The sequence below is a fragment of the Anoxybacillus eryuanensis genome, from assembly GCF_051200995.1.
Taxonomy (GTDB): domain Bacteria; phylum Bacillota; class Bacilli; order Bacillales; family Anoxybacillaceae; genus Anoxybacillus; species Anoxybacillus tengchongensis.
In genome coordinates this window covers 190,189-247,859 of record NZ_JBPODS010000002.1, presented here as the reverse complement: position 1 = coordinate 247,859, position 57,671 = coordinate 190,189, and the positions used below count along the sequence as shown (strand labels likewise).

56 protein-coding genes and 2 pseudogenes (1 of these 58 running past the window's edge) are annotated in these 57,671 nt (G+C 41.2%); 40 read left to right on the top strand and 18 right to left on the bottom strand.

All coding sequences use genetic code 11. From position 1 onward, the window contains the following. On the bottom strand, positions 1-451 hold the 5' portion of the coding sequence (gene recU, locus HNQ84_RS03730) for a Holliday junction resolvase RecU (protein WP_183246688.1). The gene continues 149 nt to the left of window position 1, outside the view; 451 of the gene's 600 nt are visible here — the first part of the coding sequence; the start codon lies at positions 449-451; its stop codon lies beyond the left edge, outside the window. Positions 452-576: 125 nt separating this feature from the next. Here recU and HNQ84_RS03725 point away from each other — a divergent pair, with 125 nt between their 5' ends. From HNQ84_RS03725 to HNQ84_RS03715, 3 genes are all read left to right on the top strand, one after another. After that, on the top strand, positions 577-2,367 hold the full coding sequence (locus HNQ84_RS03725; RefSeq protein WP_435621215.1) for a SulP family inorganic anion transporter: 1,791 nt from the start codon (positions 577-579) through the stop codon (positions 2,365-2,367). After that, the gene (locus HNQ84_RS03720; RefSeq protein WP_183246692.1) at positions 2,364-2,708 is read left to right on the top strand and encodes an ArsR/SmtB family transcription factor; all 345 of its coding nucleotides are present in this window, start codon (positions 2,364-2,366) and stop codon (positions 2,706-2,708) included. Before HNQ84_RS03725 ends, HNQ84_RS03720 begins: the two co-directional genes overlap by 4 nt. A 295-nt stretch (positions 2,709-3,003) precedes the next feature. Beyond that, positions 3,004-3,207: a hypothetical protein gene (locus HNQ84_RS03715; protein ID WP_183246694.1), complete on the top strand. Its 204-nt coding sequence runs from the start codon at positions 3,004-3,006 to the stop codon at positions 3,205-3,207. 33 nt (positions 3,208-3,240) lie between these two features. Here the strand turns inward: HNQ84_RS03715 and HNQ84_RS03710 are convergent, their stop codons facing one another. Further along, positions 3,241-3,408, bottom strand: a complete 168-nt coding sequence (locus HNQ84_RS03710; RefSeq protein ID WP_183246696.1) for a hypothetical protein — start codon at positions 3,406-3,408, stop codon at positions 3,241-3,243. A gap of 60 nt (positions 3,409-3,468) precedes the next feature. After that, positions 3,469-3,681, bottom strand: a complete 213-nt coding sequence (locus HNQ84_RS03705) for a YppF family protein (RefSeq protein ID WP_032099846.1) — start codon at positions 3,679-3,681, stop codon at positions 3,469-3,471. A gap of 154 nt (positions 3,682-3,835) precedes the next feature. Between HNQ84_RS03705 and HNQ84_RS03700 the strand changes: the two genes are divergently transcribed. Next, positions 3,836-4,162: a YppG family protein gene (locus HNQ84_RS03700; protein ID WP_183246699.1), complete on the top strand. Its 327-nt coding sequence runs from the start codon at positions 3,836-3,838 to the stop codon at positions 4,160-4,162. A gap of 21 nt (positions 4,163-4,183) precedes the next feature. Here the strand turns inward: HNQ84_RS03700 and HNQ84_RS03695 are convergent, their stop codons facing one another. Beyond that, positions 4,184-4,606: an Hsp20 family protein gene (locus tag HNQ84_RS03695; protein ID WP_435621214.1), complete on the bottom strand. Its 423-nt coding sequence runs from the start codon at positions 4,604-4,606 to the stop codon at positions 4,184-4,186. Between the two features lie 395 nt (positions 4,607-5,001). Between HNQ84_RS03695 and HNQ84_RS03690 the strand changes: the two genes are divergently transcribed. Further along, the gene (locus tag HNQ84_RS03690) at positions 5,002-6,645 is read left to right on the top strand and encodes a glycerol-3-phosphate dehydrogenase/oxidase (protein ID WP_435621213.1); all 1,644 of its coding nucleotides are present in this window, start codon (positions 5,002-5,004) and stop codon (positions 6,643-6,645) included. On the opposite strand, the gene HNQ84_RS03685 is transcribed toward HNQ84_RS03690, so the two are convergent. From HNQ84_RS03685 to HNQ84_RS03660, 6 genes are all read right to left on the bottom strand, one after another. Next, positions 6,642-7,430 carry an EcsC family protein gene (locus tag HNQ84_RS03685; RefSeq protein WP_183246706.1) on the bottom strand — a complete coding sequence of 263 codons (789 nt, stop codon included), beginning with the start codon at positions 7,428-7,430 and terminating at the stop codon, positions 6,642-6,644. The genes HNQ84_RS03690 and HNQ84_RS03685 overlap by 4 nt on opposite strands. A 72-nt stretch (positions 7,431-7,502) precedes the next feature. Then, positions 7,503-7,928 (bottom strand): Hsp20/alpha crystallin family protein, encoded by a 426-nt coding sequence (locus HNQ84_RS03680; protein WP_032099842.1) that lies wholly within the window; start codon positions 7,926-7,928, stop codon positions 7,503-7,505. 73 nt (positions 7,929-8,001) lie between these two features. After that, entirely contained in the window at positions 8,002-8,262 is a 261-nt protein-coding gene (yoyC, locus tag HNQ84_RS03675) for a protein YoyC (protein ID WP_435621212.1), read from the bottom strand. Between the two features lie 12 nt (positions 8,263-8,274). After that, positions 8,275-9,249: a hypothetical protein gene (locus tag HNQ84_RS03670; protein WP_183246852.1), complete on the bottom strand. Its 975-nt coding sequence runs from the start codon at positions 9,247-9,249 to the stop codon at positions 8,275-8,277. A 52-nt stretch (positions 9,250-9,301) separates the two neighbouring features. Beyond that, complete coding sequence (locus HNQ84_RS03665) at positions 9,302-10,384, bottom strand: diguanylate cyclase (protein ID WP_246348805.1); 1,083 nt, start codon at positions 10,382-10,384, stop codon at positions 9,302-9,304. Positions 10,385-10,455: 71 nt separating this feature from the next. Then, positions 10,456-11,688, bottom strand: a complete 1,233-nt coding sequence (locus tag HNQ84_RS03660) for an aminopeptidase (RefSeq protein WP_183246710.1) — start codon at positions 11,686-11,688, stop codon at positions 10,456-10,458. A gap of 120 nt (positions 11,689-11,808) precedes the next feature. Between HNQ84_RS03660 and HNQ84_RS03655 the strand changes: the two genes are divergently transcribed. Both HNQ84_RS03655 and HNQ84_RS03650 read left to right on the top strand, forming a co-directional pair. Next, the gene (locus tag HNQ84_RS03655) at positions 11,809-12,240 is read left to right on the top strand and encodes a hypothetical protein (RefSeq protein ID WP_435621211.1); all 432 of its coding nucleotides are present in this window, start codon (positions 11,809-11,811) and stop codon (positions 12,238-12,240) included. Continuing rightward, on the top strand, positions 12,237-13,358 hold the full coding sequence (locus HNQ84_RS03650; RefSeq protein WP_435621210.1) for a glycerate kinase: 1,122 nt from the start codon (positions 12,237-12,239) through the stop codon (positions 13,356-13,358). The genes HNQ84_RS03655 and HNQ84_RS03650 overlap by 4 nt, the downstream gene beginning before the upstream one ends. A gap of 86 nt (positions 13,359-13,444) precedes the next feature. Here the strand turns inward: HNQ84_RS03650 and HNQ84_RS03645 are convergent, their stop codons facing one another. Continuing rightward, entirely contained in the window at positions 13,445-14,731 is a 1,287-nt protein-coding gene (locus HNQ84_RS03645; RefSeq protein WP_435621209.1) for a methyl-accepting chemotaxis protein, read from the bottom strand. Between the two features lie 195 nt (positions 14,732-14,926). Between HNQ84_RS03645 and HNQ84_RS03640 the strand changes: the two genes are divergently transcribed. From HNQ84_RS03640 to bioC, 8 genes are all read left to right on the top strand, one after another. Beyond that, complete coding sequence (locus HNQ84_RS03640) at positions 14,927-17,224, top strand: putative bifunctional diguanylate cyclase/phosphodiesterase (protein WP_435621208.1); 2,298 nt, start codon at positions 14,927-14,929, stop codon at positions 17,222-17,224. 119 nt (positions 17,225-17,343) lie between these two features. After that, positions 17,344-18,204, top strand: a complete 861-nt coding sequence (locus HNQ84_RS03635; protein WP_435621207.1) for an ABC transporter ATP-binding protein — start codon at positions 17,344-17,346, stop codon at positions 18,202-18,204. Further along, positions 18,140-19,072, top strand: coding sequence for an iron-hydroxamate ABC transporter substrate-binding protein (locus tag HNQ84_RS03630; protein ID WP_435621206.1), 933 nt, complete (start codon positions 18,140-18,142; stop codon positions 19,070-19,072). The genes HNQ84_RS03635 and HNQ84_RS03630 overlap by 65 nt, the downstream gene beginning before the upstream one ends. A gap of 62 nt (positions 19,073-19,134) precedes the next feature. After that, positions 19,135-20,109, top strand: coding sequence for a FecCD family ABC transporter permease (locus HNQ84_RS03625; protein ID WP_435621312.1), 975 nt, complete (start codon positions 19,135-19,137; stop codon positions 20,107-20,109). After that, positions 20,106-21,116, top strand: coding sequence for a FecCD family ABC transporter permease (locus tag HNQ84_RS03620; protein ID WP_435621205.1), 1,011 nt, complete (start codon positions 20,106-20,108; stop codon positions 21,114-21,116). Before HNQ84_RS03625 ends, HNQ84_RS03620 begins: the two co-directional genes overlap by 4 nt. A gap of 63 nt (positions 21,117-21,179) precedes the next feature. Beyond that, positions 21,180-22,349, top strand: a complete 1,170-nt coding sequence (gene bioF / locus HNQ84_RS03615; RefSeq protein ID WP_435621204.1) for an 8-amino-7-oxononanoate synthase — start codon at positions 21,180-21,182, stop codon at positions 22,347-22,349. Continuing rightward, the gene (locus HNQ84_RS03610) at positions 22,346-23,026 is read left to right on the top strand and encodes an alpha/beta fold hydrolase (RefSeq protein ID WP_435621203.1); all 681 of its coding nucleotides are present in this window, start codon (positions 22,346-22,348) and stop codon (positions 23,024-23,026) included. Before bioF ends, HNQ84_RS03610 begins: the two co-directional genes overlap by 4 nt. Next, on the top strand, positions 23,019-23,786 hold the full coding sequence (bioC, locus tag HNQ84_RS03605; RefSeq protein ID WP_435621202.1) for a malonyl-ACP O-methyltransferase BioC: 768 nt from the start codon (positions 23,019-23,021) through the stop codon (positions 23,784-23,786). Before HNQ84_RS03610 ends, bioC begins: the two co-directional genes overlap by 8 nt. On the opposite strand, the gene speD is transcribed toward bioC, so the two are convergent. Next, positions 23,779-24,552 carry an adenosylmethionine decarboxylase gene (gene speD, locus HNQ84_RS03600; protein ID WP_435621311.1) on the bottom strand — a complete coding sequence of 258 codons (774 nt, stop codon included), beginning with the start codon at positions 24,550-24,552 and terminating at the stop codon, positions 23,779-23,781. The genes bioC and speD overlap by 8 nt on opposite strands. On the opposite strand from speD, the gene HNQ84_RS03595 reads away from it, so the two are divergent. The 6 genes from HNQ84_RS03595 (at position 24,537) to HNQ84_RS03570 (ending at position 26,955) form a co-directional block, all read left to right on the top strand. Continuing rightward, entirely contained in the window at positions 24,537-25,028 is a 492-nt protein-coding gene (locus HNQ84_RS03595) for an NAD-binding protein (protein WP_435621310.1), read from the top strand. The two genes, speD and HNQ84_RS03595, sit on opposite strands and share 16 nt — an antisense overlap. Continuing rightward, positions 24,997-25,194 (top strand): TrkA C-terminal domain-containing protein, encoded by a 198-nt coding sequence (locus HNQ84_RS03590; protein ID WP_246348809.1) that lies wholly within the window; start codon positions 24,997-24,999, stop codon positions 25,192-25,194. The genes HNQ84_RS03595 and HNQ84_RS03590 overlap by 32 nt, the downstream gene beginning before the upstream one ends. Before the next feature lie 226 nt (positions 25,195-25,420). Next, a complete protein-coding gene (locus tag HNQ84_RS03585; RefSeq protein WP_032099828.1) occupies positions 25,421-25,708 on the top strand; it encodes a hypothetical protein in 288 nt (95 codons plus the stop codon). 117 nt (positions 25,709-25,825) lie between these two features. Further along, positions 25,826-26,086 carry a hypothetical protein gene (locus HNQ84_RS03580; RefSeq protein ID WP_032099827.1) on the top strand — a complete coding sequence of 87 codons (261 nt, stop codon included), beginning with the start codon at positions 25,826-25,828 and terminating at the stop codon, positions 26,084-26,086. Then, complete coding sequence (locus HNQ84_RS03575; RefSeq protein ID WP_032099826.1) at positions 26,083-26,481, top strand: retropepsin-like aspartic protease; 399 nt, start codon at positions 26,083-26,085, stop codon at positions 26,479-26,481. Before HNQ84_RS03580 ends, HNQ84_RS03575 begins: the two co-directional genes overlap by 4 nt. A 330-nt stretch (positions 26,482-26,811) precedes the next feature. Continuing rightward, on the top strand, positions 26,812-26,955 hold the full coding sequence (locus HNQ84_RS03570; protein ID WP_435621201.1) for a hypothetical protein: 144 nt from the start codon (positions 26,812-26,814) through the stop codon (positions 26,953-26,955). A gap of 321 nt (positions 26,956-27,276) precedes the next feature. Here the strand turns inward: HNQ84_RS03570 and HNQ84_RS03565 are convergent. Next, positions 27,277-28,506, bottom strand: a pseudogene (locus HNQ84_RS03565) (IS110 family RNA-guided transposase). Between the two features lie 443 nt (positions 28,507-28,949). Here HNQ84_RS03565 and HNQ84_RS03560 point away from each other — a divergent pair. The 14 genes and pseudogenes from HNQ84_RS03560 (at position 28,950) to HNQ84_RS03495 (ending at position 46,796) form a co-directional block, all read left to right on the top strand. Further along, positions 28,950-29,276: a nucleoside triphosphate pyrophosphohydrolase gene (locus HNQ84_RS03560; protein ID WP_435621200.1), complete on the top strand. Its 327-nt coding sequence runs from the start codon at positions 28,950-28,952 to the stop codon at positions 29,274-29,276. After that, positions 29,269-31,692, top strand: a complete 2,424-nt coding sequence (locus tag HNQ84_RS03555; RefSeq protein WP_435621199.1) for a DEAD/DEAH box helicase family protein — start codon at positions 29,269-29,271, stop codon at positions 31,690-31,692. Before HNQ84_RS03560 ends, HNQ84_RS03555 begins: the two co-directional genes overlap by 8 nt. A gap of 179 nt (positions 31,693-31,871) precedes the next feature. Next, positions 31,872-33,770: an N-6 DNA methylase gene (locus HNQ84_RS03550; RefSeq protein ID WP_435621198.1), complete on the top strand. Its 1,899-nt coding sequence runs from the start codon at positions 31,872-31,874 to the stop codon at positions 33,768-33,770. Positions 33,771-33,925: 155 nt separating this feature from the next. Beyond that, positions 33,926-35,419: a class I SAM-dependent DNA methyltransferase gene (locus HNQ84_RS03545; protein ID WP_435621197.1), complete on the top strand. Its 1,494-nt coding sequence runs from the start codon at positions 33,926-33,928 to the stop codon at positions 35,417-35,419. Next, positions 35,409-36,743, top strand: a complete 1,335-nt coding sequence (locus tag HNQ84_RS03540; protein WP_435621196.1) for a restriction endonuclease subunit S — start codon at positions 35,409-35,411, stop codon at positions 36,741-36,743. The genes HNQ84_RS03545 and HNQ84_RS03540 overlap by 11 nt, the downstream gene beginning before the upstream one ends. Beyond that, entirely contained in the window at positions 36,722-39,733 is a 3,012-nt protein-coding gene (locus HNQ84_RS03535; RefSeq protein WP_435621195.1) for a type I restriction endonuclease subunit R, read from the top strand. Before HNQ84_RS03540 ends, HNQ84_RS03535 begins: the two co-directional genes overlap by 22 nt. 120 nt (positions 39,734-39,853) lie before the next feature. Beyond that, positions 39,854-40,339, top strand: a complete 486-nt coding sequence (locus HNQ84_RS03530; RefSeq protein ID WP_435621194.1) for a competence protein CoiA family protein — start codon at positions 39,854-39,856, stop codon at positions 40,337-40,339. Positions 40,340-40,411: 72 nt separating this feature from the next. Continuing rightward, positions 40,412-40,561, top strand: a complete 150-nt coding sequence (locus tag HNQ84_RS03525) for a hypothetical protein (RefSeq protein WP_435621193.1) — start codon at positions 40,412-40,414, stop codon at positions 40,559-40,561. A 12-nt stretch (positions 40,562-40,573) separates the two neighbouring features. Continuing rightward, a pseudogene (locus HNQ84_RS03520) lies at positions 40,574-40,780 on the top strand (YdbC family protein); the annotation flags it as partial. A gap of 381 nt (positions 40,781-41,161) precedes the next feature. Next, positions 41,162-42,838, top strand: coding sequence for a DUF262 domain-containing protein (locus HNQ84_RS03515; protein WP_268853022.1), 1,677 nt, complete (start codon positions 41,162-41,164; stop codon positions 42,836-42,838). Positions 42,839-42,863: 25 nt separating this feature from the next. Beyond that, positions 42,864-43,148 carry a type II toxin-antitoxin system HicB family antitoxin gene (locus HNQ84_RS03510; protein WP_435621192.1) on the top strand — a complete coding sequence of 95 codons (285 nt, stop codon included), beginning with the start codon at positions 42,864-42,866 and terminating at the stop codon, positions 43,146-43,148. Between the two features lie 252 nt (positions 43,149-43,400). Continuing rightward, positions 43,401-44,459 (top strand): tetratricopeptide repeat protein, encoded by a 1,059-nt coding sequence (locus tag HNQ84_RS03505; protein ID WP_435621191.1) that lies wholly within the window; start codon positions 43,401-43,403, stop codon positions 44,457-44,459. Between the two features lie 66 nt (positions 44,460-44,525). Further along, positions 44,526-45,947 (top strand): M20/M25/M40 family metallo-hydrolase, encoded by a 1,422-nt coding sequence (locus HNQ84_RS03500; protein ID WP_435621190.1) that lies wholly within the window; start codon positions 44,526-44,528, stop codon positions 45,945-45,947. Positions 45,948-46,154: 207 nt separating this feature from the next. After that, positions 46,155-46,796 carry a tetratricopeptide repeat protein gene (locus HNQ84_RS03495; RefSeq protein WP_246348813.1) on the top strand — a complete coding sequence of 214 codons (642 nt, stop codon included), beginning with the start codon at positions 46,155-46,157 and terminating at the stop codon, positions 46,794-46,796. 264 nt (positions 46,797-47,060) lie between these two features. On the opposite strand, the gene katG is transcribed toward HNQ84_RS03495, so the two are convergent. Then, the gene (gene katG, locus HNQ84_RS03490; protein WP_435621189.1) at positions 47,061-49,247 is read right to left on the bottom strand and encodes a catalase/peroxidase HPI; all 2,187 of its coding nucleotides are present in this window, start codon (positions 49,245-49,247) and stop codon (positions 47,061-47,063) included. 231 nt (positions 49,248-49,478) lie between these two features. After that, positions 49,479-49,610: a hypothetical protein gene (locus tag HNQ84_RS03485; protein WP_281380358.1), complete on the bottom strand. Its 132-nt coding sequence runs from the start codon at positions 49,608-49,610 to the stop codon at positions 49,479-49,481. 209 nt (positions 49,611-49,819) lie between these two features. On the opposite strand from HNQ84_RS03485, the gene HNQ84_RS03480 reads away from it, so the two are divergent. Continuing rightward, positions 49,820-50,641: an undecaprenyl-diphosphate phosphatase gene (locus tag HNQ84_RS03480; RefSeq protein ID WP_435621188.1), complete on the top strand. Its 822-nt coding sequence runs from the start codon at positions 49,820-49,822 to the stop codon at positions 50,639-50,641. Positions 50,642-50,668: 27 nt separating this feature from the next. On the opposite strand, the gene HNQ84_RS03475 is transcribed toward HNQ84_RS03480, so the two are convergent. After that, on the bottom strand, positions 50,669-51,229 hold the full coding sequence (locus HNQ84_RS03475; protein WP_183242175.1) for a sugar O-acetyltransferase: 561 nt from the start codon (positions 51,227-51,229) through the stop codon (positions 50,669-50,671). A gap of 138 nt (positions 51,230-51,367) precedes the next feature. Between HNQ84_RS03475 and HNQ84_RS03470 the strand changes: the two genes are divergently transcribed. Beyond that, positions 51,368-52,510 (top strand): TIGR04053 family radical SAM/SPASM domain-containing protein, encoded by a 1,143-nt coding sequence (locus HNQ84_RS03470; RefSeq protein ID WP_435621187.1) that lies wholly within the window; start codon positions 51,368-51,370, stop codon positions 52,508-52,510. A gap of 26 nt (positions 52,511-52,536) precedes the next feature. On the opposite strand, the gene HNQ84_RS03465 is transcribed toward HNQ84_RS03470, so the two are convergent. After that, positions 52,537-52,752 carry a YczF family membrane protein gene (locus HNQ84_RS03465; RefSeq protein WP_435621186.1) on the bottom strand — a complete coding sequence of 72 codons (216 nt, stop codon included), beginning with the start codon at positions 52,750-52,752 and terminating at the stop codon, positions 52,537-52,539. Between the two features lie 128 nt (positions 52,753-52,880). On the opposite strand from HNQ84_RS03465, the gene HNQ84_RS03460 reads away from it, so the two are divergent. From HNQ84_RS03460 to HNQ84_RS03450, 3 genes are read left to right on the top strand one after another with little or no spacing between them, the layout of a single operon-like run. Beyond that, positions 52,881-54,473, top strand: coding sequence for a spore germination protein (locus HNQ84_RS03460; RefSeq protein WP_435621185.1), 1,593 nt, complete (start codon positions 52,881-52,883; stop codon positions 54,471-54,473). After that, positions 54,469-55,665: a Ger(x)C family spore germination protein gene (locus HNQ84_RS03455; RefSeq protein WP_435621309.1), complete on the top strand. Its 1,197-nt coding sequence runs from the start codon at positions 54,469-54,471 to the stop codon at positions 55,663-55,665. The genes HNQ84_RS03460 and HNQ84_RS03455 overlap by 5 nt, the downstream gene beginning before the upstream one ends. A 15-nt stretch (positions 55,666-55,680) precedes the next feature. After that, complete coding sequence (locus HNQ84_RS03450; protein WP_435621184.1) at positions 55,681-56,787, top strand: GerAB/ArcD/ProY family transporter; 1,107 nt, start codon at positions 55,681-55,683, stop codon at positions 56,785-56,787. Between the two features lie 9 nt (positions 56,788-56,796). Here HNQ84_RS03450 and HNQ84_RS03445 read toward each other — a convergent pair whose 3' ends face one another. After that, on the bottom strand, positions 56,797-57,627 hold the full coding sequence (locus HNQ84_RS03445) for an aldo/keto reductase (RefSeq protein ID WP_435621183.1): 831 nt from the start codon (positions 57,625-57,627) through the stop codon (positions 56,797-56,799). Positions 57,628-57,671: the final 44 nt, after the last annotated feature.

The window sequence follows — 57,671 nt, the reverse complement described above, 5'->3', positions numbered from 1 at the left end:
GTGCATCCAATAAATATGTCTCATCAAACGTCGTAAAACGCAAAATCACGAAGCAAATCGCTCCGTGGGCTAGCACTTGTTTCATATGTTCAATTTGGTGCTTGTGAAAATTTTGAAGCGGAAACGATGTACGATTTCGTGTTTCTTTTGCTTCAAAGTCGATATATTTCCCACGGTATACGCCGTTATAGTCCGTTGTGGACGGTTGTTTAAAATACGCTTCTTTAATGACGGCAGCGCTTCGTTTCGGATAATCAACGCGCACAATTTGCACAGGCGTCGGTTTTTTATGAATGACGGCAATACCTTGAGCTAAATAATAAGCGTTCGTTTCATTTAAATCTGCCTCGAGCGTCATCCCTCGATTTCCATACGTATCGGCAGCGGAAGTGCGCAACGTCTGTTCATTTTCTTTTTTTTTATACGGTCGCCCATTCGGATATTTCAACATATCATCCCCCCTTGAATGTTCAACATTATATCATATGTTTCGGTTGTTCGTCATTTGCTCGAAAATTAGAAAAAGAAAGATGATTTGACATGAAAATAAGAAAGTGATATAAATATTTTGTATATATGTATATTCAAAAATTTGAATATATAAAAAAGGTGGGGTACTTTTTGAAGCGGTTCCAAGGATACACTATGGCTCATTTTCAAAAAGATTTAATATCAGGGTTTATTGTAGGTGTGATTGCTTTACCGCTCGGGATGGCGTTTGCGATTGCTTCCGGTGTAAACCCAGAGTACGGAATTTATACGACAATCGTTGCAGGTATTCTCATTTCTCTTTTTGGTGGATCAAAATATCAAATTGGAGGACCTACAGGGGCATTTATTCCCATTCTATTAGGTATTGTATTAACATATGGATATGAAAATTTACTTGTCGCCGGTTTTTTATCAGGAATTATGCTCGTGTTATTTGGAGTGTTGCGCTTAGGCTCTCTTATTAAGTTTATTCCCCGTCCTGTGACGATCGGATTTACAGCAGGAATTGCTGTTATTATTTTTGCTGGTCAAATCCCTAATTTTTTAGGATTAAATGTAAGAAAACATGAAGCGTTTATTGATAATATGAAGGAAATATGGACACATCTTCATGATGTCAATATATATAGTGTTATCATTGCATCGATAGGGCTTGTCGTTCTGTTGCTTGCGCCAAAAGTTGCCCCTAAAATACCGAGCCCATTATTAAGTTTAGTTGTTTCAAGTTTATTTTCCTTTTTTTTACTCGAAAATAAAGTAGCAACCATCGGCTCTGTTTATGGGGAAATTCCAAATACGCTTCCGCATGTTTCGGTTCCTCATTTCACACTAGAGCACATATATGAGATGATTAGACCAGCTTTTGTTATTGCGATGCTTGGCGCAATTGAATCTTTGTTATCGGCGGTCGTTGCTGATGGAATGACAGGAGAAAAACATCATAGCAATCGTGAATTAATCGGACAAGGAATTGCCAATATAGTAACTCCTTTTTTTGGTGGAATTCCAGCGACAGGTGCAATCGCACGAACAGCAACGAATATTAAAAGTGGAGCAACGTCTCCATTGTCCGGTATCATCCATGGCCTTGTTGTTCTCGCCATTTTGCTCGTTTTTTCACCGTATGCATCGCATATTCCGCTAGCAAGTATGGCACCGATTTTAATGATTGTTGCTTGGAACATGAGTGAGCGGAAAGAGTTTATACATGTGTTAAAAATGAAATCAGCTGATTCGATTGTGCTTGTCATCACATTTGTTTTAACAATTTTTGTAAATTTGACTATTGCTGTAGAAGTAGGTCTTATTTTAGCTGTACTATTGTTTGTAAAAAGAATGACAGATGTATTTCAAGTATTCAAAGTACTTCCAGATGAACAAAAGAAAAAAGTCAGTCCCCGAATGGTTGAACAAGGAAGAGACTGCCCGCAAATTAGTATATATACAATTGATGGTCCATTGTTTTTCGGTGTAGCTCAAATGTTTGAGCAATCGATTATGTCGACAATAAACCATACCCCGCGTGTTCTTATTTTACGCATGAGTAAAGTACCGTATATGGACCAAACAGGGGAAGCGAATTTAGCAAGTCTTGTTGAGCATTTTCAATCGAAAGGTGGAATTATTTTCGTTTCCGGTATACAACAACAACCGAAAGAGATGTTAAAAAGATGTGGATTATATGATAAAATTGGCGAAGAAAACTTTTTCGAGCATACAGGGGAGGCGCTAAAAACCGCTTTTTTACACATTAACCAAACGCAATGTGTTGGTTGTAAGCATTTTGCCTTTTCAGAGTGTCGCCAGTTATGTCATATTCAAGCAGAACAAGCGGTCAATCATTTTAAAACAGAATATGTTGGAGGAAACAAATGAACCTAGAATTACAGCAATTTAAAGCGGAGTTTTTCAAGGCTTTAGCCCATCCTTTGCGCATTCGTATTTTAGAATTATTAGCAGAAGGGGACAAAAACGTCAACGAATTACAAACGTTAATCGGTGCTGAAGGATCTGCCGTATCCCAACAACTGAGCGTGTTACGTTCAAAAAACATTGTGTATGGAACGAAAGATGGGAATCGAGTAATTTATTCATTACGTGATCCAATGATTGTCGATTTGTTACACATTGCCAAACAAATTTTTAATAATCATTTAATTGATGCGATCTCTATTTTAGATAAAATGAATGAAGAGAAAGAGACAGGGGGAACGTGATCCCCTGTCTTTTTATGTAGAAGGACGGTCTGGACCTTCTAGCTTTTTGTCGCCAAAACCTGTCGTTTCTTCTTGCTTCGGCTTTTGTTTTTTCTTTTGTTCTTTTTTGGCCATCACAATGCCCCCTTTCGTCTTTTTATTTTGACCGATCATGTCAAAAACATGCGTATGGATTTGTCGAATTTTGTACACATAACACTTTGTTTGCCGAATTTCTTCTAGTTTTGTCAAGTGAGAAGGGAGGAAGTGAAAGATGGCGAATGTGTATGGCAAAGGGCGAAAGGGGAGTTGGAGGATGGAACATATTCAAATGCAACTACAACAGTTGTTTGAGGAGATTGAGCAGTTGGAAAATAAATTAAAAGAGCGTACAGAAGAACAAATGGCTACACATTACGATATGCAGCAAGATAGTTTACAAGATATCGAACGCCAACTCGACAACATCGAACGACAAATGGAAAAAAGAGAAATATATACGTTCGCTCCAGCGATATAAAAGATATAAAAAAGGTGGCATAGTAGCCACCTTCTATTCTTTTACCCGTTCAATCGTCACCGGACGATGTTCTTCATTTCCTACTGTATCAATGGCGTAGTCAACCACTTCACGTTCTTTCGATGACGCCAATTCGCCATGTTTCGGCTTTTCGCTTTCATGCCCTTTTTTCTTATGGTGAAAATGAACACCACGACCCATTTCCATCATCCTCCTTTTGCATGCTAACGTCTCACTTAGCATGGCACAAGAGGGGACAAATCATTCAGCACTTCCTGAATATTGCTTTACTCGTTCATCATCAGGTTTGTAAGCACCAAGCGCTTCTAAATCGCGCACGAGATGGCGATACACACCAAGCGGCAATTCGTTGCGCAAATACAGTTGGCGCGCAAAATCAAGCAATTCGTTTGCGTCAATCGGCTCATATTGTTTTGTCGCAATAAATTTGTTTTTTAATTCAATAATTGTCATAATTATTCCCTCCCCCTTTTGCACTTATCATAACATAAAAAAAGACGACATGTTAAATTCAAAAAATTGAGAATTCCGACATCGATTGACATGATTAGTCACGAACCATTTAGCTAAAAAACGAATATGATGTGATGAAAGGAGATGAGAAGCTATGTATCAACCATGGTCTACCATGCAAATGCCACATATTCCACCTGTTCATTATTATCCATACTATTCCCAACCGACCTCGTTTCCGACTCAGCCAGTCGTTCCGCCAGTTGTACCGTCCATGTCTCCATTCGCTCCACCAACCGTTTCTCCTTTTATGCCGCCGATGTCTCCATACACGAAACCGCCAAGCTTGCTTGAGCAGTTTAAAACAAAAGAAGGAACGTACGATATAACAAAAATGATGAATACGATGGGGCAGGCGGTGCAAGTCATGAACCAAATGAGCGGGCTTGTGAAAGGATTAACGCAAACGTTTAAATTGTAACGTTTGCGTTTTTTCGTATCGTTATTCAATTGGGATAAATGTTTTTTTCTGCGGGAGACGAATGATCAGCTTACCGTCTTGAAATGATGCGTGAATGTCTGATTCACTCACAGGATAAGGGAGAAAAATAGATTTCGTTGCTCGTTCATATGTGCGTTGGCGATGAACGATTTTTTTTTCATCATCAATTGTTTCCGTCTGTTCATCGTAAATGACCGATAGTAACAGGCGTGTATCATCTATGAACTGCAAATGAATACCGTCACGTTTTGTGTTTGGAATATGGGCAATAATGATGTATTCTTCATTTGTTTCACGCACATCAATCGGAATATAAACAGGTGAAAATGTGCGATGAACATATTCATCAAGCGCATGCAACATTTTTTTTAACGACCGATCATCGAAAAATGAATCGAGCATATGAGACAAATCTTTTTTCATCAGCATTCACTCCTTATAACATACGTTTGTTCGTAATATATGCAGGAAAAAAGTAAATCGTGCGCGAAACTTTTTATGTTGTCATTCGTAAATATGTAAAAGAGATGAGAAAGGAAGAGATCGCGTGCAAAGAAAAAGAAAGGAAAACAAGCGACTAAACGCGAGACAGATTGTAAACAAATATAAAGAAAAAGGAATGAATATTAGCTTATGCAAGCCACGCTCAGCTATTAAATGGCTTTTTGTGCAAAACAGTTGCCTTTTTCCACGCATATGATACAATGAAACTAAAGTTCATACATGTCAAGAGACGAAGAGAGACCATACATGCATAATAAGCAAAAGCTTATTGTGCCTGTTTTGGTCTCTTTTTGTTTTTACAAGGGGGGATCGTTATGTTTTCAGCAAAACAACGGATGCAAATGATTGAGGAAATGGGCAAAACAACGTATGATGTGCTCGTCATTGGTGGAGGAATTACTGGTTGTGGCATTGCGCTCGATGCAACGACGCGCGGAATGAAAACAGCGCTTGTTGAGATGCAAGATTTTGCAGCAGGTACGTCAAGCCGTTCAACGAAGCTCGTTCATGGCGGATTACGTTACTTAAAACAGTTCGAAGTGAAAATGGTCGCAGAAGTAGGAAAAGAGCGGGCAATCGTGTATGAAAACGGTCCGCACGTGACAACTCCGGAATGGATGTTATTGCCGATTCATCGCGGTGGCACGTTCGGCAGATGGAGCACATCGATCGGGCTATGGGTGTACGATCATTTAGCGCGCGTCAAAAAAGGAGAACGACGAACGATGTTATCAGCAGATGAGACGCTACAAAAAGAACCGTTAATTAAACGAGATGGATTGCTCGGTGGTGGCTATTATGTTGAATATCGAACAGATGATGCCCGACTGACGATTGAAGTGGTGAAAAAAGCGGTAGAATGTGGAGCACATGCGGTAAACTACGTACAAGCGGAATCGTTTGTGTACGATGAAAACGGACGTGTCATTGGCGTCATATGCCGGGAGCAAATCACAGGGCAAACGTTTACAATATATGCAAAAAAAATAGTCAATGCGGCAGGTCCATGGGTTGATATACTTCGTGAAAAAGACGGCTCAAATGTCGGAAAAAAATTACGTTTAACAAAAGGTGTGCACATTGTCATTGACCAAGCACATTTTCCGCTTAAACAAGCGGTATACTTTGATACGCCTGACGGTCGCATGGTATTTGCGATTCCGCGCGATGGGAAAACGTATGTTGGAACAACAGATACGTTTTATGATAGCGATCGTGCTCATCCGAAAATGACAAGTGACGATCGCGACTATTTATTGCGTGCCATTCATTACATGTTTCCTTCTGTTCATATTACAAAACAGCATATTGAATCGAGTTGGGCTGGTTTACGTCCTTTAATTTACGAAGAAGGAAAAGATCCGTCAGAGATTTCTCGAAAAGATGAAATTTGGCAATCTCCTTCCGGCCTTATTACAATTGCAGGTGGAAAATTAACAGGGTATCGAAAAATGGCGGAAACGGTCGTTGATCTTATTGCTAAACAGCTAGGAAAGACGTATTCACCTTGTCAAACAAAACATTTGGCGATTTCCGGCGGGGACGTTGGCGGTGCAAATCAATGGCATACGTTTATGTCAAAAAAAGTAGCTGAAGGGATTGCTTACGGATTTACAGAAGACGAAGCGAAACGACTCGTTCAACGATACGGCGCGAATGTCGATCGTTTATTTGCCCTTACAAACACATATGATCGAAATAAAACGTCCCTTCCGCTCGATTGGTATGTGATGTGTGTATATGCGCTCGAACACGAAATGACCGTCACACCCCTTGACTTTTTCATTCGTCGCACAGGGGCCCTCTTTTTCGACATCGCTGCGGTTCGCGAGCTAAAAGAAGCAGTCGTTGCATATATGCAATCATATTTCAATTGGACAGAAGAAGAACGAAACCAATATGACCAACAAGTAAACATGGCGCTTCATGATGCGGTCATTCCATGTACGAAATGTTAGGCGGGTTCTCCCGCCTTTTTCATTTCTTGAAGTTTTTCCATAATGCGCCGTTTTCGATAAAACATCGCACCCGTTTCAGCTATATCAGCAATCATTGCTTGATTCGTCCATGCGCCAAATACCATTCCTGCGATCGGAATAGCTTGAAATAATTTTTTCCAACCGTATTGATCGCGAAACGCCCAAACGATTTCTCGCCATCCTTGCAATTGAGAAATGGTTTGCTGTTCGCTCTTGGATGACCATTCGTTTAAAATCGCTTGCTTGCCAACGACGTCAGCGAGCGAGAATTGTAAACATTTTACGATAAACAATCGTTCTTCTTTTTCATGTGGATCAAATCCGTATATGATCGCCATTTCTTGCAATGTTTTTAAAGCTGTTCCGAGAACGACAGCAACATCGAGCAGTAACGTCCATGCGCCACCAAAGCCTGTCGCTGCCCCTTGATATGTCGCGAACGTTTTACGTTTTGCTACAAGTTTCTCACAAGCTTCATTCATCTTTTGTAACGGAATCGCACGTACCTCATTTAACGTGATCCTACCATAAAATGAAGATAGGACGGCTTCTTTATTCACTAAATATTGTCCACCTGTTTGAATATATTGGCCAAGCTCATCAAGAAGATGTGCCATTTTTTTATGTATCCATGCCGGTGTTAAACGGTCAAGTAAAACAAATGGCAAACGGCTTATTTTTTCCCAAAACCAAATACGCTTTTGTTCTTTTTCCCATTTTTCAATTTCGCGTAATTGATCGATTAAAAACGATTTGTCATCCATTCCGCTCACCTCGTGTATATATACGTGTAACAAAAAAGAAAGTTTCAAAAAACACCGGCGATATGGCCGGTGTTAATGAAATTGTACGTCAATTCGTTTTTTGTCGCTCGCTTGTACTTTCGGAATGCGAATTTCAAGCACCCCATTTTTATACGATGCTTGCACGTTTTCATGTGCAGCAGGGGAAGGGAGAGGGATCGTACGGTAAAACCGTCCGTAAAATCGCTCTTGCCGATGCATATGTTCATCGTGTACGTCATGTTGGCGACGCACTTGTCCACTAATCGACAGCGTTTGATGATCAATATGAATATCGACGTCTTCTTTTCGTTCTAACCCAGGAATGTCACACGTCACAATCATTTCTTTTTCATTTTCATGCACATCGACGCGAGGCATGCGAAACACATCATCTACGTGCGAAAAAAACGAAGGAAAGTTAGAAAACATACGTTCTATATCCCGTCGCATGACATCTAATGAACGAAATGGATCCATCGTAAAACCTCCTCGTATCATATTCGCTACGTATTTTGCGCAAATGACGGGATGTTATACAAAAAAACTTGCCTTAGCGGGAAGGCAAGTTTTCGAGCTGTTGTACGTATAAACGAACGAGTTCGTATTGTTGTTTAGCATCAAGCGATGATGACGCAATACGCTTGATCGCCAATGAAAATTTCTCGTAAGGCGATTTTCTTAAACGCGGATGTGTCATTTCATCGAATAAATCGCGCCGAATCGCATCGATTAACACTTCTTCTGCTTCATTTTCCGTTGCGGGTAACGAACGGTTTGACCATAATGATCGATACGCTTCTAACAGTTCCAAAAAACTCCCTCCTTAGTCAATGCGGTCAATCGTTTCTGCCATTTGTAAAAACGGGTCTAACTCATTTGTTTGTTGGACAAAAATAGTCAGTCGCATCGGTGTTCCGTTTTTTACAACGAATACATACACTTCGCCATCTGCAATGGCACTTTTATATACATCCGCACCGTTCAAACGCGTTCCTTTTGTCCACGTTATTTTTTCGACCGTTCCGTCTTTACTGCTCGCTTTTACATATTGTTCAGCTTGTTCTGCGATAAGTGACCAATCTGCCCCTTCATCAATAAGTTCGACCGTCATCGATGATTTTTCTTCATCAAGAAAAATCATATCTTTGCCTGGTTCAATTGCTTCTGCTTGATAACCGTCTAAAATATTCGCTTGAAACGGTTGATTGCTACTTTTATATGTGTAAAATGATTCGCTTGTTTGTTCGCCCGTTTCATTTTCGATCGTTGCTGTACGTTTAATTGTTTTTGCCATCGTCATAAATGGCTCAAGCCAGTTATCTTCTTTTTTCGTAAACACCGTTAAAAACATCGGGGCATCTCCTGTTACACCAATAATATAAACGACACTATCATCGACCGGGGCTTCATATACGATGGCGTCTTCAAACGGCAACGTTCCTTCAAACGGTGTAGCTTGTTCGGAGACGGCCGTGGCCCGTTCTTTTGCGTACGTTTCGATTTGGTCTTTCGCTTCTTTCGGCAAAAGTTCAATGCGCATCCATTGTTCTTGCTCGCTTTCATGCATGACGACATCTTTTCCTGGTTCTTCTGCTTCTAAACTAAACTTTGGTAATAATGAAATTGTAAACGGTTGATTCGTACTTTCAACAGGTGTCAATTCAAGCGGGGCTTGTTTTTTTTGTTGCTCTTTATTTGCAACAGGCTGCTTTGCTGGGGCAGTTGTTTGTTCGTTGCAAGCAGAGAGCAATGTGAAAGCTGCAACGATGCTAATGAATAACTTCGATCGTTGTTTCATATTTTTCGCTCCTTTAATTGTTTTTACTTTTATTGTCGTATAGTTTGGCATTTCATGCAAGTGTTCCTTTATATACAACCGTACGATTTCGTCCTTGCTGTTTCGCTTCATATAAGGCGATATCCGCCTGTTTAAATAGTTCTGTTTCATTTGTTGCAAGCGTCGGGAAAAGTGAAATGCCGATAGAAACTGTAATATGCACCGTTTGTTTTTGTACGACAAATGGATAACGCTCAATCGTTGTTCGGACATGCTCGGCAAATGTTACTGCTTCATGTTCGCAACTGATAAGTAGGATCGAAAATTCCTCACCACCATTGCGAAAGGCTAGGCCGTTTTTCGGAACGAGCGAGCGAATGAGCTCACCAAGATGACGTAAAATGACATCTCCACCATCATGTCCGTACACGTCATTTACTGATTTAAAGCGATCAATATCAAATAAAATAAGCGCTAAACAGTTGTTTTGTTGCTTGACTTGTGCCATTTTTTCATTTAATACAGTATGAAACTGACGAACGTTATAAAGCCCCGTTAAAAAATCAGTCGTTGCCCATGCTTTATAATGTTGCAATAAATCTTTTGATTGGCGAATATCTTTACAAATATTAGCAGCTATATATGTGGCGATAATCGAGATGGGCCAGAAAATGACTAACGTTTCAGTGTAAATGTAGCGATCTGGAATATTAATGAATAAGGCAAACGAAATGAAACACATGCTGTAAGCATTCATCCAAAACGTTGTTACCGCGATGTTTCGCTTCATCCAGCGACTTATTAGCCCACAGCCGATTGCAATCGCAAGAGAAATAAAAAAAGAAACGAGCGATGCAAACATATTGCCGAATAAAAATCGTCCTGCTCCCATAATGATCCCTGCCGCCAGTGCGCTTGGCATGCCACCGTAGTAGCTGACGACAATGAGTGGAATGTGGCGCAAATCCGCAATAACTCCATGTCCAAGTGGAATGGAAAAAAGCATAAGCACAATGCTTAATAAGCCACAAAAAGCCCCAGCAAGTAGGCGCATATAAAAAGGAGATTGTTTATGAATGTTTAAAGGGAAAAATTTACTAATTAAATAAAAACCAGCAATAAGTATGCCGCTGTTGGCAATAAATTGTTTGATCATCCCTCGCTCCTCCTCTCTTTGCCAATATATGCGAATGAAAAAAAATGTTGCGGACAAACGCCGCAACATCTTTAAATAGAAATCACCCATTCACCATTTCGCATAATCGGTTCGCGTACACCGTCTTTTGTGATGCCATCGACGTTTAATTCATGAGAACCGATCATAAAATCTTCATGCACTAAGCTATCGTTTGCTCCACGTTCAAGCAATTCTTCTGTGCGCATATTTGTGCCGCCTTCGATATTTGTCGGATACGCTTTGCCAAGCGCCAAATGTGAGGCAGCATTTTCATCAAATAACGTATTATAAAACACAAGATTTGATTGTGAAATTGGCGAGCGATGTGGCACGAGTGCAATTTCTCCTAATCGACGTGCACCTTCATCTGTATCGAGCAAATGTTTCAACGTATCGTAGCCAACTTCTGCTGTAAAATCGACAACTTTACCATCTTTAAATGTAAGTGTAAAGCCGTCAATAATATTTCCGCCGTAGTTCAGCGGTTTTGTATTGCGCACAACACCATTCGTTCCATCTTTATGCGGCATCGTAAACACTTCTTCTGTCGGCATATTTGGATTAAATACAATGCCGTCTGTACTTTTTGCTGCGCCACCAGCCCAAATATGTCCATCCGGCAACGCAACAGTTAAATTTGTGCCCGGTCCGTCATAAATGAGTTGTTTATATTGTTTGTTGTTTAAATAATCGACAATGCGCGCTAATTTTTCATTGTGCGCTTTCCACGCAGCAATCGGATCGTCTTGGTCGACGCGAGTGACTTGGAAAATAACGTCCCATAACTTTGCAATAGCTTCGTCCTCATCCATATTCGGAAATACTTTTTTCGCCCATGCTGGTGTCGGCACAGCAATTAAAGACCAGCAGTTATGATCGGCCATTAAGCGACTACGGTAATGTTGCAACGCCATGCTTGCTGCTTTTGTTGCTGCAGCTACTCGTGCAGGATCAATATCTTTTAATAAGTCTGGATTCGGTGCATAAATACTTAAAAACGCTCCACCTTTTTCGGCGACTTCCTCGCGTCCTTTCGCAAGCCATGTCGGGTACTCATGAAGCGCTTCTTCTGGCGCGTGTTTAAATTTTATGTACGTGATTTCTTCATCGCTCCACTCGACATGCACATGTTTTGCCCCAGCTTCGTACGCTTTTTTAGCAATTTCGCGCACAAGTGGAGCAGACGGTAGCGGAGCGTTAATAAACAACGTTTGCCCAGGTTGAATGTTTACCCCAACACGCACAGCAAGTTGTGCGTATTTTTGTAATTGTTTTTCTAACATAACAACGCCTCCTTATTGTAAAGCATACTACCATTTTAACAAAAGGAATGATGTTGTGAAAACATTTTCACTTGTATTATTATTTATTATTAAGGAACATCATTGGAAAGGGAATGACTTATGGAATGTGGTGACAAACAATTATTTTATGTTGAAGGCATGTTTATTTGCGCCCATGAGCGAACGGTTGATGTACAAGTCAAAGGAGAGACGCTCACATTTACGACGACAGAACCGCTCATCGGTTTTTGTGCGGGAGATGATGTTGGCGTCGCTTTTTGTGAAATGGGTGAAGAAAAAAAACTTATTTCCATTGAACGACAAGACGGTTCACCGCTTTCGTATGTGAACGGTGAATGGTTTGCGGAAATTATATTTATCGATTCGGTGGATGAGACAACATTTTTATTTGATTTATATCGTTCTCCTTATCGTGATGATGAACGAATGGTAACAAGCGAACCGCTTTCGCGCGAACGTGGAACGATTATGACCGTTGTGTTTGTTCGACAAGACGGAAAAAATGTATTAAAGAAGGTGGTGAGCGGATGAATGTAGTCATTGCACCCGATTCATTTAAAGGAAGTTTATTAGCGAGTGAAGTGTGCACCATCATTAAAGAAGCGTTTCACTGTGAATATCCAGAAGCGACAGTCATCGCTGTTCCGATGGCAGACGGGGGAGAAGGGACGATGGAAGCGATCGTTTCCGCGATGAACGGCTCCGTTCAATATGTCACAGTTCGCGATCCGCTTTTTGAAACGAGGCAGGCGGCATATGGTGTTGTTCAAGATACAGCGGTCATTGAAGTTGCTCAAGTCATCGGTTTGCCGCTCGTTCCAATGGAAAGGCGCAATCCGCTTCACACGACTACGTATGGTGTTGGGGAAATGATTATGTCAGCGCTTCATGCGGGGTATCGCCGTTTCGTCATTGGGCTTGGCGGAAGTAGTACAAACGACGGTGGGTTCGGCATGTTATGTGCGCTCGGTGCGACGTTTACGAACGACAAAGGAGAACCGTTGCCTCCGATCCCGTCTTCTTTACCGCATATTGCCTATGTTGATATGACATCCGTTGATCGACGTGTATACGAAAGCGAGTTTCTCATTGCATGTGATGTCGATAATCCGCTTTATGGGGAGCGAGGGGCATCGTACGTATTTGGACCGCAAAAGGGGGCAGATCGTGAAACGGTTCGCACATTAGATAAATGGCTACATACGTATGCAAAAACTATCGAACAGCGAATCGGTCGTTCATATGCACATGAGCAGGGAGCTGGAGCGGCAGGCGGTTTAGGTTTTGCCTTTTTATTGCTTGGAGGAAAATTAATTTCTGGAGCAAAACTTGTCGGGGAAACGGTGCAACTACCGGAAAAAATGAAATGTGCACATATTGTCATTACGGGAGAAGGGCAAAGTGATGAACAAACGTTGTACGGGAAAGTTCCGTGTTACGTTGGACAACTGGCGAACGAATATGACGTCCCTGCTTTTTTATTGTCCGGCAGTCTCGGCGATGGATTTGAAAAACTATATACATATTTTGTTAGTTGCGATGCGATTGCGACAAAACCGATGACGGTAGAACAATGTATGCAATCCGCACATTCTCTTTTATATACGAAAGCACGCAACCTTGCCCGTACGTTCAAACGGTTTTCCTAGTTGAGAACCGTTTCATTTACGCCTTTTTTATTTTTATTAAACATTGTTCTAAATAAACAATAAACAAGGGGAGAAGCACCCCTTGTTTATTCCGCTTGTTCGACTAATTGCATAGACAAGGAAGATAAATGTTTCATCACGCGATGAATTTCTTCAATTGATCGCAAAATATAGTCGATTTGTTGTTGGTTTTCTTGGAACAGATGAGTATGATGATCGAGTTCTATTTTTGAAGCAACCATTGCTCCTTTTGTTTGTTCAACTTGACTAGAAGCTTCTTTTGCCATTGTACTCATATCGTTCATTTTGTGGACAAGGGTTGCAACTTGATGGTAGTTCGTTTCTATTCCTTCAATGATGTGTGTGCTCATTTGTTTTGTATGTTCAGCTAGTTTTCGTACTTCATCAGCAACGACAGCAAATCCTTTTCCTGCTTCTCCTGCTCGAGCCGCTTCAATTGCAGCGTTTAAAGCGAGCAAATTTGTTTGATCCGCAATCGTTTGAATTTGAGAAGACGTATTACGTATACTTTCAGATGAGTTAGATAATTGTTGCAAAATCGTAAGTACATCGTTTACTTTATCGACCACTTCATCGAATGTTTTGCGCGTTTGTTCAACTTGTTGTTCTGTTGAGTTCATAAGGCTAGATAAGTTTTGACTACTTTTCTGCGTCATTTCTGTTTGTTCTCTCACTTTTCTTGCTTTTTCTCCGGCTTCACTTAGCCCTGCCTCCGTTTGTTCAATTGAAGCGGCAAGCTGCTGACCCATATCACGTAATTGTAATTGAGTAGCGGTTTGTTTTTTAGTTAGTTGCTCCAACTGTTGCATTCGATCATCCATATAGGCACTCATAATGAGTTGTGAGTCAAAGTTAATAAGATGAAAGAGAGCAGTTATTATGTGAGTCCACCGATCAATTCGCCCTTCCTGTTCCGCATATGTTAATAGGCGTGGAAGAAGAGCTGTTACAATTGCTTCATATGTTGCGATCATCCATTCGATTGGTAAGCCACGTTTATGATGATTACTACCGAGCTGTTTCCGAAAAGAAATATAATCTTCATTAATTGTTGCTGAAAAGAGAGAATCAACATATTCAACAAATACTTGTTTTAAACGTTCCCGCGTCGTTTTTGCATGTGCGACTGACTGCAATAGTGAAAATGAGTATAAATGATTAAGCACATCCTCGACGGCCTCATCAACATGTTCCATAACGAGCGGTTTTATTTCCCGTAATAGTTGTAAATGTCCTTCTTTCACTCCCATGTAAGACAATCGTGCTTTCACTTCATTTGTTGTATGTACAATAGGTTCTCTACTGTCTAAGTGAAATGGCGGAAACTGTTTTTTATATTTAGCAAAAAGCATGGAACATCACTCCTTGTTATTGTTGTAATACAATTATATTCCTTGCATTATGAATTGACGAACAATAATGCGCTCCCAATATATTAAACATTGTTTTAAATAAACAACTAAAAAAACACATTTTTAAGCGCTCGGCTAGTTGTCCTACTCGTTTCTTTTTCTTGCGCATATGATGTGAGAAAAGGAGGGATGCGAGTGCAAGTCATCATATTTTTATATGTCATCGCTTATTACATCGCATTGTTTAGTATGCCTAGACAAACAGAAGTGATTGTTGGCTCGTTCTTTTCGTTAGGTGGCATACTTCTTTCAATCATTTTATTATGGAGAGCGTCTATTCGTATAAAAACAAATGAACGTATATTTTGGAAATGGATGACCGCTGGTGCAATTTTCTATTTTATCGCTGAAATGATTTATCGCCTATATGAATGGGCGTTACAAACAGAGCCGCCGTTTCCAGGGTGGGCAGACGTATTTTATATTTTATATTCTCTTGCCTACATCGCAGCGCTAGTATATATCGTGATGCAACAGCAAAAAACCGTTGTCATATGGCAGTCATTATGGGATGCGCTCATTGTGACGTGTGTGATTATGGCATATAGCTGGATATATATTGTTCAACCGATCACCTATTTGGAAGAAGAAGTGTTATACATTTCTATTTTAGTTACTTATCCACTTCTTGATCTCGTCATGTTATTTTTACTTTTGTTTCTCTTTTTTGCAACAAACGTTCGCCGCATTTGGTTATGGAATATCGCCGGTGTTGGATGTTTTATATTTACAGATACTATTTATTTCATACAAATGATGCAATTTCATTATGAATCGAATTCATGGTTAGATCCATTATGGATTTTAAGTGTACTTATGATCGGGCTGTCAGGCTATCTCGCCAAAGATGGGGATTTATCGTTTCAAAAAAGGGAACATCTTTCGATCATCAAAGTCATTTTTCCGTATGTATGTTTTCTTATTTTAACGTGTGCCCCTTTTATTTCCTCAGACGATCGCGTCGTCATCGCCTGTCTCGTTTTTGCGGTCGGGTTGATTTTCATTCGTCAATTTATGACGCTGCAAGAAAATCGACAGCTTTTGCAACGACTTCAAATATTAAATGACGACTTAGAGCAGAAAGTAGCGATACGAACAAGGGAATTAACGTATGTAAACGAACAACTTGCTTATGCCGCAAATCACGATTTTTTAACAGGACTTTTCAATCGGCGAGCATTCGTCACCAAGCTTGAGCGGGAGATCATTCGTGCTAAAAATGAGCAACGTTGTCTCGCTGTCATTTTTATTGACATTGACCGTTTTAAACATATTAATGACTATTTTGGCCATCACATTGGGGATGAATTAATTGTACACATTGGAAAGGTATTAAAAGAAAAAGCCCGCCCAACCGACATTGTCGCTCGACAAGGCGGTGATGAATTTACAATTATTTTTACACCGTTACATCATATCGATGAGCTTCGTCGTTTTGTCAATGACATCGTTTCTATTAGTCAGCAACCGATCGCCGTTCAACATTTAGATATGCGCATATCGCTTAGCGTAGGAGTAGCGGTGTATCCGTATGATGGGGAAACGGGCGATACGTTAATGAAACATGCTGATATGGCAATGTATCGCGCGAAAGAACAAGGGAAAAACCAATATCAGTTTTTTAACGGTGAAATGGATCGCGTTATCTTACAAAAAACGACGATTGAAACCGCGCTCCACGAAGCGATTGAAAAAAAACAGTTTACGCTATTTTATCAACCACAATTTGATGTGCAAACAGGGGAATTAATTGGGATGGAGGCGCTCATTCGCTGGATTCACCCAAAGCTCGGTATGATTTCACCAAGTGTGTTCATCCCGATTGCTGAAGAAACAGGGCAAATTATTGCGATTGGTGAATGGGTGATGGAAGAGGCGTGTCGTCAAGTGAAAGCGTGGAACGAACAGATGGGGCGATCGTTTCGTATGAGCGTCAATATTTCACCAAAACAATTTTTAAAAGAAAATTTTGTTGAACATATTCATTCGGTCTTACAACAAACGAACTTGTCCCCAAACCAACTCGATTTAGAAATTACAGAAGGAGTGGCTGTATTTAACGAACAATATACAATCCGTAAGCTACAACAATTAAAACAGCTCGGTGTTTGCATTTCGATTGACGATTTCGGAACGGGCTATTCGTCACTTAGTTATTTACGTAAATTTCCAATTGATCGTTTAAAAATTGCAAAACCATTTATTGACGGAATTACAGAAGAAAAAGAAGACGTTGCTGTTGTAAAAGCTATCATTGTACTTGCGAAAAACTTAAAATTACGCGTCATTGCAGAAGGGGTAGAAACGTTGCAACAATTGCACATTCTTCGCTCGTTACAATGCGATGAAATTCAAGGATATGTGCTCGGAAAGCCCGTGTCTGCCCACCTTTTTTCAAAAACGTACATCGAAAACCAGCTTCTAACTGATTGAAGTTGGTTTTTTTAAAAAATTTATTGACAATGATAATCAATTGATGTAGTTTAAAATATGTATTGATATTAATTATCAATATCGATCAGTCAACTTGACGTTCAAGGGGGAAAACATATATGCCGCGGTTGTATACAGAGCAGCTTTCTGTTGGATATGGCGAACGCGTCATTGTCGACCGATTAACTGTACATATTCCAGATGAAAAAATCACGACAATTATCGGGCCGAACGGTTGTGGGAAATCGACGCTGTTAAAAGCGATGACACGCATTATCCGTTATCAAGAAGGCGCAGTCATTTTAGACGGCAAACAAATTTCGCAAGAGCATACGAAATGGTTAGCGCAAAAAATGGCTATTTTACCGCAAACGCCGGAAAGCCCTGGCGGTTTAACGGTCGGCGAGCTCGTTTCTTACGGACGGTTTCCGTATCAAAAAGGATTCGGTCGGCTAACGAAGCGAGACTATGAAGTCATCGATTGGGCGCTTGAAGTGACTGGAACAATCGAGTTTAAACATCGTTCGCTTGATTCACTATCTGGCGGCCAACGACAACGGGTATGGATTGCGATGGCGCTTGCGCAAGAAACAAATATCATCTTTTTAGATGAGCCGACAACATATTTAGATATGGCTCATCAATTAGAAGTGCTCGAATTACTCCAGCGTCTGAACCACGAACAAAAACGCACGATCGTCATGGTGCTACATGATTTAAATCAAGCGGCACGTTTCGCAGATTATATGATTGCGATGAAGGACGGAAAAATTGTTCAAGCGGGAACGTGCGAACAAGTGATGACGCCAGATGTATTACGCCATGTGTTTCATATTGACGCGGAAATCGGTCGTGACCCCCGAACAAACAAACCAATTTGTATCACATACCATTTAATAAAAGGAGATGCACAACATGTTGAAAAAACGAATGATGTCCATTCTTCTTTTGTTCGTCCTCATCTTGAGTGCGTGCGGTAACGAAGCAACAGAAAACGAACAAGAAAAGGCAACAAAAGAAACGAACGAACCAAAAACGATGACGTATCAATCAGAAACAGGTCCAGTTGAAGTGCCTACACATCCGAAGCGTGTTGTTGTTTTATCATCATTTTTAGCAGGTAGTGTGATGGCGTTAGATGTGCCAATTGTTGGTGTGGACTCTTGGGCAAAAATGAACCCGCGTTATGAGCCATATTTAAAAGATGCAAAAGAAGTGACAGATGAAAGTTTAGAACAAATAATTGAGCTTGAGCCAGATTTAATTATTGCAGCGTCAACAAACAAAAACTTAGATAAATTAAAAGAAATTGCTCCAACAGTCACATATACGTACGGAAAAGTAGACTATTTAACACAACATTTAGAAATTGGAAAGTTATTAAATAAAGAAGAAGAAGCGAAAAAATGGATCGACGACTTTAAAAAACGGGCACAAGAAGCCGGTGAAAAAATTCGCGAAAAAATTGGTGAGGATGCAACGGTTTCGGTCATTGAAAATTTCGATAAGCAATTGTACGTGTTCGGAAACAACTGGGGTCGCGGAACAGAAATTTTATATCAAGAAATGAAATTAAACATGCCAAAAGCAGTAGAAGAACATGCGTTAAAAGATGGATACTATGCAATTTCACTTGAAGTGCTTCCACAATTTGCCGGCGATTACGTCATTTTCAGCAAAAATGCAGATGGCGACCTTTCATTTACAGAAACAGAAACGTACAAAAATATTCCAGCAGTAAAAAACAATCGCGTCTTTGAAGCGGATGCAAAAGAATTTTACTTTAACGATCCAATTACATTAGAATACCAGCTTGAGTTTTTCAAAAAGCACTTTTTAGGAGAGTAATATAAAAGAAGGAGGAGTTCGTCGTGAATTCCTCTTTCTTTATGTATGGAGAAAAAGAGGGGATGCATATGCTAAAAAAATTTTCGCTCGCTTTCATTGTATTCATTGCGACATTCATTGGCGCAATTGTCGTCGGGGCAGCCGAAACGACAATGAAAGACGTATGGCTAGCTGTCACGGCACCGAAGACAAACGAAGTTGCAACGATGATTTATGAAGTTCGTTTGCCACGTGAAGTCGCAGCGGTCGTCGTGGGGGCAGCTTTAGCTGTCGCTGGCGCCATTATGCAAGGGATGACACGAAATCCGCTCGCAGATCCTGGACTTATTGGGTTAACCGCAGGGGCGAATGTTGCGTTAGCGGTGATGTTTGCGTTTTTTCCTTCCGCTACATATATGCAAACCGTATTCGCTTGCTTTGGCGGAGCGGCCTTTGGTAGCTTGCTTGTATTCGGTATTGGCGCAAAGCAATTTTCACCGTTTCGCATTGTACTAGCTGGTGCCGCGATTTCTACCTTCTTATATGCGGTCGCAGAAGGGATTGGACTCATATATAAAGTGTCAAAAGATGTATCGATGTGGACAGCTGGTGGGATGATGGGGACGACATGGCATGAACTGAAAATCGTTACCCCATTCATTTGTTTCGCGTTGCTTTTCGCTTTTTGGCAAAGTCGACAGTTAACGATTTTAAGTATGAGTGAAGAAGTAGCTGTCGGACTTGGCCAGCAACTGACGCGTGTAAAAACGATTCTTTTTTTCATCGTCATTGTACTAGCTGGTGCGTCTGTCGCGCTTGTTGGCAACTTAGCGTTCGTCGGTTTAATGATTCCCCATCTCGTTCGTTCGTTCGTCGGAACAGATTATCGTTTTATTTTGCCGATGAGCGCGATCGGTGGGGCAACGTTTATGTTGTTTGCAGATACAATCGCACGAATGATTCATGCGCCATATGAGACACCCGTTGTCGCAGTTGTGGCGGTTATGGGGCTTCCGTTTTTTCTTTTCATTGTGCGTAAAGGAGAGAAAATGTTATGATCGTACCTCAGTTACGAAAAAAACAGCGCATCATTTTGCTCGTTTTGCTTATGTTCATTTGCATAACGGCCATCATCAGCATGGGGACAGGCTATTCATCGTTATCTTTCGACCGGCTCATTCCGGTGCTATTAGGTGAAGGGACATTTAAAGAACAGTTCGTTCTTTTCTCCATTCGCTTACCACGCATCGCGATCACATTGCTTGCAGGAATGGCATTAGCGTTATCCGGTGCGATTTTACAAATCATTATGCGCAACGATTTAGCTGATCCAGGTGTCGTCGGTATAAACGCTGGTGCTGGTGTGGCGGTTGCTCTGTTCTTTTTATTTATTCCGATTCAAGCTCCATCGTTTGCTTATATCATTCCGCTTGTTGCTTTTTGTGGTGCGCTACTTACAGCCATCCTCATTTATGCGTTATCATACAATAAACAAACGGGGCTTCAACCGATTCGGCTCGTGTTAATCGGGATCGGTTGTGCAACAGCGTTTTCAGGATTCATGATTGTACTCATTTCGGGAGCGGATCGGACGAAGGTAGATTTTATTGCGAAATGGTTAGCTGGAGGGATTTGGGGGATGGATTGGGCGTTTGTGCTTGCTTTATTGCCGTGGCTTATGATTCTTGTCCCTTTTGTTTTATATAAAGCCCATCGTCTGAATGTATTACAATTGAGCGATCCGGTAGCTGTTGGCATCGGGCTATCACTTGATCGGGAACGACTTGTTTTATTACTCACAGCAGTCGCACTTGCTGCATCGGCAGTGTCCGTTACAGGCGGTATCGCATTTGTTGGTTTAATGGCGCCACATATCGCTCGTGCGCTTGTCGGACCCCGTAATGAATTAAGCTTACCTGTCGCCATGCTGATGGGCGGTGCGTTGTTATTGCTTGCTGATACGATTGGACGAAATCTTATTGAACCGGACGGTCTTCCTGCCGGTGTGCTCGTGTCGCTCATCGGTGCGCCTTATTTTGTTTATTTATTATGGAAAAAGAAATAAACGTATGATACGATAAGTGTAAACTTTTTTGTTTATAAGGTTTACAAAAGGGGGAGAGGTGCATTGTGGGAGGAATTGCAATTACATATCGAACAACTTGCGGGCAAAGCGCAAAAACGAACATTAGTCAAAACAGAAAGTGACGGTTGTTTTATACATATGGACGGGCGTCATCTATTTAATTTGTCATCGAACAACTATTTAGGTCTCGCAAATGACGAACGGTTAATTCGTGCGAGCATCGAAGCAACAAGAAGATACGGCGTTGGAGCGACTGCTTCACGCCTTGTCGTTGGAAATCATCCGCTGTATGAACAAGCAGAAGAAGCGTTGATCCGTTGGAAAGGTTGTGAAGCCGCACTTATTATCAATAGCGGCTATACAGCTAACGTCGGTATTCTTTCTGCCTTAGCCGGACGGGATACACTGATTTTTAGTGATAAATGGAATCATGCAAGCATTGTTGATGGCGCTCTGTTAAGCCGGGCGGAAGTGAAACGCTATCGCCATGCCGATATGGACCATTTAGAGATGTTATTAAAGAAAGCAGAAAAACATAAACAGAAAATCATTGTGACGGATACGATTTTCAGTATGGACGGAGATGTTGCACCGTTACGTGATCTCGTTATGTTAAAAGAAACGTACGGTGCAATGCTCATCGTGGATGAAGCACATGCGAGTGGTGTGTATGGGAAAAATGGAGAAGGAATGGCTCACGAACTTCAACTAGCACAACATATTGACATACATATGGGGACATGTAGTAAGGCGCTTGGTGCATATGGGGCATACGTCACTGGAAAACGCGTCTTTATCGATTATTTGATTAACACGATGCGTCCATTTATTTTTACAACCGCATTACCTCCAAGCGTTCTCAGTGCCATTTGTGCAGCTGTTGATATTGTGCAACAAGAACGATCATTGCGCCATCATTTACATGCGTTAAGCGATTATTTTCGCACGCATCTGCAGCATGCGGGATTCGATATTGGTGAAAGCACGACGCACATTGTGCCGATCATCGTTGGCGACAACGAACGGGCACTTACGTTTAGCGCTCAATTGCGCGAGCGTGGTATTGCTGCTGTTGCGATTCGCCCACCAACTGTACCAGAAGGCACAGCGCGCATTCGTTTTTCACTCATGGCGACGATGACAAACCAACAGATTGATTGGGCGCTTTCACATATTTTTGAAGTTGGAAAAGAAATGGGGCTGATCGCATGAACGCGTTATTATTGCCTGGATGGGGGATGAAAAGTGACGTTTTTACCCCGCTCATTGAAGCGCTTCAGCTAAATGATGTCACGATCGTTGAATGGGAGCATATGCGCGATGTGAATCATTTTTTTACGAAAGCCAAAGAAGCGTTGCACGCTCCTTCGCTTGTTATCGGTTGGTCTCTTGGATCGCTTGTCGCTTTACAACTCGGTATGCACCCGTATGTTACGCATCTTGTATGTATCGGTGGCACAAGCCGATTTACAACATCAGAAAATTATCATGCAGGTTGGCATGCGCGTGTTGTTGAGCGTATGAAAGTACAAGTAGTGCGACAACCAGATAAAACGATTCAATCGTTTATTGATATGTTGTGGGGAGAGAAAGAAGCACAGCCTTTCCCTTATATGCATAATCGTATACCAGACTTATTGCTTGGTTTAGATTACTTACTAACGACAGATGTACGAGACCAGCTACAACAAATGGATGTGCCACTTTTACTTATTCACGGTGAACAAGATCGCATTTGCCCTCCGCAAGCTGCGCAGTATATATACGAGCGAACAAGGAATTGTACGTTGACGCTTTTACGAAACGTCGGACATGCACCACACGTCACGCAACCATATGCGTGCGCTCATGTCATTCAAACATGGTTAGGTGGTGGAAGCAATGATTGATAAACAATTGATGCAAAAACGATTTAGCGAACGAGCAAAAACGTACGATCAGTTTGCTAACGTACAAAAAAAGATGGCACATAAATTAATGACGCATATCGCTCGCCCGCCAAAAACGATTTTAGAGATCGGGTGTGGCACAGGATATTTAACGAAGTTGTTACACGATGCGTATCCGCATGCGAAGCTAACAGCTTTTGACATCGCACCCGGTATGATTGAGACAGCGAAACAAAGGCTCGGTGCGACGTCAATAACATGGCGATGTGCGGATGTGGAAGAAGTAACGTTTCATGAGACGTACGATTTAATTATTTCCAACGCAACGTTCCAGTGGTTCACCAATCCAAAACAAACGATCGCCAAACTCGCCGAGCGACGAAACAACGGAGGGCAACTTCTTTTTTCAACGTTTGGCAACGGCACGTTTCACGAGTTGCACACCTCATTTGCTTACGCTTTAGCGAAACAACATATTCATGAGCCGCTTCGCATCGGCCCGTCGTTTCCAACGTTTTCTGAGTGGCTTCATATGCATGCACATGCTCGTGGACATGAACAGTTTGAAGTCGAATATTTTCCATCTGTACGCGATTTTTTCTTATCCCTTCGTCATATCGGCGCAACAAATAGTACGTCTGGACGTTATTGCCAACGTCCGTCTGTGTTTAAAACGATGATGAACGAATACGAAAGCCGATTTGCTGAACATGGCTTCATTCGTACGACATATCATTGCATTTGGATTGACATCACTTAGGTGGTGTCATGTTTTTTCCGTAAAAAATTTCATCCATTTCAATACGCAATTTATGTGTAATAGCTTCAGCTTCTTCTTTTGTCAGTTGATCTTTTGACAACTCAAACAAATAGCTATCTAAATCAAACTCGCGTAACTTACATTTTGTATGAAAAATATGTTCTTGATACACGTTCACGTCAATCATATCGTATTGTTTCCGAATGTCGTCAGGAATGTAGTTTTGAATCGATGTAATATCGTGATCAATAAATAATTTTTTTCCAGAAATGTCGCGTGTAAATCCACGCACACGATAGTCGATAATCATAATATCGGTCTCGAACGAGCGAATTAAATAATCAAGCGCCTTTAACGGTGAAATTTCTCCACACGTGGCGACATCAATATCCGCCCGAAACGTGCTAATCCCATCGTTCGGATGATATTCAGGATATGTATGCACGGTAATATGACTTTTATCGAGCGCACAAACGACCGCTTGCGGCACAGGCGGCTCTTCTTTCGGCACTTCAATCGGCCCTTCTGATATAAGCATCGTGACGCTCGCCCCTTGTGGCACGTAATCTTGCTTAGCGATGTTTAAAATGTGCGCCCCAATCATATCCGCCACGTTTTTTAAAATACTTGTCAACCGTTCCGCATTATACACCTCGTCAATGTATGCAATATACGCTTCCCGCTCGTTTGCACTTGTCGTATAACAAATATCGTACATATTAAAACTAAGCGATTTCGTTAAGTTGTTAAATCCGTGTAGTTTCATCATACATCTTCCTTTCTTTTTTCTTATCTTGCCCCGTTTATGCGAAAAAATTTGTCAAACTCATCGGGACAAATCAATTTACGCTTGCGGCAGTTCGCGATTTGCCGCCAGATGAATATGAAACAACATTGTATCATATTCGCCAAGATAAAATAGAACAAACAGAACACATTTTCCCAATTGTCGATATCGATGATTATTCATTCGAAACGTTACAAGCACATGAGGCATTAACAGTTGACATCGTCGTTTTAACAGGTAACGAACAGACGAACGCCCAAATCGCAACATGGGCAAAAGAGCAAGGCACTCCGCGCGTGATCGCTTTCGCCGAGTCGCCATCCGTTGTTCAACAATTAAAAGAAGTTGGCGTTGAAACGATTTCTCTCTCTATCAGCAGGAGCGATGTTAAAAGCGTTTATCGAATCACCAAACGTTGTCCATATGTTGACACACCGCGACATCACATTGTATGAAATCGAAATGAACAACCTTGCTTATCACGGTGTGCTTCTCCGCCAATTCCCATTTCTCGGCGATTGCATCATCGTCCGCATTTTCCGTGGGCACGAATCGATCGTTCCACACGGCGACACCGAAATGCGCATCGGCGACCGCATGATCATCACGAGGAATATGTGAAAGAATTGCGGGAGTTGTTAGAGGGAGAAACAGAAGATTTTTACTGTGTCATGTAACGAAGCAGTCCACGAGAGGGTGGGTTGCTTGTTTGCTTAAAACTCAGAAAGGAAATGGCCGTCCCGTAGCGAATAATAACAGTAGATGAATTGCGATGTTTACTCGGGTGGAGCGCACCCATCGTTGTATTTAGCTAGTAGTTTTTCTGTGAAGGGGATGCAGAAGGAAGATGAGAAACTGGGCAGTGCTGTTATTTCATACGCTTGGTGTTGCGATAGTTACATATGTTTCATTTTGTTTGGCTCTTTCTGGAATTTTTGAAGCGAACCAATTTCCAAACGGTCTCTTTTTATTCGGGATTGCATTGCTTTTATTTGGCACGTTAGCGATTGGATTCGCGACAAGAAAGTATATCTTTTCTGTTTCTAGCAATAAGCAAGAAAGAAGAAAACTACAAACGAGTTTCATTGTATGTACGATAGCGACGGTTTGGATAGTAGTTTCGTTTTTAGTTTAGGAAGTGGTGGAAGATTACTACTTTCACAAGATTTCCCCAGACTGTTAGTTTGTCAAAAAGATCAGTTTTTTCTTTGTTTGTGTTAAGATAAAAACAAAAAGAAATGGGGGAAAGACGATGAAGTGGGAAGAGATTCGACAAGCTTTTCCGAATCGTTGGGTGCTCATTGAGGCGGTCGATGCTTATACAAATGAGAAAAACGAACGTGTTTTAAACAAATTAATCCCGATTGAAACGTTTTCGGATCCAATGAAAGCAATGAGTGAGTATAAACATCTTCATAAGGAAAACCCTCATCGAGAATTGTATGTTCTTCATACGAATCGTAAAGAAACAAATATTGTGGAAAGAACATGGACGGGAGTGCGCCGAGGATGATAGAGCTTCGTATCGAAGAAGGGATGTTGCTCGCTACATTGCAGTTAACCCATAAAAATCAAACGATTGAGTTAAAAAGAGCGTTAATCGATACCGGCTCAACAGGAACTATCGTATCTGCTGATCAAGCAGCAACAATTGGAATCGTTCCAGAAGAAAACGATTCTATTTATCGAATTAGCGGGGTGGGGGGAACGGAATTTGTTTATGCAAAAATTGTAGATGAAATCATGATAGGATCCATGAAAGCAGCAAATGTTGAAATTGAATTTGGTGCGATGGAGTACGGAGTAGAGCTAGATGCGATTATAGGACTTGATTGTCTTTTGCATATTGGCGCTGTCATCGATTTAGAAAAACTTATTCTTTATAGTAAAGGAAAACGAATAGAATGATTGCCTCTATAGGAATGGCAAACGAGTTTTATTTGATGCACGCTGGCCGAGAGATGAAACGAATGGAAGGAAAGCGGTTCACAAACGGTGAACAGCTTTATTTTTTGGGGTATCTATCTTTTTCTACTATTTCCAGCGATAGAACTATTTTCGTTGGAGGGTGAGAAGATGTATATTTCAAGTTAACTTGCTTGCCAAATTAGGTTGAATGAAAGCATAGTTCATCTCTAGCAGCTTTTGCAAGAAACGGGCGGGGAGTGGGGGGTGATGACGTACGAGGAGTGGCAAAAGCGCCTTCCATTTTGATCGGTGAGTACGTTCCGTTGCGCTGTGTACAAACCTGAACGCTTAGGATACATCGGCAACTTTAACCGAAACAAAATCGACCAAACGAAATCGTACCGGCTGAATCACGAGGAGCTGCAAAAGCAACATATTGAAGTGGAACAAAAGGAAGTCATGGTGAGCCAATGAAACATTGTTCTAAATAATAAATTTGCCTAAAAAATATCAAAAGCAATGGAAAATCCCACAAACTCCGAGGCGCTAAAAGAACGGTTGAAGCGGTACAAATAACGTCATGACACGTAGTTTTTTCGTTCCAAAAGAGTGGGGAATATTGTAAAATAGGAAGAGAGAAACAGAAAAGTCCTGCGGTAATATGTCAAGGTGAAAAATCATCGAAATTGGAAATTCATTTGTCCGATGACCCGAAAAAAGGCAATGCTTAAGAAGCCCAGTCTTGTCTGATGTCATTAACTGGGCTTTGATACAAAATCAGTTAGATCGATACCCCTATCGATCTTCCCCCTTTCTTGGCGTGTAGATTTGACCGTTGCATAGCAGCGCATCGATCACACGCACGAGTTTTCGAGCGGTGAGGACGAGGGCTCGTTTGTGTTGGTGCTTTGGTACTTCCTCATACTTCTTCCGGTAATAGGTGCGAAACGACGCATCATGCCGTTGTACCGAGTTGGCAGCCTCCACTAGGTAGTAACGGAGATAGCGATTGCCGGAACGAATGAGGGAAGTCTCCTCGGCTTGGAACCGACCGGACTGGTGCTTAGACCAAGTCAAACCTGCATATTTCGCTAAGGCAGCTTGGTTGTCAAAGCGCTCGATTTGTCCAATTTCGGCTAAGATCCCGGCAGCGTAAACAGGTCCGATGCCAGGAATCGTTTGTAGCGTATTTGGAATGCCTTCCAAATGGCGAGTAATCGCTTTATCGAGCTCTTTCATTTACGCTTGAAGGCTACGAATGGATTGAATCGATAGGCCTAAAAGCAAGTCGATAGAATCCTCGACACATTTGGAAAGCCGATAGGACGAACGAGCCGCCTTTTGAATGGACTTGGCGATGCATTCCGGATCGGCAAAGCGATTGCGTCCCTTTTGGCGCAAGAAGTCAGCGAGCTGTTGTACGTCCATCTGACTGATTTCGTCTAAGCTAAACGACTCGAGAAGAAGCTCTAAGATGGCATGTCCGAATACGGAGCTGTCCACCTCTTGGGTAAAGGAACTGCACTTGTAAAACAAGTGTTGGAGGAAGTACTGCTTTTCCCGAGTGAGCTGATGGACGAGATGATAGCGCATGCGCGTGAGCCGTTGAAGGGCGATAAACTGTTCTTGCATGACAGCTGTCACTTTCAAACGGCCAAAGCGAAGCCGATCGGCGATGATCCACGCATCGATGCCGTCCGTTTTATCCAAGTCGGTGTACGCTTCTTTAAATTTGCGAATGAGCTTTGGATTGATGGTAAACACCTTGACATTCCAAGACTTCAGCTCCTCCTGTTGGTGGAAAAACATCGCCGGATGCCAGCTGTAGACCGAAGTGGCTTCCATCCCGATGAGAATTTCGGATGGTTGGCGCTCGTTTGCCCATCGGAGGATTTGATCGCGAAGGAAGGTCGCGCCAAGCAGATGATTATCCGTCTTGAATTGGGCGCACGTGTTTCCTTCTTGATCCATGATACACGTGTATAAGTCCGTTGAGCTCACGTCAATCCCGACGTAGAGTTTCATGAGATCACCTCCAATCGTAGTAGGATCGTGGGGTTGGGACTCTTCGGGATGCCCCCGGACCGCGCCTGTTGACCAGTCACCCTCGCGTATGAGAACTCACGTTGGGCCATGGGCTGCCTGGAAGCTGCTCCTTCCAGCATGGGAAACCAACGGGAACAGCCTGCGGGTTAGAAGTCCGAACAGGAGCCGGGGAGACAGACTTTTCAAGTAGTCAAGGCTACAGGAGAGAGAAGAGTGTCCCCGATGATCCTCAAGATCATTATCCAAGAACATCGCGAAAAGTCCAACCCCGATGTTTGTGAAATATGGTTGCGACCCACGGGGGAGGGGCGCCCCTCCCCCGTGGGCAAGTCACCCAAGAATATACGATTGTCAAGGAGCGTATCGAACTGGAAGTTCGATTTAAAAATCTTTCTAAACATACTATACGAGGAGAGGGTACGATGCCTGTTTATAATAAATTGGTTCGAGATTTGATTCCTAAAATTATTGAAGAAGCAGGGAAGACGTTTACAACGCGCACGTTAAGTGACGAAGAATATCGCCAAGAATTGCGAAAAAAAGCGTTTGAGGAATTAGGGGAATATATGAATGCATCAGATGATGTCACAGCGGTCGAAGAACTAGCTGATTTATTGGAAATTATTCATGCGCTTGCTGAATGTCACGGGGCAACGATGGAACAAGTCGAAGCCATTCGTGCCTCGAAAGCGGAACAACGAGGAGGGTTTAAAGAGAAAATTTTCTTAATTGAGGTACACGATGAGTAAAATCGAGTTTGTCAAAAGTCATTTAATTGAAAAACTAAATGAGCACATTGAAACATCTTCAACGATTTATATTTTAACGTCATTTGTGATGAAGTCGGGTGTGGAGGTCATTCAAAAAACGCTAAGAAAAGCTGCTGAACGAGGAGCGGACATAAAAATTTGCGCTGGTGATTATTTATATGTCACACAACCAGAAGCTTTGCGTCAGCTCTCAACGATCCATCCAAACATCGAAGTCCGTCTATGGAAAAGTGAAGGCGTTTCTTTTCATCCAAAGGCATATTTATTTGAAAAACAAGATGATGGGTATTTTATTATTGGTTCTTCCAATTTATCACGTTCAGCGTTAACGAGTGGCATAGAATGGAATATTGGTATACATAAGGGTGTAGAAGAAAGTGTATTTGCAGAAGTAATGAACGAGTTTTTGGCTCTTTTTTATGCAGAACAAACGGTGCAAGTGAATGCCGAAACGTTACAACAATATGAAGAACAATATGCTATTTATCATCAACGTCATACGAACCTCGTGCGACAATGGACGAAGCTAGAGGAAGTAGAATTGACGATTCCTATCGGAATGACAGAAGAGACGGAAGTCATTCACGATGAACAAGCATCATACGGAGTCATTCGACCGCGGTTTGCGCAAGTGGAAGCACTCGCCCAGCTAGAAGCAACGTACGAAGAAGGATACGATCGCGCGATGGTCGTTATGGCGACAGGGCTTGGAAAAACGTACTTGGCTGCTTTTTTCGCTCGAAAGTTTCAAAGAGTGCTATTTGTAGCGCATCGGGAAGAAATTTTGCATCAAGCGAAGCGGTCGTTTGCGCAAGTGCTTTCCGATAAGACGTTTGGCATTTACGACGGCAAAATAAAAGAAAGGCAAGCCGATGTCGTCTTTGCGTCGATTTTTACGCTAAGCATGAAAAAACATTTAGAAATATTTGCGGAAAACGCGTTTGATCTCATTGTCATTGACGAATTTCATCATGCCGCGGCGAAGTCATATGAACGAGTGCTTGCGTATTTCCATCCGAAATTTTTACTCGGCATTACCGCAACCCCTGATCGCAACGACTATAAAGACGTATATGCGCTCTGTGACGGGAATGTGGCGTACCGTATTGATTTTATCGAAGCAGTACAGCGCGGCTGGCTTGCGCCGTTTCGGTATTATGGCGTGTATGATGACACCGACTATACGAAAATCGCCTGGCGCGGCAACCGCTACGATGAAGAACAATTGTTACAGGCGCAGTTGCGCACAGAAATGGCAGAAAATATTTTGCGAGCTTGGGAGAAATATAAGCAAACGAAAACGCTCGTGTTTTGTTCTTCCATTCGCCAAGCGGATTTTTTGGCCAATTATTTTAACGAACACGGCTACCGTACGGTGAGTTTGCATTCAAAACAAGTACATATTACGCGCACGAAAGCGATTGAACTACTCGAAAAAGGCGAATTAGACGCGATTTTCACCGTCGATTTATTTAACGAAGGCGTCGATATTCCAGCGGTTGATACGCTATTATTCGTTCGTCCGACCGAGTCATTAACGATTTTCACTCAACAAGTTGGGCGTGGCTTGCGTCTCCATCCAGCCAAACAGTATTGTGTCATTATCGATTTAATCGGAAACTATCGCAACGCCGATGTGAAACTCGCCTTATTCGATACGCAAAAAGAAGAGAGAAAAAAACGAAAATCTATGGTTCCTGTTGTTCCAGACGGATGTGTCGTCGACTTTGATGTTCGCGTCGTTCATTTATTAGAAGAAATGCGCAGAAAACGCCAACCACGCAAAGAAAAATTATTAGTAGACTATTACGACGTAAAACAACAGCTCGGCCGCCGTCCGACATATCTTGAACTTCATTTGCATGGACGAAGTGAAGCAAAAGAATACAGGGACGAATTCAAATCGTACGTCGGCTTTCTTTACTGGGCGGACGAATTGTCCGAGCGGGAAAAAGAAGTGTTTTTAAAGTACGAATCATGGCTTATCGAAGTCGAGCGAACAGTGATGACAAAAAGCTACAAAATGGTCGTCTTGCAGGCGATGCTAAACCGCGGGCCGTCGCACTGGCATTTGCCAATCACGCCAACCGAAGCCGCCCCATTTTTCCATCAATATTTGACGGAAAAAGAATACCGAAAACGCATCGACTTCTCCGACGGGGAAACGAAGCGCTTATGGCAATACGACGAGCAAAAGGTCGCCAAACTCATCGCCAAAATGCCGATGACGAAATGGAGCGGCAGTCCCAACGGGCTTGTTTCGTTTGCGAATAACATCTTCTCGCTCAACTTCTCCATCGCGCCAGAAGACGAACACATGCTATACGAATGGACGCAACAGATTTGCGAGTATCGGTTGCATGTGTACTTTGAGAGGAGGGGTGGGGGGAAGTAGGGGGACGGTGCTGCTAGCGCTGTCCCATTATTATTTATAATGAGTAATTTAATTACTAAAAAAGTGTTGACTACTTATTCTTTGTTGATGTATATTTTGTATAGAGTTTATTTTAATAGCGGTTATCTACAAAAGATAATAGCATTACTAACTAAAAATAATTATGAGGTGTCTACTTTATGAACTACGAACAGGAATTATTTTCATTGTTTGAGATGCTGCGGGAAGAGGCGACTGTCAGTGATTCACTCCAAATAATTACATCCGTAGCAAGCGTCAAATTTTTAGAATTACATAAAGAACAGTACAATCTGCCCACTACCCTTACGTTAGAGTTTCTTTTAAAAGAAGGTGCGTTTTTAGCGGAAAAATTAAAAGCGATGTTAAATGAATTAGAGGGACGAATTCCTTTTTTAAAAGGGGTTTACGAACCACTTTATTCGTCCATTCCGTTCAGCGACAGCACATTGTATCGTCTGTTCTCTCGCATTCATTCGCTCGCCTTATCGAAAGAGCAATGGACGGAATTTGTGGAGGTGTTGTTCGCGCGTGTCAGTCATATGGATACATATGCAACAGGCATCGTTTCCACACCTAGCAGCGTCAATGAACTTGGCATCCGAATGTTGCAGATGCAAAGTGGAAGTTTTTATGACGGGACGTTTGGATTGGCTGGAACATTATGTGCCGCCCACCACTACGCCTTGCGAAACGATCTAGACATTTCGTTATATGGCCAAGAAATGCATCCGCAAACGTGGGCGCTTGGAAAATTACGCTTACTATTTCACGGTCGCACAGACGCTCAGTTAGCGCAAGGGGATACATTGATACAACCAGCGTTTGTCGAAGGGAATAAGCTGAAAAAATTTGATTATGTGATGATGGACTTCCCGTTTGGGGTGAAAATGACGAACTATGAAGCGATTATCCATGATCCGTTCCATCGTTTTGTATACGGGAAGTTGCCGCGCACAAGTGCCGACATGGCGTTTGTGTTGCACGCCTTATCTTCGTTAAATGAAACGGGAAAAGCCGTTCTTGTTGTCCCGAATGGAACGCTGTTTAGAGGCGGCCCTGAAGCGGTGATACGAGAACATTTATTAGCTGCGGACGTCATTGAAGCTGTTATCGCTTTACCAGCACCTCTTGACAGCGCAGTAGCCATTCAAACGAATTTACTTGTGCTAAATAAAAACAAAGCCGCCGAAAGAAAAGGCAAGGTGTTGTTTATTAACGCAGAAAACGAGTACGCAGAAGGCTGGAGAAGAAGAAAGTATCTCGGGGAAGAGCACGTTCGTAAAATTGCAGAAATCTACCATAACGGGCTAGAAATCGAGGAAATAAGCCAATTTGTTATGGTGCAAGACATTCAAGAAACGAATTTACTAAGTAGCCGATATTTGCAACACAGCGAATTGGAAATCGAGCCGTATGGAAAAGTCAAATTCCATCTTGAACGAATCAAACAATCGACGCAAGTACAGCCGTTAAAGCAGCTTGGCACGTTTTATCGCGGCATCAACATTTCCGCGAAAGATGCGGAAACGGAAAATGGGGAATATAAAGTCATTAAATTATCAGATGTCCAAAACGGCGAACTATTAATCGAGCAACTCGCCTCTTACGAAATTAAAAACAATGCAAAAATCGAATCATATCTTGTTCAAGAAGGCGATGTCATTATTTCCAGCCGCGGCATGGGAGTAAAAGTCGCGGTCATCCCACCGCATGAAGGGAAAATATTAATCTCTCATAACTTTATCGGCATTCGCTTAAATGAAACGATTGATCCGTTTTATTTAAAAACGTTTTTAGAAAGTCCGGTCGGGCAATATTTGTTGCTAAGCAAGCAAGTAGGAACGAACGTATCGATTTTAAGCATAAAAGACTTAGAAGACATTCCGGTTCCAATGCTACCTTTAAGCGAGCAACAGGAGATGATGAAATCCTATCTCCAAGAGCAAGAGCGGCTTGACCAACAAATCAAACAACTACAGCAACAACAACACGACTCAAAACTAAAGCTGTACGAAAAAATGGGCATTCGTTCGGGGTTTGAAATTATCGGGTCGTAATACTGAAGCTCCTCTTCAATGGTGCATGCGCTCAGAAGAGGGGCAAAATAAAGAAAATGATGGAAAAATATGCTTTCCTTAAATTTGAAAATGGTTTTTATGGTAAAATAGACAAGAGATCCGTTGTTTATGTAAAAAATGAAAGGGGTAATAACATGGCAACAATCGGTTTTGAGGAAAAGTTATGGTCGGCGGCGGATAAGCTGCGAAACAATATGGATGCAGCAGAATATAAACATGTCGTATTAGGTCTTATTTTCTTAAAATACGTTTCGGATACATTTCAAGAAAAATGGGAAGAGCTTATGAAAGAGGATCCAGATTTTGCGGAAGACCGTGATGCGTATATGGCAGATGGGGTTTTCTGGGTGCCAGAAAACGCACGTTGGAATTACATAGCAGAACGTTCGAAGTCACCAGAAATTGGTAAAATAGTTGATGAAGCTTTGGATGCTATCGAAAAAGAAAATGATAGTTTAAAAGGGGTGCTCCCGAAAAATTACTCTCGTCCAGAATTAGATAAACGCATTTTAGGAGAAATCATCGACTTATTTTCTAACATTGACGTCGGTGGAAGTGAAGCAAAAGAAAAAGACGTACTTGGGCGAGTATACGAGTATTTCTTAGGTAAATTTGCTGCGAGTGAAGGAAAAGGTGGCGGAGAGTTTTACACGCCAAAATGCGTTGTAAAACTGATGGTGGAAATGATTCAACCGTTCAAAGGATATGTGTACGACCCGGCATGCGGCAGCGGTGGGATGTTCGTGCAATCGATAAAATTTGTTGAAGAACATGCTGGAAATAAGTTTGATGTTTCCATATACGGTCAAGAATCGAATCCGACGACGTGGAAACTGGCAAAAATGAACTTGGCGATTCGCGGCATTGAAAATAACCTAGGTCCGAAACATGCTGACACGTTCCATGAAGATTTACACCCGACTTTAAAAGCGGATTATATTTTAGCAAATCCACCGTTTAATGATAGCGATTGGGGACAACCGAAATTAGTCGAAGATCCACGTTGGAAGTTCGGTGTACCGCCGGCAGGAAACGCCAACTACGCATGGCTACAACATATCATTGACAAATTAGGCCAAAACGGAAAAGCGGCGGTTGTGTTAGCGAACGGTTCGTTATCATCCACGACTTCTGGCGAAGAGGAAATTCGCAAAAACATAGTCAATGCCGATTTAGTTGACGCAATTATCGCTTTACCAGAAAAATTGTTCTATACAACACCTATTCCAGTTTGTATTTGGATTTTAAACCGTAACAAGAAAAATCCGGGGAAAACATTATTCATCGACGCTCGCAAATTTGGACAGCTCGTCACACGTAAATTGCGTGAGTTAACAGACGAAGATATACGTAAAATTGCGGATACGTATATCAATTGGCAAAACAATGATAACTACGAAGACGTTCAAGGTTTTTGCAAATCCGCTTCACTCGAAGAAATTCGTGAGCACGACTATATCCTAACGCCGGGACGCTATGTCGGCATCGAAGAAGAGGAAGAAGACGGAGAACCATTCGAAGAAAAAATGGAACGGCTCACAACAACATTAGCAAAACAATTCAAGAAATCGAGAGAACTGGAAGAAGAAATTCGCAAGCAGTTGGGGGGGATAGGGTATGAGTTGTAGTGAATGGAAGGAAGTAAAATTAATAGATGCTGTAGAGATGAATCCTAGAACGATCTTAAAAAAAGGAACTCTAGCCAAAAAAGTATCTATGCAAGACATAGCGGAATTCACGAGAAAAATACAGTCATATGAAATTGCAGAGTTTACATCCGGTTCAAAATTTAAAAATGGTGATACTCTGTTTGCAAGAATAACTCCATGTCTAGAAAATGGTAAAACTGCTTATGTTGATATTCTTGAGGATGATGAAGTTGCTTTTGGTTCTACAGAGTTTATCGTGTTCAGGGCAAAAGAAGGAATAACTGACAGCAAATTTGTATATTACTTAACTATTTCACCGGAATTTAGAAATATAGCAATAAAATCTATGACCGGTTCATCTGGTAGACAAAGAGTACAAAATGATGTGTTAGCTAACACCATTATTAATCTGCCACCATTACAGGAGCAAAAAAGAATAGCGCATCTGTTATCTGTAATTGACGACAAAATCGAGCTCAATAACGAAATGAACAAAACGTTGGAAGAAATAGCCCAAGCTATTTTCCAACGTTGGTTTGTTGATTTCGAGTTTCCAAATGCAAACGGAGAACCGTACAAATCAAGCGGCGGGAAGTTGGTTGAAAGTGAGTTAGGGATGATACCAAAAAGATGGAGAGTTGGGAATTTCAGGGAAATAACAGAAAGTGTACTTGGAGGTGATTGGGGGAAAGAATCGCCGCAAGGAAATTATATAAAAGAGGTATATTGTCTAAGAGGGACAGATATTCCAGAAATTTCAATAGGGAAGGAAGGATCATTGCCGAAAAGATATATATTAGAAAAAAATCATAAAAATAAAAAATTAAATAATGGTGATTTAGTGGTTGAGATATCAGGAGGTAGTCCTACGCAATCCACTGGAAGAATAACATATGTGAATGAAGAAGTACTGTCCAAATTTGATGCTGATATAGTCTGTACAAATTTTTGTAGGGCTATTAGTTTAGTTAATAAAAATTTCACAGAATTTTTCTATTTCTATTGGAAAATGCTTTACGATGCGCGGGTATTTTTCCAGTATGAAAATGGAACAACCGGTATAAAAAACTTAGATATTAATACGTTTTTAGATAAGTATGCAATTGTAATACCAGATAATAAGACAATTGAATCTTTTCATAATATTATTAGTGTTTTGCTGAAAAAAATTCAGGAAAATGGAACTGAGAATAAAAAACTTTCGACAATAAGAGATACTTTACTTCCTAAACTCATATCTGGTGAAATTCGTGTTCCTGATGCCGAGCGGGAGGTGGAAGCATGTTTACAGAAGAGCAATTAGAAAATGTCGTAATTGAGTATTTTCAAGAGCTTGGGTACAACTATCTTCATGCGAGTGAGTTAGAGCGGGATGAAAAAGAAGTGTTGTTGTTTGACCGTTTGGAAGCGGCGCTGGTGAGACTGAATCCGGGTTTGTCTTTGGATGTGATTCGGGAAGCAATTCGAAAAATTCGTCATTTTGATACGAACGATGTATTTACGAATAATAAAGTGTTTCATAAGTATTTGACGGAAACGGTGGAAGTGGCTGAGTTTGTGAACGGGGAAACAGTTTACCATCGCGTTCGGCTCATCGATTGGGAAGTACCTGAAAATAATGATTTTCTTGTTGTAAATCAATTAGAGATCGTTGAAAAAGGTCAGAAGAAAATCCCTGACATTGTACTATATGTAAACGGAATCCCGCTTGTCGTATTCGAGTTAAAAAGTACATCACGCGAAGAAGTCGATATTGAAGATGCATACAAACAATTGAAAAATTATATGAACGTCCACATTCCTTCTTTATTCTATTACAATGCGTTTCTCGTGATTAGTGATGGGGTGAAAGCCCGAGCTGGAACAATCACAGCACCGCTTGATCGCTTTTTGGCGTGGAAAAAGATTAATATCGAAGACGAGGTTGTTGAAAATCGTGAATTAGAGACATTAATGTACGGATTATTCAATCAAAAACGCTTTTTGGATGTCATAAAAAACTTCACTTTGTTTACAAATGAAGCGAAAATTATGGCTGCGTATCACCAATATTATGGAATGAAAAAAGCTATCGAGTCCACAATACGAGCAGTTGGAAAAGATGGACGCGCTGGGGTTATTTGGCATACGCAAGGAAGTGGGAAAAGTTATTCCATGGTGTTCCTTGCTGGGAACTTAGTGAAACGGGAAGGATTGAAAAATCCAACGATTGTCGTCATTACCGATCGGAATGATTTAGACGGACAACTATTCGAAACATTTTCCGGGGCAAGTGAATTTTTGCGGCAAACACCACAACAAGCGGAAACACGGAGTCATATAAAAGAGCTATTGGAAAATCGTCAAACTGGTGGGATTATTTTTTCGACGATTCAAAAGTTTGAAGAAGAAACTGGCTTGCTTTCTGATCGAGAAAATGTCATTGTCATGGTTGATGAAGCTCATCGCACACAATACGGTGTCGATCCGAAATACGATATTGAAACCGGTGAACAAAAGTACGGCTATGCGAAATATTTGCGGGAAGCTTTGCCGAATGCGACGTATATCGCGTTTACTGGCACGCCGATTGAAACAACGGACAAATCGACAACCGGACTGTTCGGTGATGTTATTGACGTATATGATATGACACAAGCGGTTCAAGACGGGGCAACCGTGAAAATTTATTATGAATCCCGCTTGGCGAAGGTAAAACTAGACGAGACGAAAATGAATGAAATTGATCAAGAATATTGGAATATGCAAGTCAATGAAGGTGTTGACGACTATATTGTGGAACAAAGCCAGAAAAGCTTGAGTCGCATGGAGCAAATTATCGGCGATAAAGACCGAATTAGAGAAGTCGTAGCCGACATTATCAGCCATTACGAAGAGCGCGAAAATCTCGTCGCGGGGAAAGCGATGATTGTCGCCTATTCGCGAAAAACAGCATTTGCGATGTATCAAGAAATCATGAGACAACGCCCCGATTGGAAAGAAAAAGTGAAAATTGTCATGACAGAAAACAACCAAGATCCAGAAGAATTGGCGAAGCTTGTTGGGAATAAACAAACGAGGAAACAGCGGGAGAAAGAATTTAAAGATGTCAATCATCCGTTCAAAATCGTGATTGTTGTTGATATGTGGCTAACCGGTTTCGATGTTCCAGCGCTTGATACGATGTATATCGATAAACCGATGAAGGCACATAACTTGATGCAAGCCATCGCCCGCGTCAATCGTGTCTATCCAGGCAAGACAGGCGGATTGATTGTGGACTATATTGGTTTAAAGAGAAACTTAATGGAAGCCTTGCAAACGTATACGAAACGTGACCAAGATAAAGTGCAGGAAAACGAACAAGCTCGCGATATTGCGTTAAACATCCTCGAAGTGTTGCGCAACATGTTCTATTCGTTTGATTATCGTGCCTTTTTCGGTGATAGCGATAAAAAGCGCTATGAAGTCATTCGCGACGGAGCAGAATTTGTTCAGCAAACAGAAAAAAGAAAATCGCTGTTTATGACGGAAACGAAAAAGTTGAAAGATGTTTATAAAATTTGCACCGGTTTGCTGACGAAAGAACAAAAAGAGGAAATTTCTTATTTTGTCGCTGTCCGTTCGTTTATTATGAAATCTTCACGAACAGGTACACCAGATTTAAAAGAAGTGAATGAGAGAATCTCGAAAATGCTGGAAGAAGCAATTTTAGAAGATGAAGTGATGGTGTTGACCCAAGCGGTTTCATCGGAAAGTTTTGATTTGTTGAATGAAGAAAATATCAAAAAACTACGGGTATTGCCGCAAAAAAATATTGCGACAACGATTTTAATGCGCGTATTAAAGCAAAAATTACAAGATGTGAAAAAGACAAACATGACGGTGAGCCAAACATTCTCCAAGCGTTTCGAGAAAATACTTGAAAAATATAATAACCGGAACGACTATATGGACGTGTACGAAGTGTTTGAAGAGCTTATTAAATTTAAAGAAGAGCTAGAAGAAGCGATTCAAGCAGGGAAGCAACTTGGCTTAACCGACGAGGAAAAGGCATTTTTTGATGTGCTAGGCTCTGATCCAGATATTAAAAAGTTAATGGAAGATGTCATTTTAATCAAAATCGCTAAAGAGCTAGCGAAAACGGTAAAAGAAAATCGCACACATGACTGGGATAAAAAAGCTCAAGCCCAAGCCCGCATGCGTCTAGAAATAAAAAAAGTGCTTCGTAAATACGACTACCCGCCAAACAAACAACCGAAGGCGGTTGAGGATGTGTTAGAGCAGGCGAAGTTGCAATGTATGAATATGTGAAGCAGATAGAGAGTCCCTGTGCGGGGAGACAGTAATTATGGAATTGCTGTCTCTCTTGGGAATTTGTTTATTAACTAAATAAACGTTATTCAATAATTTTGTAAGGGGTTTCTTGTTTATATGGAAAGAGCATTTGATCAATTAGGGAAGCTTGTTCATGCAAAAAACGCACATAAGTATGGCATTGTTTATACGTGTCCTTGTTGTGGGGCGAGAGTATTTAAAGCAGAGGGAAGAATACAATCCGCCCATTTTCGCCATGAGCGAGGGCAAGGGTCTGAACGATGCGAGCTTTACGTTCAACGTTTAACAGGGTCGTCTCATTTTAATGATTATTCGGCGATAGTAAATCGCCCCTTTATTACGTTTGAACCGTTTGAAGACGATTGGGAACTTTTTATTACATTCCCTTACTTAACTCCTTCTCAAGCGAGACAATGCGATTTACAACATTTACACTTTAAAATAAAATGCAATGAAATGAATTCCTTTATTTCATCCGCCCAGCTCTGGCCAAGCTCTAATGAAAATAAACTTCGGATTGTTCCTAAAGAAAGCTACAGTTTCTCTTTTGGCGAACAGTGCCTGGCACTGTTCGCCATTTAAAGAGCGGGCGATAATAAAAACAGCGACAGCTACAACGCCGATTACGACGCGATATTAAACGATGAAAAGAAAGTGTTGTATGTTGCGGTGACGCGAGCGAGAAAAGAAGTGCAGCTCATGTATACTGGAAAGACGTTCCGCAGCATTTCACCGTTTGTGCGCGATTTTTACCGAGCGGATTATGACGCCTTTGGCTTTGATTCAGCGATTTATTCGAAGTAGAGGTGAGGTTCTATGACTAAAATTCAGTTTGACATTAAACAAAAGATTGCCGTCCTGTCGGAATCAGGGAAGGGATGGAGCAAGGAGCTTAATCTCATTAGCTGGAACGGCTATCCGGCGAAATTTGATATACGGGATTGGGATGTAGCTCATGAGAAAATGGGAAAAGGGGTTACGTTAACAGAGGATGAGCTGAAGGCGTTGTACCACGCTTTGCAGCGCTGGTTTGAAGAAGAAAAAAATGAGGGGAAAGATGTTTCGTGGAACGGTTTATTAGAGCGATGGACACAGCGTGCCCCCTTGTTTATTCAGCAGTTGAAAAATATTTTATTATATTTGCAAGAGCGCCAATACCCGCTGGAGAAGCAAAGACAGCTGCTGTATGCCACCGTTTTTCCTGAGTTTGAAGAGGCGCTCCGTTATGAAATAGAAACTATTCGTAGCATACACGAAGTCGAGTATGCCGAATTTGTCCAATTGCTTCGAACATTAAAACCGGAACAGGTGGAGCAGTTTTTTATGACATTGAAACAGTAAGTGTATCAAGAAAATGGGTTCAAACACTGTTTTCTGAGTTCTTAACAATGAGGTGTATATACGATGACACATGGAAAAATAGATGCCGATAAAAGAGTACTACAGAAAATTTTTTCGCCGGATTTTTGGTTTGTTATACCAGAATACCAACGTTCCTATGTTTGGCAATCGGAAAATATACAGGATTTAATTGACGATTTGTATTACGCATTTATGAATAAACGCGATAGCGAGTATTTCCTTGGTTCACTCGTTTTAAAGCGAACAAAAAATAAAGATTTTGCAGAATATGAAGTGTTAGATGGGCAGCAGCGGTTAACCACATTCTTTTTAATGTTTGCTGTTTTAAGAGATTTGCTAGAAGAACGAGCGTTTAAAAATAACCTTCAGCAGAAAATTTATCAAGAAGCTGATGAACTTGATATGGTACCTGAAAGGCAACGTATTACCTACCAGATTAGGGATCAAGTAGAAGACTTTATAAAGAAATATGTTATTGCTTTAGATGGAACTACGTTAATTGATGAATTGAAAGTAGAAAAGGAAAAAGATAATGTATCAATTTCCAATATGGCTAATGCGATACTTGTATTAAGAGAGCAGCTAGAAGATAAAGAAGAACTAGGAGAATTTGTTAAATTTATTTTTAATAAAGCGCTGGTTATTTATGTATCAACGGATAATACGGAAGATGCGTTTAGGATGTTTACAATATTAAATGATAGAGGTATCCCTTTAACGAGCGCAGATATTCTTAAATCAATGAACATCGGGCAATTGCATAATGAAAAAGAAATAAAAAAGTATGCGAAATATTGGGAAGAGATCGAGGGGCGTTTTGGAGAGGGATTTGATCGTTTTCTAAACTTCGTCAGAACAATTATCGTAAAAGAGAAAGCAAGAACAAATTTATTGGAAGAATTTGAGGAAAAGATTTATAAAGCTGGGAAGCTGACGCAAGGAAAAGAAACGCTGGATTTTATTAAACAGTATGATGAAGTGTACGAAAATGTCATCGAATTAGCTGATAATGAGTTGAGTAACGCATTTAAAAATCTCATTACTATTATGAAGATAGGATTCCGTTCAGAGGACTGGATACCTCCTGTCATGTATTATTACGCTAAGTTTAAAACAAATAAGATAGATGAATTTTTACGGAAGTTGGAATTTAAATTTGCTGGTGATTGGATTTCTGGGGTAAATTCAACTCCGAGATTAGAAGCGATGAATAATATTTTAAAAGCCATTGAACAAACGGATGTGTCTAATGTGAATGATTTAATAAATAATGATGACATTTTTTCAGTGGATGTGGAGGAGTTTAAGCGACAGATTAGCGGTAACGTGTACAAAAAACAATATGCAAAGTATTTGTTGTTAAAGATGGAGTATTTATTGGGGGATAACACCGTTCATTTATCTGGTTATAAAAACATAAGCGTGGAGCATATTTTGCCACAAAATCCGGATAAGAATAGTCAATGGGTACAAGATTTCACGGAGGACGAGAGAGCGTATTGGACAGATAAAATTGCTAACCTTGTCCTCATTAGCAAAAGAAAAAATAGTTCGTTAAGTAACTTAGATTTTAAGCAGAAAAAGGAACGTTACTTAAAAGGACATATGGACGTTTTCAAAGGAAGCAAAGTATTTATTGACCAGAAAGATGAGTGGACACCAAAGGTTTTAGAAGAACGGCAGCGACAAATGATCGATTTGTTGGCAAGACGCCCATAAAAAACGAACCACCGGAGGATAATCAATGGCCGTATATCAATTTTACCCAATCATTCAAAAAGTCGAAGAGGACGGTGGCTATATAGTTACTTTTCCAGATTTGGACAACTGCTTTACCTACAGGGAAACGTTGGTGGAGGCAGTGGAGATGGCAGAGGATGTATTGTTGACAATGCTCGACTATATGGAAGAAATAGGGGAAGACATTCCTGCAGCTTCTTCTGTCGAAAAGCTAAAGGAACTGTTGCCTAGCGGCGCCAGTCTTGTAAATATTGAGATTGATACAGATATACTAACAAACGTGGGCTAGTTTCCGTGATTTTAGCGAGAAAGTTCCTGTCTTTAGGCATAGGAGTGAATCACATTTCATCGTCTTGAATCGGACGCACAGGGCGCAAGGCACCATCGAGTAGGGTCTTGCGGAACAAAGGCGGGTTCTGCACGTAGGTGTACGGAAAAACCTTTTGTACGCAAGAACCCCACGACTTTAGTCGTTGGGAGATTCAGAGATTAGCTACCGTAGGCAATGGTACGAGCGACTAATAGATGAAGGGGCATTTTTATGAGAAGATTATCACAAATGACCATAGATGAATTATACGATCGTGAGGAACAACTTCTTGAAGAGCTAAATAGCGGTGAGGCAAAAGATTGGATTTATCATGAAATTGTCGATGTGTATGAAAACATGTACCGTTACTTATCCCGTTGTTCCGCAGAGGAACAAGAAGAGCATGGGTTTGAATATGTGAAAAAAAGGCTCGTTACTTATCTCATTCGTTACGGAACGTATTTGAAAACGCAGCTTATGAAAGATGATTATATGGCGAAAAAAGCTTTTGAAGACGCGTTGAGGTATGATAAAACGAATCCGATTGCTCATTATCGTCTCGGATTTTTAGCGTATAAGAAGAAAGAGTACGCAACGGCGCAGCGTTACTTTGAAAAAGCGCTTGAATATCAAAAGACGTATTCGAATCCGGAGTTTTGCTTAAATGAGCAACAGCTATATTATGCTCATCTGTATTCAGCGAACAGCGCTTTGTTTATGGCAGAAAAAACGTATCGATCGCTTGAGAAATTTCCTGATTATATAAACGATCAAAGAGTGCCTGCGCAACTTTCATCTTTGCACACGTTGTTGCAACAAAGTGAAAATATTTTAGCGATGCGAGCGTTTACGAAACAGACTCGGAATGGAAAAGCGTATTGTTCAAAAGAAGAATGTGAACAACTCATGATGAATAATCCTTTGAATACAGTTGTTGTTTATTTTTCTGATCGGGAAAACGTTGTAGCTTATCACGGCAGGGAAGTGTGTTTACCTTGTGATCCTGCGGAGATGCTTTGTTATTTTTTGGTGAAAACAAATGAAACGCGTCCGGCAACGAAACATGATGTGGCTATGTTTTTTCAACCTAGACAGGATGGAGAAATTTCGACAAATACGTTTGTCCAAAAAGTAAGGCGCCTTCGAGAAAGGCTAAGTCGTATTCAAGTGCCCGATATAATCGAATCATGCCAATTTAGAGACGAAACCGCCTATTATTATAACGGTTCTGTCGATTATATCATTATGTATCGAAGCGATTATACGTTTATGTTTGAAGACTATTCGTGATGACATGTGTGTCATCGCTCTTTTTTTATACTAAGTTTGTAAATAAGGAAAAGGAGCGATGATGAGATGAAAACATGGAATCAACTATTTATTCGTCAAGGTTTTATGTTGGAGGAAAAAAGTCCGAATGAGTTTATTTGCGCAAATGAGAGAAAAGAAAACGTCGAGTTTTTGTTGAAAAGTTTAGATATGGCGAATGTCGATTATACGTTTTGTGACGATGTATTAACGATTGCGAGTCCGCCGATTAGCGAAAAACAATGGCTTGAAGCAGTTGAGTTTTATCAGCGTGGCATTTGGGAAGCAATCGGGGTAGAGGAGCCGAAAGTATTTGAGTTAGATACGTATATGAGTGGTGTCATTCGTGAGTTGAATCGTCTTGGATTGCGTACAGTGTCTTGTTGTGATGGTCATGACCGACGTCGTCCTTATGTATCTTTCGATGAGCGGACGAATATGGAAAAAGTGATGCAATTGTTTCATGCATTGCAAGTCCATGTGCACTTCAGACCTTCTCGTTTTCCTGAAGTCGTGTTTTTAACAAAAAGAGAACGACTTCTTGACCTCGCTGAGCAAATGCGGAAAGTACAAATCGATTGGTTAGAACAAGGGGAAGCCTATATCCGCAAAATGCTATTTCTCTATGAGCTTGAAGAATTGCTTAGCGTTTCAGGAGAAAGCGGAAATGAACATCATATTCGCTCAGTCGTATATGAGAAACTTGAACCATATGTCGATCACATTACAATCGATCGATACGGAAACTTGCTTGCGCAAAAAACATATAAATCAGGGAATGGACCAACGATTTTGTTGAATGCGCATTTAGATACGGTAGAATCGTTTGCGCCAGGAAGAACGATTGTTAAACAAGGAGCGATTTGGTCGAGCAGTGAAGGCATTTTAGGAGCGGATGATCGCGCTGGGGTGGCGGTGTTGCTTGAAATAGCGAAATGGCTTGAAGCGTCTTCGTTTAACGGAACGGTTAAATTTGTTTTTACGGTTGAAGAGGAGTGCGGGCTTGTTGGAGCAAGCAAGCTTAGTGAATATTTTTTATGGGGCGTTGATGCAGCAATTGTCGTCGATCGGCGAGGAACGGGCGATATCGTCACGTCATGCGGCACGACCCAGCCATTTTGCGATATTCGATACGGACAGTTTTTCGAACAAGTAGCTTACGATGCCGGGTTAACTGGCTGGAAATGCACAGCTGGTGGAAGTAGTGATACGAGAATTTGGGCACAACATGGCATCCAAAGCGTGAACTTGTCCGTCGGATACGAGTGCGAACATACAGACGATGAAACATTAGATATAGATGCTTGTTACGGAACGGTACGGCTCGTTCAAGCAGTTCTTCATCAATGGCGAGACTTTTCAAGAATGTTACGGGATGTGCGTCGTGTTGATCGAAACGATTTATCTTATGTTGGTCGAAATGATTTACGTCGTGTTGATCAAAAAGTTGTCAAAGTGGAACATTTCTAGAGGGAGAGGGTGTCAAAAGTGAAATCGAAGCAGATGAAATGATCGATTTTGCGTTATGAAAAGGACGTCGCTTAGGCGTCCTTTTTTGGTGGTGTAAAAAAGTTTGATAAATAAATTTAATGGCTGTATGTCCTATCTATGAGAATTTATAGTAAAATGGAAAAGGCGAAAGTATGTTTCAACAAGAAGGGAAAGATGTGTATGAGGATGAAAAATTTACTTTTTTGGGCGCTTGTCGGTGCAAGTATTGGAGTTTTTCTAAACGTATTGAATGTCCAGTTTCCTAAGCCGATCGGAATTGGCATAATTAGTTTGATTGTTATAGGGATTGGTTGTTATCATATGTATATTCTTTTTTGGACAAAAAACGTAAATTTAGTTGAAGGTTATGTAAAAAAAAGAATCAAACATCCATATTATGCATTAACGAAAGCATTAGTACATAAGCAGTTTGAACGAGCTGAGCAATATGCCGAACAACTAGAGAAAGGTTATGCAGAAGCCAAAAAGCTAGCCCTTGTCCATATATACATAGAGCAGGGAGAATTAGAGGAAGCAGAACATGTGGCGAACGACATTCAAAACGAGAAAGCCCGTTATTATAATCAAGCATTGATTGCCCTGTTGCGCGGACAGGAAGATCGGTTCGAGAATTTGAAACAGAAAGTAAAAAAACACACGTTTTGTTATGTATTAGAAGCAGAAAGGGAGTTTCGAAATGGCGATCAAAAAGAAGCTGAGCGATATGGAAAACTAGCCATTTCTACTTCGCGTGGACTTCAACGGTATGTGCTTGTTCGTTCGTTAGAAAACCAACAAAATCATCCAAACCGCCGAACGTTTTTCTAATTAACATAGTCGATATAAATTAGGAAGCAAGGGTGTGATACAGACACATGTACATAAACAACGCATTTTCGCTTATTGTGTTTAGTCTTTTATCTTTCTTGTTAGGGATTGATTAAGTGATCCGATGGGCTCTATTGATTCATTCGATGTGTTGTTTGCTGGCTCGTTGAATAACGAAATCGTACGGCAAATTGCGCGTGATGGGGTTATTATTTATGAGAAATAAAAAGCAGGGGACAACATCGTCCGCCTGCTTTTTTTCATTTAAACCGTCACCGATGCTTTTGTTTTTTTCCGAAGGTCAAAGCGGTCAGCGTTCATCACTTTCACCCAAGCTTGAATAAAGTCGCGGACAAATTTTTCTTTGTTGTCGTCTTGGGCGTAAAATTCGGCGTAGGAGCGGAGGATCGAGTTCGATCCAAACACTAGGTCGACACGCGTTGCTGTCCAGCGGACTGCCTTTGTTTTCCGATCGCGAATGTCATACAAGCCTTCTTCTTTCGGTATCCATTCATAGTTCATATCCACGAGGTTGACGAAGAAATCGTTTGTTAGCACGCCGATACGGTCCGTGAATACGCCGTGAGGAAGGTCGCGATACGTTGCCCCTAACACGCGCAATCCGCCAACTAATACAGTCATTTCTGGAGCGGTTAAGCCGAGCAATTGGGCTTTGTCGACAAGAAGCTCCTCTGGCGTGACGCTGTATGCTTTCTTTTGATAGTTGCGGAATCCGTCGGCAAACGGTTCTAATACCGCAAAGCTTTCGACATCTGTTTGTTCTTCTGTTGCGTCGCCTCGTCCAGGCATAAACGGTACGCGAACGTCAAACCCAGCATCGCGTGCGGCTTTCTCGACCGCCGCGCTACCGCCAAGCACGATTAAATCTGCGATGCTTACTTTTTTAGGTAACTCGCGCTGAATGTCTTCGTAAACGGAAAGCACTTTGGCAAGTCGTTCTGGTTCATTCACTTCCCAATCTTTTTGCGGAGCGAGGCGAATGCGCGCCCCGTTTGCGCCGCCGCGTTTATCAGAGTTGCGGAACGTGCTAGCGGACGCCCAAGCGGTTTTCACAAGCTCGCTTACTGTGAGTCCTGATTGTAAAATGCGTGTTTTAATATCTTCGATTTCTGCATCCGTTAATTCAACATCTCCTTCTGGGATCGGGTCTTGCCAAATGAAATCTTCTTTTGGCACTTCCGGACCGAGATATCTCGTTTTTGGCCCCATGTCACGATGAATAAGTTTAAACCACGCACGAGCAAACGCATCCGCAAATTCCTCTGGATGTTCATAGAAACGGCGGGCGATTTTTTCATATTCTGGGTCAAAGCGTAACGCTAAATCAGTCGTCAGCATCATCGGTGGTACTTTCTTGTTCGCATCTTCGACATCTGGAGCGAGATGTTCTTCTTTTAAATCAATTGCTTCCCATTGATACGCACCAGCTGGGCTTTTCGTGAGTTTCCATTCATATTCAAAAAGCAACTGTAAATAGCTGTTATCCCATTGTGTAGGTGTTGGTGTCCAAGCGCCTTCAAGACCGCTTGTAATCGTATCGCGCCCTTTTCCTTTTCCATATGAACTGATCCAACCTAATCCTTGCGCTTCAATCGGAGCAGCTTCTGGATCTGGACCGACGTGTGACGCATCGCCAGCTCCGTGCGCTTTACCGAACGTATGACCACCTGCGATGAGCGCGACCGTTTCTTCGTCGTTCATGCCCATTCGTTTAAACGTCTCACGAATGTCACGTGCGGCTGCCAGCGGATCTGGATTGCCGTCAGGACCTTCTGGATTGACATAAATGAGTCCCATTTGCACAGCAGCAAGCGGATTTTCTAATTCGCGGTCGCCCGTATATCGTTCTGAGGCGAGCCATTCTTTCTCAGCACCCCAATAAATGTCTTCTTCTGGATGCCATACGTCCTCGCGACCAGCGCCAAAACCAATCGTTTTTCCTCCCATTGACTCAATGGCTACGTTGCCGGCTAATACGATTAAGTCCGCCCACGAAATTTTATTACCGTACTTCTGTTTAATCGGCCATAACAAGCGACGTGCTTTATCTAAGTTAGCGTTGTCTGGCCAACTGTTTAACGGGGCGAAACGTTGTGTACCGGTTGAAGCGCCACCTCGTCCGTCGCCAATGCGATATGTTCCTGCAGAATGCCAAGCCATGCGAATAAATAGCGGTCCGTAATGTCCGTAGTCGGCAGGCCACCAATCTTGGCTTGTCGTCATGAGCTTGCGCAAATCTTCTTTCAACGCCCAATAGTCAAGTGTTTGAAATTGTTCAGCATAGTCAAACGTTTCGTCATGAGGATTCGTTTTTCTGTCGTGCTGATGAAGAATGTTTAAGTTTAATTGATTTGGCCACCAGTCTTTGTTTGTTGTTTTTTTTGAAGTATGACTCGTCACACTTCCATGGAACGGGCATTTGTTTTCCATTCTTTTATTCCCCTTTCGTGCATATAAATCAATAAAGTCTATTTGCTTACTCAACGATAGTGATAATGATTAGTACATTAGAATTATACTAAATTAATATTTAATAGTAAAGTATAAAAAATATTTTTATTAAAAAATTATAAAAATCCCCCATTTCATTCTGTTCGCAGAATAAAATGGGGGATTTATACGTTTACATCTGTTTTTTCGTTCATCGTTTCACTCCAATCTTTAACTTTGGATCATATGTTGAACTTGTTCTGTTGTTAAGTTGCGAATAAATTCGATCAAATCGATCGCTTCGATACCGAACTCATGGCATTTTTCAACGTATCGTTGATAAGCTTTTGTGTACATATCCATAAACAAAAACCCCTTTCACACGTTTCTTTTGTTAATTACATTGTAATATAACAGATTTAAAAAATCAATAACTGTTATATAATTATTTTGACGAATGGTTTTGATATTTTGTATGTACGTGTAGTAGAAATCGAACGTTTGTAGTACAATGAAGTAGGTCATGAAAAGGAATTATACATATTTCACCAATCAAGAAAGGATGGACATGCATGCATATTATTGAATTAATGAAAGCGATCATTTTAGGGCTAGTCGAAGGGGTGACAGAGTTTGCGCCTGTTTCATCGACGGGGCATATGATTATTGTTGACGATATGTGGCTAAAGTCAAGCGAGTTTTTGGGGAAATATGGGGCGAATACGTTTAAAGTTGTCATTCAGCTCGGTTCCGTCTTAGCTGCCGTTGTTGTGTTTAAAGATAAGTTTTTTGAGTTGCTTTATTTGCGTAAACGTGACAGAAAAGCAGGATCGCATTTAACGCTCATGCACATTTTCATTGGACTTGTGCCTGCTGGGGTGTTAGGAGTTTTATTCGAAGACTATATTGATGAACATTTATTTTCCACAAAAACGGTGCTCATCGGACTTGTGCTTGGGGCGTTGTTAATGATCGCAGCAGATCGTTTCGGAAAACGAACGGTCGCACAAACGGTAGATGATATTACGTATAAGCAAGCGTTTATTGTCGGTCTTGTTCAATGTTTATCGCTTTGGCCTGGGTTTTCGCGTTCAGGATCAACCATTTCAGGTGGCGTACTTGTAGGCATGAGTCACCGTGCTGCTGCTGATTTTACATTTATTATGGCAGTGCCAATTATGGCAGGAGCAAGTGGCATTTCGTTATTGAAAAACTGGGAGTATATCACGATTGATGCTTTACCATTTTTTGTTATTGGTTTTATTAGTGCATTTATTTTCGCCTTGCTAGCTATTCGCTTTTTCTTGCGTTTAATTAACCGCGTTCGTCTCGTTCCGTTTGCGATTTATCGCATCGTGCTCGCAGCGGTTATTTATATCGTTTATTTTGCGTAAGTGAAAGGCTCCTTTCGTGGGAGCCTTTTATACGTTTAACTGTTTGATTATTTTTGCCGGGTTGCCCCCGACGACAACGTGATCAGGAACGTCTTTCGTGACAACAGCCCCAGAAGCGATGACAACGTTATTTCCGATTTTGACGCCTGGATTAATGATTGCCCCGCCACCAATCCATACATGATCGCCGATCGTCACGGACTTTCCGTATTCTAAACCGGATGCTCTTTCGATTGGATCGATCGGATGCGTTGCCGTATAAATATGAACGCCGGGACCAATAAGGCAATTGTCCCCGATACGAATCTCACATACATCTAAAAAGACGCAATTAAAATTGGCAAAAAAGTTTTCCCCGACGTGAATGTTATATCCGTAATCGCAATAGAAAGGGGGTTCAATGTATACGTTTTGACCTGTTGAACCAAACAGTTCTTTCAATAAAGAAACACGTCGTTCATGCTCCGTTTCTAATGTTTCATTCAATAGTCTTGTTAATTTACGGGCATGTTCACGTTCTTTCACTAACTCTGGATCGGTAGCCCGATACAATTGACCGCTTACCATCTTTTCTTTTTCTGATTTCATTTTTTTCAGCTCCTTTATTTTCCTTATTCCATTTTAGCATAGGGATGTTTAAAAAATCGTCAAAAACATGCGCGTGTATCACTAAAAAATAAGCCTATAATGAATGTGAAAAATAACACAAGAAGCTGGTGATGAAATATGCATAAACATGCGCATGAGGTAGATTATAATGAAAATCCATTTATCGTCATTTGGGAAGTGACGAGAGCGTGTCAGTTAAAATGTGTACATTGTCGTGCGGACGCCCAGCCTCTCCCTGATCCGCGTGAACTAACATATAAAGAAGGTCTTCGATTAATTGATGAGATATATGAAATGAACAATCCAATGCTCGTATTTACGGGCGGAGACTGTATGATGCGTGAAGATTTGCTTGATCTTGCTGAGTATGCGATGAAAAAAGGAATGCGTGTTTCGATTACACCGAGTGCAACGCCGAATGTGACGAAAGAAAAAATGAAAAAAGCAAAAGAGATTGGATTGTCGCGCTGGGCATTTAGCTTAGATGGGCCGACGGCTGACATTCATGATCGATTTCGCGGTACACCAGGATCATTTGATTTAACGATCGAAAACATTCGCTATTTAAACGAATTACATATGCCGTTGCAAGTGAATACGGTCATTTCGCGCTATAACTACAATCATTTAGAACAGATGGCGAAATTAGTTGGCGATTTAAACGCAGTGATGTGGTACATTTTTTTACTCGTTCCAACAGGTCGTGGGCAAATGAATGACTGCATTACTCCAGCTGAACATGAAGAAGTGTTTCGTTGGTTATATGAATTAAGTAAAACAGCACCATATGATATTAAAACGACAGCAGCGCAACATTATCGTCGTGTTGTCATTCAACAAAAAATGCGAGAAAAACAAATTGAAGCGGGGGATATTCGTTATGAGCATGCGATGACGACTGACCGTGCTTCAATCATTGACGGATTAAAACGAGCACCAAAAGGCGTGAATGATGGTAACGGCTTCGTTTTCGTTTCTCATACAGGAGATGTCATGCCAAGCGGTTTGCTTCCAATCGTATGCGGCAACGTACGTGAACAACCTTTAGCGCGCATTTATCGTGAATCGGAAGTGATGAAACAATTACGCCAACCAGATTTATATAAAGGAAAATGTGGCATTTGTGAATTTCGCTACGTTTGTGGCGGATCACGTGCTCGTGCATATGCAGTCACAGGCGATTATATGGAAAGTGAACCGTTTTGCGTATATGTTCCTTTAGGCATGAGAAAACAAAAAAACCGAACGGTGTTCGCTTAACGCGAGCGCTGTTCGGTTTTTTTGTTTTAACTTTTTTTTCGAAACAGATGGAGGGATGTATCAAGAATCCATAAGACGATCAGAAAAAACAAAACGCCTAGTTCGATGGGCTCCATCACTTTAAATGGATTAAAAATATCAATAAACGCTTGGTACATGCTCATCCCTAACAATACATTCATACTGATGGCTAGGCCACCTAACAACATAGGGATAAAAACAGAAATGACGACAAGTTTCATTTGTTCATCTCCATAAATATCTTTTTTGGACTAGCGTGCAACTTTTTGACGTGTTTTATTCCTTTTTGCATAACATATGTATTTATTGCTTATTCTAACCATAAGCGATAGTGAATGGAGAGAGGCGAATGTGGTTGCGGTTGAGAAATCAGAACAAAAAGCAAGTATATCAATACGATAAAGTAGCACAAGAGGGAATATATGGGACGATTGAGCGAGATTTACATGCAAATATAGAAAAGGTACGTAATATAACGGGGAATAGTGCAGATATTGTCATTCGCCGTTTTTGGCTTGGGAAGGAAGACAATCTTTCGTCAGCGCTCTGTTTTGTTAGTGGAATGGTTGATGAAAATATGGTTCAGCAATTGTTCATTGAAGCCAGTGTACAACTGTCTTTTCCTTCAATGTGTTGTGATCAATTAGACTATATTGAGAAAAAGATCGCTACAGCCAATACAACGAGACGTGTGAAACAATGGAATGACGTATTTTCCTTGCTCATGTCTGGGGAAAGCATTTTATTTATTCATGGTATGCAAGAGGCAATTAGTATAGCGGTAAAAGGTGGAGAGTACCGTGCTATTACAGAACCGAGCACACAATTATCTATCCGTGGACCACGCGAAGGGTTTACAGAATCACTAACAACAAATGTAGCCATGGTGCGACGACGTATTCAACATCCACATGTATGGGTAGAAGCCATTACAGTTGGTGAGGTGACACACACAAACGTACGTATGATGTACATGAAAGGAATTGCGGATGACAACATTGTCGAAGAAGTACGTAGCAGACTGCAACGCATCTGTATGGACGGTGTACTAGAATCCGGTTATATTGAACAATTCATTGAAGATGAAACGTTTACGACGTTTCCAACCATTTATCATACAGAACGTCCGGATAGCGTTGCAGCCAATTTATTAGAAGGACGTGTTGCTATTTTTGTAGAAGGGACGCCTTTTGTTCTTATTGCGCCAGCGGTGTTTATTCAATTTTTTCAAGCGGTTGAAGATTATTATGCACGTTTTGATATTGCAACAGCACTTCGTTTTTTACGCATACTCGTATTTTTCATCTCGCTTGTTGCACCGTCTCTGTATATTGCAGCGACGACGTTTCATCAAGAAATGATTCCGACTTCTCTCGTTATTGCGATTGCTGCACAACGTGAATCTGTTCCGTTCCCTGCGTTTGTAGAGGCCGTTATTATGGAAGTAACGTTTGAAATTTTACGCGAGGCTGGAGTGCGGTTGCCTCGAACTGTTGGGCAAGCTGTATCGATTGTTGGCGCACTAGTCATTGGACAAGCAGCGGTCGAAGCGGGATTTGTTTCTTCCGTCATGGTTATTGTTGTATCGATTACAGCAATCGCTAGTTTTGCTACACCATCATTTGCCATTGCAGTTTCCGCGCGTCTCATTCGTTTTCTGTTAATGGTGTTAGCTGCATTATTTGGTTTTTATGGTATTTTAATTGGATTAATTTGGATGACTATTCATTTATGTAGTCTTCGTTCGTTTGGTGTACCGTATATGACACCGCTCGCTCCGCTTATTCCAACGAATTTACGTGATACGTTCGTACGTTTTCCTTTATGGGCATTAACTGATCGACCACATGGGATTGCAGAAGAAACAAATATCGTTCGTCAAGGGGACGAACAACGTCCGAAGCCTAATCAGGAAATGAGGAGAGAAGGGGATGAAAATTAAACGATATCCTTTTCTTATTTTTATGTTGTTCATATGTACGCTACTTTTCGGATGTTGGAGTAAAAAGGAGTTAAGGGATTTAGCATTAATTATTGCAGTTGGTATAGATAAAAAGGATGGAAAGTATATATCGACGTTTCAAGTCGTCAATCCTGGGAACGTAGCAGGGGCGACGCAAAGAGGAGGGGGAAGTACGGGGCTTCCTGTAGCTTTATATACCTCAACAGGCGATACGTTAGTGGAGGCGAGTCGGAAAGCGTCGAAGCAAATATCCCGCATTCCATACTACGCTCATACGAATCTTGTTGTGGTTGGGGAAGAACTTGCGAAGGAAGGAATTCAGCAAATTTTTGATGTTGTTGAGCGTAATCCGCAATTTCGCCCAACAGCAAATATTGTGATTGCTCGTAAGCAAACAGCAAAGCAATTGTTATCTGTGCTCACGCCAGTCGATAAAATCCCAGCAAATCAAATGATTAAAACGTTAGAATTAACAGAAATGATGTGGGGAGAAAATGTTGGCACTCGTTTACGAGAAGTAATTGAAAGTTTTTCGCTTGCTGGAAAGGAAGTCATCATGAGCAGCTTTCATGTAGACGGAAATCGAAAGCATAGCGACGATCAAGAAAATGTTCGTACGATGGAGCCTACTGCATGTCTTCGAGCTAGTGAATTAGCCATTTTTAAAAGAGGAAAGCTTGTCGGATGGATTGGAAAAGAAGACGCGCGAGGAGTATTATGGATTCTCGATAAAATTAAACAGACAGCCGTCACAGTTGATTGGAAAGAAGAAAAAGAAGCATTGTCTTATAAAGTAGTGCGGGCAAAAACAAAAGTGACAGCACAATTAAGAAATGGGAAGCCTATCATATTTGTTACAGTTGCAACAGAAGGAGATATTGGTGAAACATTTGTTGCGATTGACTTTACCGATCCGAAACAAATCGTTGCACTCGAAAAAGTGATGCAACAAGAGATTAAATCAGAAATTGAAAAAGCGGTACATGTTGCTCAAAGGAAAAAAAGCGATATTTTCGGATTCGGAGAAGTTGTTCATCGTACATATCCAAAAGAATGGAAGAAGATGAAAAAAACATGGAATGATAAATATTTCCCGAAATTAGATGTTCAAGTAAAGGTGGAATCATTTATTCGAAGAACAGGATTGCGAACTCGTTCATATATTCAGTGAAAAGGCGGTGAGAAAGTGGAGCGAGCGCGTATAAGTGCGCGACAGCTATTTATGCTTGCCATTTTATTTGAACATGGTAGCGCGATGGTTATTCCACTTGGGGTGGATGCGAAACAAGATGTTTGGCTTGCCATTTTATGCGGTATGGTTTTCGGTGTCGGATTGTTGTTTGTCTACTATCGCCTTTTCACGTACTATCCGAATCTCCCTTTTACATCGTATAGTCAGCGCATTGTCGGTCCCTTCTTTGGAAAAGTACTTGCGCTCATATATGTGCTTTATTTTTTATATATTTCTGCTCGTGTATTGCGTGATTTTGGAGAGCTGTTATTAACGTTTGCATACCCTGAGACACCTTTGTTTATTTTAAATGCGGTCATGATGTTGACTGTGATGTATGCTGTATATAAAGGGATTGAAGTGATCGCACGAGCGAGTCAATTATTTTTCTTTTCCCTTTATTGGATACTTATGTTAGGTTTCGTGCTGACTATTATCGCAGGAGAGATAGATGTTCGTCGCTTACAACCAATATTAGAAGAGGGATGGCCGCGCATTTTTCATGTTGTATTTACGCAAACATTATATGTTCCGTTTGGAGAACTTGTTGTTTTTACAATGATTTTTCCTTATTTACAAAAGGAAGAAAAAGTGTGGAAGGCAGGGTTTCTTGCATTATTGTTAAGTGGCATAAATTTAGCAATGATTATGGGGATGAATGTAGCTGTATTAGGCGCAGATATTGTTTCACGTTCAACTTTTCCACTACTAAATACGATTCAAGAAATTCGCGTGGCAAATTTTTTAGAACGGTTAGATGTACTATTTATGATTGCATTAATTGTCGGCGGATTTTTCAAAGTCGGCGTCTTTTTTTACGCAGGAGTTATCGGCGTGGCTGACTTATTTGCGCTTAAACAATATCAACGTCTTGTTTATCCGCTAGGCATTTCAGTCTTGTTTTTGTCTCTTGCCATTGCAAGCAATTTTGCTGAGCATATTAAAGAAGGGCTTCGAATCGTTACAATTTATATGCACGTTCCTCTTCAAATGATCATTCCTATCTTCCTTCTTTTGATCGCAATGGTTAAGCATCAAAAAAAAGAAAGAAAGGGGCGATGAATTGCCCCTTTAGAAATCAAAATTATCCGGATCTGGACCAATGCGGTGGTTTTCGTTTAGCGAATCAATCGCATCCATCTCTTCTTTCGTTAATGCAAAGTCGAAAATGTTTGCGTTTTGCGCAATTCGTTCAGGTGTGACAGATTTTGGAATAGTAACGACTTCATGTTGCAAGTCCCAGCGCAAAATGACTTGGGCTGGAGTTTTATTATATTTTTGTGCAATGTTGACAAGCGTTGGCTCGTTTAGCAGTTCACCGCCACGCATGAGTGGTGACCATGCTTCAAATTGAATGTCGTGTTGTTTACAAAAGGCAAGAAGCGGTTTTTGTGTGAAACGCGGATGAAACTCGACTTGGTTGACCATCGGTTTAATCTCACAATCAGCAAGGATGTCTTCTAAATGATGGATTTGGAAGTTACTAACACCGATCGCGCGCACAAAACCGTCTTTATATAACTTTTCAAGCGCCTTGTACGTTTCTTTATATTTTTCTTTGACAGGCCAATGTACTAAGTATAAATCAATATAATCGAAGCCGAGCTTTTTTAAACTTGTGTCAAACGCTTTTAATGTCGCTTCATATCCTTGGTCGTTGTTCCATACTTTTGTTGTAACAAAAATTTCGTCGCGAGGAATGCCTGATTCGCGAATCGCTTGACCAACACCTTCTTCGTTTTGGTAAAATGCAGCGGTATCAATGTGACGATAGCCAACTTCAAGCGCTGTGCGAACAGCTCGGTTTACTTCGTCTCCTTCTTGCACTTTATAGACGCCTAACCCAAGCCAAGGCATACGCACCCCATTATGTAACGTGGCACCATCTTGTAAACTTTTCATCACTTTGCCCCTTTCCAATATTTGTCCCTTTTATTATGAGATGG

Coding starts and splice junctions, on each gene's coding strand:
- HNQ84_RS03725 (WP_435621215.1), top strand. CDS start 577: ATGTATATTCAAAAATTTGAATATATAAAAAAGGTGGGGTACTTTTTG.
- HNQ84_RS03720 (WP_183246692.1), top strand. CDS start 2,364: ATGAACCTAGAATTACAGCAATTTAAAGCGGAGTTTTTCAAGGCTTTA.
- HNQ84_RS03715 (WP_183246694.1), top strand. CDS start 3,004: ATGGAACATATTCAAATGCAACTACAACAGTTGTTTGAGGAGATTGAG.
- HNQ84_RS03710 (WP_183246696.1), bottom strand. CDS start 3,408: ATGGGTCGTGGTGTTCATTTTCACCATAAGAAAAAAGGGCATGAAAGC.
- HNQ84_RS03705 (WP_032099846.1), bottom strand. CDS start 3,681: ATGACAATTATTGAATTAAAAAACAAATTTATTGCGACAAAACAATAT.
- HNQ84_RS03700 (WP_183246699.1), top strand. CDS start 3,836: ATGTATCAACCATGGTCTACCATGCAAATGCCACATATTCCACCTGTT.
- HNQ84_RS03695 (WP_435621214.1), bottom strand. CDS start 4,606: ATGAAAAAAGATTTGTCTCATATGCTCGATTCATTTTTCGATGATCGG.
- HNQ84_RS03690 (WP_435621213.1), top strand. CDS start 5,002: ATGTTTTCAGCAAAACAACGGATGCAAATGATTGAGGAAATGGGCAAA.
- HNQ84_RS03685 (WP_183246706.1), bottom strand. CDS start 7,430: ATGGATGACAAATCGTTTTTAATCGATCAATTACGCGAAATTGAAAAA.
- HNQ84_RS03680 (WP_032099842.1), bottom strand. CDS start 7,928: ATGGATCCATTTCGTTCATTAGATGTCATGCGACGGGATATAGAACGT.
- HNQ84_RS03670 (WP_183246852.1), bottom strand. CDS start 9,249: ATGAAACAACGATCGAAGTTATTCATTAGCATCGTTGCAGCTTTCACA.
- HNQ84_RS03665 (WP_246348805.1), bottom strand. CDS start 10,384: ATGATCAAACAATTTATTGCCAACAGCGGCATACTTATTGCTGGTTTT.
- HNQ84_RS03660 (WP_183246710.1), bottom strand. CDS start 11,688: ATGTTAGAAAAACAATTACAAAAATACGCACAACTTGCTGTGCGTGTT.
- HNQ84_RS03655 (WP_435621211.1), top strand. CDS start 11,809: ATGGAATGTGGTGACAAACAATTATTTTATGTTGAAGGCATGTTTATT.
- HNQ84_RS03650 (WP_435621210.1), top strand. CDS start 12,237: ATGAATGTAGTCATTGCACCCGATTCATTTAAAGGAAGTTTATTAGCG.
- HNQ84_RS03645 (WP_435621209.1), bottom strand. CDS start 14,731: ATGCTTTTTGCTAAATATAAAAAACAGTTTCCGCCATTTCACTTAGAC.
- HNQ84_RS03635 (WP_435621207.1), top strand. CDS start 17,344: ATGCCGCGGTTGTATACAGAGCAGCTTTCTGTTGGATATGGCGAACGC.
- HNQ84_RS03630 (WP_435621206.1), top strand. CDS start 18,140: ATGTTGAAAAAACGAATGATGTCCATTCTTCTTTTGTTCGTCCTCATC.
- HNQ84_RS03625 (WP_435621312.1), top strand. CDS start 19,135: ATGCATATGCTAAAAAAATTTTCGCTCGCTTTCATTGTATTCATTGCG.
- HNQ84_RS03620 (WP_435621205.1), top strand. CDS start 20,106: ATGATCGTACCTCAGTTACGAAAAAAACAGCGCATCATTTTGCTCGTT.
- HNQ84_RS03610 (WP_435621203.1), top strand. CDS start 22,346: ATGAACGCGTTATTATTGCCTGGATGGGGGATGAAAAGTGACGTTTTT.
- bioC (WP_435621202.1), top strand. CDS start 23,019: ATGATTGATAAACAATTGATGCAAAAACGATTTAGCGAACGAGCAAAA.
- speD (WP_435621311.1), bottom strand. CDS start 24,552: ATGAAACTACACGGATTTAACAACTTAACGAAATCGCTTAGTTTTAAT.
- HNQ84_RS03590 (WP_246348809.1), top strand. CDS start 24,997: ATGTTGACACACCGCGACATCACATTGTATGAAATCGAAATGAACAAC.
- HNQ84_RS03585 (WP_032099828.1), top strand. CDS start 25,421: ATGAGAAACTGGGCAGTGCTGTTATTTCATACGCTTGGTGTTGCGATA.
- HNQ84_RS03580 (WP_032099827.1), top strand. CDS start 25,826: ATGAAGTGGGAAGAGATTCGACAAGCTTTTCCGAATCGTTGGGTGCTC.
- HNQ84_RS03575 (WP_032099826.1), top strand. CDS start 26,083: ATGATAGAGCTTCGTATCGAAGAAGGGATGTTGCTCGCTACATTGCAG.
- HNQ84_RS03560 (WP_435621200.1), top strand. CDS start 28,950: ATGCCTGTTTATAATAAATTGGTTCGAGATTTGATTCCTAAAATTATT.
- HNQ84_RS03555 (WP_435621199.1), top strand. CDS start 29,269: ATGAGTAAAATCGAGTTTGTCAAAAGTCATTTAATTGAAAAACTAAAT.
- HNQ84_RS03550 (WP_435621198.1), top strand. CDS start 31,872: ATGAACTACGAACAGGAATTATTTTCATTGTTTGAGATGCTGCGGGAA.
- HNQ84_RS03545 (WP_435621197.1), top strand. CDS start 33,926: ATGGCAACAATCGGTTTTGAGGAAAAGTTATGGTCGGCGGCGGATAAG.
- HNQ84_RS03540 (WP_435621196.1), top strand. CDS start 35,409: ATGAGTTGTAGTGAATGGAAGGAAGTAAAATTAATAGATGCTGTAGAG.
- HNQ84_RS03535 (WP_435621195.1), top strand. CDS start 36,722: ATGTTTACAGAAGAGCAATTAGAAAATGTCGTAATTGAGTATTTTCAA.
- HNQ84_RS03530 (WP_435621194.1), top strand. CDS start 39,854: ATGGAAAGAGCATTTGATCAATTAGGGAAGCTTGTTCATGCAAAAAAC.
- HNQ84_RS03515 (WP_268853022.1), top strand. CDS start 41,162: ATGACACATGGAAAAATAGATGCCGATAAAAGAGTACTACAGAAAATT.
- HNQ84_RS03510 (WP_435621192.1), top strand. CDS start 42,864: ATGGCCGTATATCAATTTTACCCAATCATTCAAAAAGTCGAAGAGGAC.
- HNQ84_RS03505 (WP_435621191.1), top strand. CDS start 43,401: ATGAGAAGATTATCACAAATGACCATAGATGAATTATACGATCGTGAG.
- HNQ84_RS03500 (WP_435621190.1), top strand. CDS start 44,526: ATGAAAACATGGAATCAACTATTTATTCGTCAAGGTTTTATGTTGGAG.
- HNQ84_RS03495 (WP_246348813.1), top strand. CDS start 46,155: ATGAAAAATTTACTTTTTTGGGCGCTTGTCGGTGCAAGTATTGGAGTT.
- katG (WP_435621189.1), bottom strand. CDS start 49,247: ATGGAAAACAAATGCCCGTTCCATGGAAGTGTGACGAGTCATACTTCA.
- HNQ84_RS03485 (WP_281380358.1), bottom strand. CDS start 49,610: ATGGATATGTACACAAAAGCTTATCAACGATACGTTGAAAAATGCCAT.
- HNQ84_RS03480 (WP_435621188.1), top strand. CDS start 49,820: ATGCATATTATTGAATTAATGAAAGCGATCATTTTAGGGCTAGTCGAA.
- HNQ84_RS03475 (WP_183242175.1), bottom strand. CDS start 51,229: ATGAAATCAGAAAAAGAAAAGATGGTAAGCGGTCAATTGTATCGGGCT.
- HNQ84_RS03470 (WP_435621187.1), top strand. CDS start 51,368: ATGCATAAACATGCGCATGAGGTAGATTATAATGAAAATCCATTTATC.
- HNQ84_RS03465 (WP_435621186.1), bottom strand. CDS start 52,752: ATGAAACTTGTCGTCATTTCTGTTTTTATCCCTATGTTGTTAGGTGGC.
- HNQ84_RS03460 (WP_435621185.1), top strand. CDS start 52,881: ATGTGGTTGCGGTTGAGAAATCAGAACAAAAAGCAAGTATATCAATAC.
- HNQ84_RS03445 (WP_435621183.1), bottom strand. CDS start 57,627: ATGAAAAGTTTACAAGATGGTGCCACGTTACATAATGGGGTGCGTATG.